The 55,921-nt window shown below is 71.2% G+C and carries 57 protein-coding genes, 1 tRNA gene and 2 pseudogenes (1 of these 60 cut by a window edge); 25 read left to right on the forward strand and 35 right to left on the reverse strand.

What is annotated here, in order from left to right; translation table 11 throughout:
* Positions 1-57 precede the first annotated feature (57 nt).
* The 3 genes from E6G06_06560 (at position 58) to chrA (ending at position 4,672) form a co-directional block, all read left to right on the forward strand.
* Positions 58-1,005 carry a hypothetical protein gene (locus E6G06_06560; protein ID TML92208.1) on the forward strand — a complete coding sequence of 316 codons (948 nt, stop codon included), beginning with the start codon at positions 58-60 and terminating at the stop codon, positions 1,003-1,005.
* Between the two features lie 102 nt (positions 1,006-1,107).
* The gene (locus tag E6G06_06565) at positions 1,108-3,492 is read left to right on the forward strand and encodes an FtsX-like permease family protein (GenBank protein TML92209.1); all 2,385 of its coding nucleotides are present in this window, start codon (positions 1,108-1,110) and stop codon (positions 3,490-3,492) included.
* 43 nt (positions 3,493-3,535) lie between these two features.
* Complete coding sequence (chrA, locus tag E6G06_06570; protein ID TML92210.1) at positions 3,536-4,672, forward strand: chromate efflux transporter; 1,137 nt, start codon at positions 3,536-3,538, stop codon at positions 4,670-4,672.
* 12 nt (positions 4,673-4,684) lie between these two features.
* On the opposite strand, the gene E6G06_06575 is transcribed toward chrA, so the two are convergent.
* A complete protein-coding gene (locus E6G06_06575; GenBank protein ID TML92211.1) occupies positions 4,685-5,533 on the reverse strand; it encodes a polysaccharide lyase in 849 nt (282 codons plus the stop codon).
* Positions 5,534-5,627: 94 nt separating this feature from the next.
* On the opposite strand from E6G06_06575, the gene E6G06_06580 reads away from it, so the two are divergent.
* Entirely contained in the window at positions 5,628-6,782 is a 1,155-nt protein-coding gene (locus E6G06_06580; protein ID TML92212.1) for an NAD(P)/FAD-dependent oxidoreductase, read from the forward strand.
* Between the two features lie 79 nt (positions 6,783-6,861).
* Here the strand turns inward: E6G06_06580 and E6G06_06585 are convergent, their stop codons facing one another.
* Positions 6,862-8,835, reverse strand: a complete 1,974-nt coding sequence (locus E6G06_06585) for a hypothetical protein (protein TML92213.1) — start codon at positions 8,833-8,835, stop codon at positions 6,862-6,864.
* Positions 8,836-8,852: 17 nt separating this feature from the next.
* A complete protein-coding gene (locus tag E6G06_06590) occupies positions 8,853-9,380 on the reverse strand; it encodes a pilus assembly protein (GenBank protein ID TML92214.1) in 528 nt (175 codons plus the stop codon).
* Positions 9,381-9,591: 211 nt separating this feature from the next.
* Between E6G06_06590 and E6G06_06595 the strand changes: the two are divergent.
* The 5 genes and pseudogenes from E6G06_06595 (at position 9,592) to E6G06_06615 (ending at position 12,502) form a co-directional block, all read left to right on the forward strand.
* Positions 9,592-9,776: pseudogene (locus tag E6G06_06595) on the forward strand (type II toxin-antitoxin system HicB family antitoxin).
* Positions 9,777-10,034: 258 nt separating this feature from the next.
* The gene (locus E6G06_06600; GenBank protein ID TML92215.1) at positions 10,035-10,748 is read left to right on the forward strand and encodes a hypothetical protein; all 714 of its coding nucleotides are present in this window, start codon (positions 10,035-10,037) and stop codon (positions 10,746-10,748) included.
* A gap of 180 nt (positions 10,749-10,928) precedes the next feature.
* Positions 10,929-11,210 (forward strand): helix-turn-helix domain-containing protein, encoded by a 282-nt coding sequence (locus E6G06_06605; protein ID TML92216.1) that lies wholly within the window; start codon positions 10,929-10,931, stop codon positions 11,208-11,210.
* 3 nt (positions 11,211-11,213) lie between these two features.
* Positions 11,214-12,311, forward strand: coding sequence for a site-specific integrase (locus E6G06_06610; protein ID TML92217.1), 1,098 nt, complete (start codon positions 11,214-11,216; stop codon positions 12,309-12,311).
* Positions 12,308-12,502, forward strand: a complete 195-nt coding sequence (locus E6G06_06615) for an addiction module toxin, HicA family (protein ID TML92218.1) — start codon at positions 12,308-12,310, stop codon at positions 12,500-12,502. The genes E6G06_06610 and E6G06_06615 overlap by 4 nt, the downstream gene beginning before the upstream one ends.
* Before the next feature lie 302 nt (positions 12,503-12,804).
* On the opposite strand, the gene E6G06_06620 is transcribed toward E6G06_06615, so the two are convergent.
* A tRNA-Cys gene (locus tag E6G06_06620) sits at positions 12,805-12,879 on the reverse strand.
* 103 nt (positions 12,880-12,982) lie between these two features.
* Here E6G06_06620 and E6G06_06625 point away from each other — a divergent pair.
* Positions 12,983-13,357: a VOC family virulence protein gene (locus E6G06_06625; protein ID TML92219.1), complete on the forward strand. Its 375-nt coding sequence runs from the start codon at positions 12,983-12,985 to the stop codon at positions 13,355-13,357.
* A 37-nt stretch (positions 13,358-13,394) separates the two neighbouring features.
* Here the strand turns inward: E6G06_06625 and E6G06_06630 are convergent, their stop codons facing one another.
* Positions 13,395-13,625, reverse strand: coding sequence for a hypothetical protein (locus tag E6G06_06630; GenBank protein TML92220.1), 231 nt, complete (start codon positions 13,623-13,625; stop codon positions 13,395-13,397).
* A 56-nt stretch (positions 13,626-13,681) separates the two neighbouring features.
* Here E6G06_06630 and E6G06_06635 point away from each other — a divergent pair, with 56 nt between their 5' ends.
* Positions 13,682-14,269, forward strand: a complete 588-nt coding sequence (locus E6G06_06635) for a hypothetical protein (GenBank protein TML92221.1) — start codon at positions 13,682-13,684, stop codon at positions 14,267-14,269.
* Here E6G06_06635 and E6G06_06640 read toward each other — a convergent pair.
* Entirely contained in the window at positions 14,256-14,705 is a 450-nt protein-coding gene (locus E6G06_06640; GenBank protein TML92285.1) for a class I SAM-dependent methyltransferase, read from the reverse strand. The two genes, E6G06_06635 and E6G06_06640, sit on opposite strands and share 14 nt — an antisense overlap.
* Positions 14,706-14,902: 197 nt before the next feature.
* Positions 14,903-15,370: a hypothetical protein gene (locus E6G06_06645; GenBank protein ID TML92222.1), complete on the reverse strand. Its 468-nt coding sequence runs from the start codon at positions 15,368-15,370 to the stop codon at positions 14,903-14,905.
* A gap of 157 nt (positions 15,371-15,527) precedes the next feature.
* Here E6G06_06645 and E6G06_06650 point away from each other — a divergent pair, with 157 nt between their 5' ends.
* Positions 15,528-16,553 (forward strand): alpha-hydroxy-acid oxidizing protein, encoded by a 1,026-nt coding sequence (locus tag E6G06_06650; protein TML92223.1) that lies wholly within the window; start codon positions 15,528-15,530, stop codon positions 16,551-16,553.
* 10 nt (positions 16,554-16,563) lie between these two features.
* Here the strand turns inward: E6G06_06650 and E6G06_06655 are convergent, their stop codons facing one another.
* The 3 genes from E6G06_06655 to E6G06_06665 form a co-directional block, all read right to left on the reverse strand.
* Complete coding sequence (locus E6G06_06655) at positions 16,564-16,890, reverse strand: hypothetical protein (GenBank protein TML92224.1); 327 nt, start codon at positions 16,888-16,890, stop codon at positions 16,564-16,566.
* 179 nt (positions 16,891-17,069) lie between these two features.
* On the reverse strand, positions 17,070-17,531 hold the full coding sequence (locus E6G06_06660) for an ATP-binding protein (protein TML92225.1): 462 nt from the start codon (positions 17,529-17,531) through the stop codon (positions 17,070-17,072).
* Positions 17,446-18,258, reverse strand: a complete 813-nt coding sequence (locus E6G06_06665; GenBank protein TML92226.1) for a hypothetical protein — start codon at positions 18,256-18,258, stop codon at positions 17,446-17,448. The genes E6G06_06660 and E6G06_06665 overlap by 86 nt, the downstream gene beginning before the upstream one ends.
* 141 nt (positions 18,259-18,399) lie before the next feature.
* On the opposite strand from E6G06_06665, the gene E6G06_06670 reads away from it, so the two are divergent.
* Entirely contained in the window at positions 18,400-21,876 is a 3,477-nt protein-coding gene (locus tag E6G06_06670; protein TML92227.1) for a hypothetical protein, read from the forward strand.
* Between the two features lie 11 nt (positions 21,877-21,887).
* Here the strand turns inward: E6G06_06670 and E6G06_06675 are convergent, their stop codons facing one another.
* Entirely contained in the window at positions 21,888-22,244 is a 357-nt protein-coding gene (locus E6G06_06675; GenBank protein TML92228.1) for a hypothetical protein, read from the reverse strand.
* Between the two features lie 140 nt (positions 22,245-22,384).
* Here E6G06_06675 and E6G06_06680 point away from each other — a divergent pair, with 140 nt between their 5' ends.
* Positions 22,385-22,813: a hypothetical protein gene (locus tag E6G06_06680; GenBank protein ID TML92229.1), complete on the forward strand. Its 429-nt coding sequence runs from the start codon at positions 22,385-22,387 to the stop codon at positions 22,811-22,813.
* A 5-nt stretch (positions 22,814-22,818) separates the two neighbouring features.
* Here the strand turns inward: E6G06_06680 and E6G06_06685 are convergent, their stop codons facing one another.
* The gene (locus tag E6G06_06685; GenBank protein ID TML92230.1) at positions 22,819-23,346 is read right to left on the reverse strand and encodes a hypothetical protein; all 528 of its coding nucleotides are present in this window, start codon (positions 23,344-23,346) and stop codon (positions 22,819-22,821) included.
* A 33-nt stretch (positions 23,347-23,379) separates the two neighbouring features.
* On the opposite strand from E6G06_06685, the gene E6G06_06690 reads away from it, so the two are divergent.
* Positions 23,380-24,375 (forward strand): enoyl-CoA hydratase/isomerase family protein, encoded by a 996-nt coding sequence (locus tag E6G06_06690; GenBank protein ID TML92231.1) that lies wholly within the window; start codon positions 23,380-23,382, stop codon positions 24,373-24,375.
* On the opposite strand, the gene E6G06_06695 is transcribed toward E6G06_06690, so the two are convergent.
* Together E6G06_06695 and E6G06_06700 are read right to left on the reverse strand one after the other, a co-directional pair.
* Complete coding sequence (locus tag E6G06_06695) at positions 24,350-25,126, reverse strand: SDR family oxidoreductase (GenBank protein ID TML92232.1); 777 nt, start codon at positions 25,124-25,126, stop codon at positions 24,350-24,352. The two genes, E6G06_06690 and E6G06_06695, sit on opposite strands and share 26 nt — an antisense overlap.
* Before the next feature lie 11 nt (positions 25,127-25,137).
* The gene (locus tag E6G06_06700) at positions 25,138-25,914 is read right to left on the reverse strand and encodes an SDR family oxidoreductase (protein TML92233.1); all 777 of its coding nucleotides are present in this window, start codon (positions 25,912-25,914) and stop codon (positions 25,138-25,140) included.
* Between the two features lie 128 nt (positions 25,915-26,042).
* Here E6G06_06700 and E6G06_06705 point away from each other — a divergent pair, with 128 nt between their 5' ends.
* Positions 26,043-26,684, forward strand: a complete 642-nt coding sequence (locus tag E6G06_06705; GenBank protein TML92286.1) for an NIPSNAP family containing protein — start codon at positions 26,043-26,045, stop codon at positions 26,682-26,684.
* Between the two features lie 12 nt (positions 26,685-26,696).
* Here the strand turns inward: E6G06_06705 and E6G06_06710 are convergent, their stop codons facing one another.
* Positions 26,697-27,149, reverse strand: coding sequence for a nuclear transport factor 2 family protein (locus tag E6G06_06710; GenBank protein ID TML92234.1), 453 nt, complete (start codon positions 27,147-27,149; stop codon positions 26,697-26,699).
* Positions 27,146-28,300 carry an epoxide hydrolase gene (locus E6G06_06715; protein ID TML92235.1) on the reverse strand — a complete coding sequence of 385 codons (1,155 nt, stop codon included), beginning with the start codon at positions 28,298-28,300 and terminating at the stop codon, positions 27,146-27,148. Before E6G06_06715 ends, E6G06_06710 begins: the two co-directional genes overlap by 4 nt.
* A gap of 20 nt (positions 28,301-28,320) precedes the next feature.
* Between E6G06_06715 and E6G06_06720 the strand changes: the two genes are divergently transcribed.
* Positions 28,321-29,166 (forward strand): SDR family oxidoreductase, encoded by an 846-nt coding sequence (locus E6G06_06720; protein ID TML92236.1) that lies wholly within the window; start codon positions 28,321-28,323, stop codon positions 29,164-29,166.
* 2 nt (positions 29,167-29,168) lie between these two features.
* Here the strand turns inward: E6G06_06720 and E6G06_06725 are convergent, their stop codons facing one another.
* Entirely contained in the window at positions 29,169-29,510 is a 342-nt protein-coding gene (locus E6G06_06725) for a VOC family protein (protein ID TML92287.1), read from the reverse strand.
* 97 nt (positions 29,511-29,607) lie between these two features.
* Positions 29,608-30,639: an ATP-dependent 6-phosphofructokinase gene (locus E6G06_06730; GenBank protein ID TML92237.1), complete on the reverse strand. Its 1,032-nt coding sequence runs from the start codon at positions 30,637-30,639 to the stop codon at positions 29,608-29,610.
* Positions 30,640-31,370: 731 nt separating this feature from the next.
* Between E6G06_06730 and E6G06_06735 the strand changes: the two genes are divergently transcribed.
* The 3 genes from E6G06_06735 (at position 31,371) to glpK (ending at position 33,604) form a co-directional block, all read left to right on the forward strand.
* Positions 31,371-31,712, forward strand: a complete 342-nt coding sequence (locus E6G06_06735) for a septal ring lytic transglycosylase RlpA family protein (protein ID TML92288.1) — start codon at positions 31,371-31,373, stop codon at positions 31,710-31,712.
* 35 nt (positions 31,713-31,747) lie between these two features.
* Positions 31,748-32,068, forward strand: a complete 321-nt coding sequence (locus E6G06_06740; GenBank protein TML92238.1) for a hypothetical protein — start codon at positions 31,748-31,750, stop codon at positions 32,066-32,068.
* 63 nt (positions 32,069-32,131) lie between these two features.
* Positions 32,132-33,604 (forward strand): glycerol kinase GlpK, encoded by a 1,473-nt coding sequence (gene glpK / locus E6G06_06745; GenBank protein TML92239.1) that lies wholly within the window; start codon positions 32,132-32,134, stop codon positions 33,602-33,604.
* On the opposite strand, the gene E6G06_06750 is transcribed toward glpK, so the two are convergent.
* Together E6G06_06750 and E6G06_06755 are read right to left on the reverse strand one after the other, a co-directional pair.
* A complete protein-coding gene (locus tag E6G06_06750; protein ID TML92240.1) occupies positions 33,553-34,311 on the reverse strand; it encodes a hypothetical protein in 759 nt (252 codons plus the stop codon). The genes glpK and E6G06_06750 overlap by 52 nt on opposite strands.
* A gap of 68 nt (positions 34,312-34,379) precedes the next feature.
* Positions 34,380-35,102, reverse strand: coding sequence for a 1-acyl-sn-glycerol-3-phosphate acyltransferase (locus E6G06_06755; protein ID TML92241.1), 723 nt, complete (start codon positions 35,100-35,102; stop codon positions 34,380-34,382).
* A gap of 119 nt (positions 35,103-35,221) precedes the next feature.
* On the opposite strand from E6G06_06755, the gene E6G06_06760 reads away from it, so the two are divergent.
* Entirely contained in the window at positions 35,222-35,809 is a 588-nt protein-coding gene (locus tag E6G06_06760) for a TetR/AcrR family transcriptional regulator (protein TML92242.1), read from the forward strand.
* 17 nt (positions 35,810-35,826) lie between these two features.
* On the opposite strand, the pseudogene E6G06_06765 reads toward E6G06_06760, so the two are convergent.
* The 13 genes and pseudogenes from E6G06_06765 to E6G06_06825 form a co-directional block, all read right to left on the reverse strand.
* Positions 35,827-36,608 (reverse strand): annotated as a pseudogene (locus E6G06_06765) (SDR family oxidoreductase).
* A gap of 10 nt (positions 36,609-36,618) precedes the next feature.
* Complete coding sequence (locus E6G06_06770) at positions 36,619-37,836, reverse strand: aminotransferase class I/II-fold pyridoxal phosphate-dependent enzyme (GenBank protein ID TML92243.1); 1,218 nt, start codon at positions 37,834-37,836, stop codon at positions 36,619-36,621.
* 9 nt (positions 37,837-37,845) lie between these two features.
* A complete protein-coding gene (locus E6G06_06775; GenBank protein TML92244.1) occupies positions 37,846-38,655 on the reverse strand; it encodes an LLM class flavin-dependent oxidoreductase in 810 nt (269 codons plus the stop codon).
* Positions 38,640-39,596: an ROK family protein gene (locus E6G06_06780; protein ID TML92245.1), complete on the reverse strand. Its 957-nt coding sequence runs from the start codon at positions 39,594-39,596 to the stop codon at positions 38,640-38,642. The genes E6G06_06775 and E6G06_06780 overlap by 16 nt, the downstream gene beginning before the upstream one ends.
* Before the next feature lie 21 nt (positions 39,597-39,617).
* Positions 39,618-40,733 (reverse strand): hypothetical protein, encoded by a 1,116-nt coding sequence (locus tag E6G06_06785; GenBank protein ID TML92246.1) that lies wholly within the window; start codon positions 40,731-40,733, stop codon positions 39,618-39,620.
* Between the two features lie 39 nt (positions 40,734-40,772).
* Positions 40,773-42,962: a hypothetical protein gene (locus E6G06_06790; GenBank protein TML92247.1), complete on the reverse strand. Its 2,190-nt coding sequence runs from the start codon at positions 42,960-42,962 to the stop codon at positions 40,773-40,775.
* A gap of 55 nt (positions 42,963-43,017) precedes the next feature.
* The gene (locus tag E6G06_06795; GenBank protein TML92248.1) at positions 43,018-43,335 is read right to left on the reverse strand and encodes a hypothetical protein; all 318 of its coding nucleotides are present in this window, start codon (positions 43,333-43,335) and stop codon (positions 43,018-43,020) included.
* Positions 43,332-44,558, reverse strand: a complete 1,227-nt coding sequence (locus E6G06_06800) for an ArsA family ATPase (GenBank protein TML92249.1) — start codon at positions 44,556-44,558, stop codon at positions 43,332-43,334. Before E6G06_06800 ends, E6G06_06795 begins: the two co-directional genes overlap by 4 nt.
* A complete protein-coding gene (locus tag E6G06_06805; GenBank protein ID TML92250.1) occupies positions 44,555-45,310 on the reverse strand; it encodes a hypothetical protein in 756 nt (251 codons plus the stop codon). The genes E6G06_06800 and E6G06_06805 overlap by 4 nt, the downstream gene beginning before the upstream one ends.
* Before the next feature lie 136 nt (positions 45,311-45,446).
* Positions 45,447-46,574, reverse strand: a complete 1,128-nt coding sequence (locus E6G06_06810) for a glycosyltransferase family 4 protein (GenBank protein TML92251.1) — start codon at positions 46,572-46,574, stop codon at positions 45,447-45,449.
* Positions 46,571-47,710 carry a tRNA epoxyqueuosine(34) reductase QueG gene (queG, locus tag E6G06_06815; protein ID TML92252.1) on the reverse strand — a complete coding sequence of 380 codons (1,140 nt, stop codon included), beginning with the start codon at positions 47,708-47,710 and terminating at the stop codon, positions 46,571-46,573. The genes E6G06_06810 and queG overlap by 4 nt, the downstream gene beginning before the upstream one ends.
* Positions 47,711-48,123: 413 nt before the next feature.
* Positions 48,124-49,413 carry a hypothetical protein gene (locus E6G06_06820; protein TML92253.1) on the reverse strand — a complete coding sequence of 430 codons (1,290 nt, stop codon included), beginning with the start codon at positions 49,411-49,413 and terminating at the stop codon, positions 48,124-48,126.
* Positions 49,374-49,583: a hypothetical protein gene (locus tag E6G06_06825; GenBank protein TML92254.1), complete on the reverse strand. Its 210-nt coding sequence runs from the start codon at positions 49,581-49,583 to the stop codon at positions 49,374-49,376. Before E6G06_06825 ends, E6G06_06820 begins: the two co-directional genes overlap by 40 nt.
* A 27-nt stretch (positions 49,584-49,610) precedes the next feature.
* Here E6G06_06825 and E6G06_06830 point away from each other — a divergent pair, with 27 nt between their 5' ends.
* Genes E6G06_06830 through E6G06_06840 form a run of 3 tightly spaced genes read left to right on the forward strand, consistent with a single transcriptional unit; the run spans position 49,611 to position 53,351 of the window.
* Entirely contained in the window at positions 49,611-51,116 is a 1,506-nt protein-coding gene (locus E6G06_06830; GenBank protein ID TML92255.1) for a DUF885 domain-containing protein, read from the forward strand.
* Positions 51,113-51,625 (forward strand): GNAT family N-acetyltransferase, encoded by a 513-nt coding sequence (locus tag E6G06_06835; GenBank protein TML92256.1) that lies wholly within the window; start codon positions 51,113-51,115, stop codon positions 51,623-51,625. The genes E6G06_06830 and E6G06_06835 overlap by 4 nt, the downstream gene beginning before the upstream one ends.
* 58 nt (positions 51,626-51,683) lie before the next feature.
* Positions 51,684-53,351, forward strand: a complete 1,668-nt coding sequence (locus E6G06_06840; protein ID TML92257.1) for a DEDD exonuclease domain-containing protein — start codon at positions 51,684-51,686, stop codon at positions 53,349-53,351.
* On the opposite strand, the gene E6G06_06845 is transcribed toward E6G06_06840, so the two are convergent.
* A complete protein-coding gene (locus E6G06_06845) occupies positions 53,332-54,207 on the reverse strand; it encodes a class I SAM-dependent methyltransferase (protein ID TML92258.1) in 876 nt (291 codons plus the stop codon). The two genes, E6G06_06840 and E6G06_06845, sit on opposite strands and share 20 nt — an antisense overlap.
* A 56-nt stretch (positions 54,208-54,263) precedes the next feature.
* Between E6G06_06845 and E6G06_06850 the strand changes: the two genes are divergently transcribed.
* The gene (locus tag E6G06_06850; protein TML92259.1) at positions 54,264-55,190 is read left to right on the forward strand and encodes a hypothetical protein; all 927 of its coding nucleotides are present in this window, start codon (positions 54,264-54,266) and stop codon (positions 55,188-55,190) included.
* A gap of 7 nt (positions 55,191-55,197) precedes the next feature.
* Here E6G06_06850 and trpD read toward each other — a convergent pair whose 3' ends face one another.
* Positions 55,198-55,921 carry the 3' portion of an anthranilate phosphoribosyltransferase gene (trpD, locus tag E6G06_06855; protein ID TML92260.1) on the reverse strand. Its footprint extends 347 nt past the window's final position, so the window shows 724 of its 1,071 coding nt (coding positions 348-1,071); its start codon lies off the right edge, out of view — the gene reads right to left on this strand; the stop codon is at positions 55,198-55,200.

The raw sequence follows: 55,921 nt of genomic DNA on the forward strand, positions 1-55,921 counted from the left end.
AGTCCCCCGCCAGCGCTGTCCCGGCTGATTCTGCAGTAGACGCCTACCTGGGTACTCATGTGTCAGAAGTGTAGTAGTTCTCACGAGCCGTTCGACACCCCCGAGCCGTGGGGTCGCCGCTATGACCCGGAGTGGGAGGGCGCGCGGCTCATCTGGCCGCCGTACGCGAGGAACCACGCCGAGTCCGGGCTGACCGAGCGCGAGGGTCGTCACCTGCGGTCGCAGTACGCAGCCAAGCTGGCGATGATCGACCACTGGCTGGGCCGGATCGTCGACGTGTTCGATCGCCACGACGCCTGGAGCACCACCGCGTTCATCCTCTGCACCGACCACGGCCATTACCTCGGTGAGCGGGGCATGTGGGGAAAGCCGCAGGTGCCGGTGTATCCCGAGATGGGTCACATCCCGCTCCTGATGGCGTGGCCGGGCGCGGCAGCCGGCACCTGCGACGCGCTCACCACCACCGTCGACCTCCACGCGACGCTGTGCGACGTCTTCGGCGTCACGCCTGAGCACCGCACCCACGGCCACTCGCTCGTGCCCCTGCTCGACGGCACCGCCACCAGCGTGCGCGAATGGGCACTGTGCGGCGTGTGGGGCCGCGAGGTCCACGTGGCCGACGCGACCCGCACGTTCGCGAAGGCGCCGGTCGAGACGAACCGGCCGCTGTCGATGTACTCCAACCGTTGGTCGGTCATGCCGTTGCGCGCCTTCCCCGACGTGCGCCTTCCCCGCCCCGACCACCGGGCTCGGCTCGAGCGGGCTCCGCACAGCGAGGTGCCGGTGATCCGTCAGCCCTTCGACCCGGGCGACCGCCTCCCGTACTGGGCGGTGGGAAGGTTCAGCGGCGACCTGCTCTACGACCGTTGCGAAGCCGACGCGAACCGCGAGGTCCGCAACCAGGCGCCGGGCCCGGCCGCAGCCGAGATGACCGAGCTGCTCGTCGAGGCCCTTCGGTCGATCGCGGCTCCCGCCGAGCAGCTCGTCCGTCTCGGAGTGGGCTAGGCGACCGACGGGATTCGCGCGCGCACGCAAGGTCGTGGCACCACCACTTCCGCTTGTGCGCTGGCGCCCTGTTGGGCGCCCGGACCGCTGGTTTACGGTGCGATGGTGGGCGCTCGACGTGGTCCCTCGTCTGTTTCCGCGATGTGGGCCCGGGCCGACGTCCGCCACCGCTGGCGGTCGCTCGTCGCGCTGGGGCTCCTCGCGGGTGTGACTGCGGGGCTCGCGTTCGCGGCGTTTGCCGGTGCCCGGCGGACGAGCACCGCGCTCGACCGCCTGCGGGCTCGCACCAACGCGAGTGACGCGGTCGTGTTCACGAGCCAGGTCGGCGAGATCCTCCCCGACTGGACGCGCCTGCGGGCCCGGCCCGAGATCGAGACCCTCGCGCGTTGGGCGCTCGTGTTCGGCGAGATCGGTGGCGACCCCGGGGGCGTACTCTTCGCGTCGGTCGACGGCACCTGGACCGGCGACGTCGACCGACCGCTCGTCGTCAAGGGCCGCATGTTCGACCCGAAGGCGAGCGACGAGGTCGTCATCGACGAGAACATCGAGCGCGCCGGGATCGCCCACCTCGGCGACGTCGTGCCGTTCCACGCGTACGGCCCCACCCAGCAGGAGAACGGTGGACCGCCGACGGGCCCCCGGACCTCGCTGCGTGTCGTCGGAGTCGTGAGGAACGTCGCCCAGTTCGTGTTCGTCACCGACGGCCAGGCGATCCTGTCGCCCGGTTATCTGGCGCGCTATGGCGCTCGGGCGACCGTGCTCGAGAACGCGTACATCCAACTGCGCGGTGGGGCGGCGGACGTCGCCGAGCTCCAGCGCCACGTGAACACCGATGTGGCGCCGGGCACGCCACTGCTCGACGAGCACGCGGTGGCCCGGCGGGTGACCACCACGCTCGACGTGGAGAGCACCGCGCTGCTGCTGCTCGCCGCGGTCGTCGTGCTCGCCGGGCTGGTCCTCGTGGGCCAGGCGCTCGGCCGGTCGGCGGCGGTGATCGGCGACGACGCACCCGCATTGCGCGCCATCGGCATGACGAGGGCTCAGCTCGCCGGGGCCGCAGTGCGCGCCCATCTGCCGGCGGCAGGGATGGCCGCCGTCGTTGCGCTCGTGACCGCGTTTCTCGCGTCCGCGTGGTTCCCATTGGGGTTGGGCGCGAGGATCGATCCCGTTCGTGGCATGCACGCGGACTGGTTCGTGCTCGGGTTGGGCGAGGTCGCACTCGCAGCTCTCGCCCTGGGTGGAACCGCCCTGGTTGCCTGGGTCGCGTGTCGCAGCCGCGCCCTGCGGGTCGGGTCGATCCGCCCGGGTGCCTTCGCCTGGGTGCGTCGCACCGCCCCGGTGGCGATCGGGCTCGGCACCACCATGGCCTTTCACCGCGGGTCGGGGCGTCGCCGCGTGCCCACCGGCCCCGCCCTCGTCGGTGCCGTGTTCGGAGTGCTCGGCGTCGTCGCGACGATGACGATCAACCACGGCCTCACCGACGCCCTCGGTCACCCGGAGCGGGCCGGCGTGGCGTGGGATGCCGCGCTCAGACCGGTCGACGCCAATCTCGCCCACCTCGGCCCGCTCATCGACCGCGCCCGCACCGACCACGACGTCGCGGCGGTGGCGGTGGCGGATCGCGTTGCGGTCGACGTCGCCGGGGTCGGCGTCCCGGCGCTGACCGTGCGTCCGTCGCGCGGTGGCAACCCACCCATTCAGCTGGTGACGATTGCGGGGCGGGCACCGCAGCGCGCCGACGAGGCGGCGGTCGGGCCCGCCACGGCCCAGCAGCTGCACGTCGGGATCGGCGACACGATCGTCGTGGGCCGTCCCCCCCAACGCGTCCGGATCGTCGGGAAGGCGCTCTTCCCCTCCGAGGTGCACTCCGCGTTCGACGAGGGCGCGTGGCTCACGCCGCAGACCCTCGACGCGGTCGCGCCGCCCTCCACCGCGGGCGTGGAGCTGGAGCGCCTGGTGGTGGTGCGCTTCCGAGCCACCGTCGACGTCGGGGCTGCGACCCGGCGCCTCAGCAAGCGGATCGACCCCGCGATCGCGAGCGGCGAGGGCCGCCAGGTGCCGGTCGAGCTCAGCAACCTGCGGAACGTACGGAGGCTTCCGTCGCTGCTCGCCGGCTTCCTCGCGCTCCTCGCCGTCGCCGCGCTCGGCCACGTCCTCGCGACATCGGTCCGCCGCCGGCGCCGGGAGTTCGCGGTGCTGCGTGCCCTCGGCGTCAGCGGTCGGGGCGTTCGCCTGATCCTCTTCGCGCAGGGGTCGGCAGTCGCGGCCACAGGGATCCTCCTCGGCGTCCCGCTCGGCCTCGCGGTCGGGAGAACGGGTTGGCAGGCGGTCGCCGACCAGGTGCCGCTCCGCTATGTGTCGCCCTTCGAGCTGTTGGCAGTGGCCGCAGTCGTCCCGGTCGCCATCGCCGCCGCCAACGTTCTCGCGATCTGGCCCGGCCGGCGGGCGGCGAAGTTGCGGCCCAGCGAGGTGCTCCGCTCCGAGTGACCTCTCCGTCGCGCGCCGACGATGAGCGCAGTTCAATAGCCCGATGCCGAAGCGACAGGACCGGCGCCGGGACCTCGTTGCGCTCGCTCGTCTTTTCGCGTGGCTCAGCGTCACCGCCTTCGGGGGCCCCGCCTCCCACATCGCCATGATGCGGCGAGAGTTGGTGGAGCGACGCGGCTGGCTGAGCGACACCGAGTTCCTCGATCTCCTCGGCGCGAGCAATGTCATTCCCGGTCCCACGTCGACCGAGGTCGCCATGCACGTGGGGCGCCGCCGCGCGGGAGTGGCAGGGCTCGTGGTCTGCGGCGTGGCGTTCATCGGCCCCGCGGCCGTGATCGTCGGGATCCTGGCGGTCTGCTATCGCCGCTACGGCACGACCCCCGCGGTCGGCGACATCTTCGACGGCATCAAGCCCGTCGTGGTCGCCATTGTCGCGATCGCCGTGATCCGACTGAGCCAGGCCGCGATCCGCAGCGCGAGCCTCGCGGTGATCGCCGCGGCGGTGCTGGCGCTCTACCTGGCCGGCATCAACGAGCCGGTCCTGCTGCTCGCAGCGGCGGCCGTGGCGGCGCTCGCATCCGGGTCCCCTCGGCCCGACACCATCGCATCAGTCGCACTCATCGCTGCACCGGCGGTCGCCGGCGTCCACACCGAGCACGCCGACATCCCGCGCATCTTCGCCCTCTTCTTCAAGATCGGAGCGTTGCTCTTCGGCAGCGGCTACGTCCTGCTCGCGTTCTTGCGTCGCGACCTCGTGATCTCGCGGGGCTGGCTCACCAACACCCAGCTGCTGGACGCCATCGCGGTCGGGCAGTTCACCCCCGGCCCGCTGTTCACGACCGCCACGTTCGTCGGCTACCTCCTCGGCGGCACCCCGGGCGCTGTCGCCGCCACCGTCGGCATCTTCCTGCCATCGTTCCTCATGGTCGCCGCCCTCGAACCCGTCATCGCCCGCATGCGCCGCTCCGGCGCGACCGCAGCGGCGCTCGACGGCCTCAACACCGGCGCCGTCGCGTTGATGGCCGGCGTCACATGGTTCCTCGGCCGCGATGCCATTGTTGACCTACCCACCGCGCTGCTCGCCGCGGCGGCTGCCATCACGCTCGTCCGATGGAAGCTCAACCCGGTCTGGATGATCGCCCTCGGTGCCGTCGTCGGATTGCTCATCCACGCCGGGTGAGCAGTGGCTCGCTCAGGTTTGCGTCTTCCTCGCCTGGTAGACCGCGATGTCGTCGTTGGCCACGGTGCCGCTCGTGAGCGAGGGAGGGGCGTAGAGCCCGAAGTGCATCTGGTAAAGCGAGCCGTCACCGCCGTTCACGTGCGCGGCCGACAGGAGCACGCCGTCCTGCCACACCGCCGCCGCGCCGTGGTCGGGGTCGAAATCCATCCACGTCGTGATCCGTACCCATTTCCCGCGCGGGAAGGGAAGGTCGGTGCGCTGGAACTCCCGATCACCGACCCCTTGGTCGGGGACGTGGAAGAGATGCAGCCAACCCTCCCAGCCGACGTTCACCGTGACCACCCGCGTCCACCCGTCCGACGCATCGGCCGAGAACGTCGCCAGGCTGAACCACTCACCCCGCTGGAGCGTCACGTCGTCGAGCCGCGCCCAGAACTCGATGAGACAGGGCGTCGTGCACTTGCCGACCGGCCTTTTCTGCAACTGGATCGTCGGGTACCCGCGGTGATTCGGACCGTCGACGAGTTCGGTTCCGGTGACGCCCGTGAGCCAGCCCACGTGGACCCGTTGCCCGGCATGCGCGTTGCCGGTTCGAACCTCGTGACGGGTCATCGCGCTCTGCGGTGTGACATAGAAGCCGGCGAGGTCGGAGTCCTTCTCGAATCCCGTGGCGTAGACCGTCGTGAGCCGGACGTGGTCGAGCGGGGGGATGCCGAGTGCGTCGAGGACGGGGCGACGCTCGAGCGGCGCTACCTGAGGGGGCGGGCCACACGCCGCGACGGCGCACGCGGCGCCGACGACCGCGGTCAGTCCCACGAGGTGGGCCCTCCAGCGCCGTGGGGACCCGCGCGGCAGCGACATGGCACCAGTGTGGTCGCCGGCATCCGCACGCGTCGACCGGGTGCCGAAGGGGTAGGTCGGCGCGGACGGTCGAGTCGCGCGTATCGTCCCCGCCATGCGCGTTGTCGTCCTCGGAGCCGGGTTTGGCGGGTTGGAGCTCACGACCAGGTTGTCGGACGAGTTCGGAGACGCAGCCGACGTCGTGTTGATCGATCAGAGCGACGGGTTCATCTTCGGGTTCTCGAAGCTCGACGTCATGTTCGGTCGGACCGGGCCCGATGCGGTCCATCATCCCTACCGCGACCTCGTCAAGCCAGGTGTTCAGTTCGTGCAGGCGACGGTGACCGCGATCGATCCCGTCGCCAAGCGCGTCGAGACCGACGCGGGGACCTTCGACGCCGACATCCTGGTGGTCGCCCTCGGCGCCGATCTTCACCCGGAGGCCACGCCCGGGTTGCTCGAGGGAGGTCACGAGTTCTACACGGTCGAAGGGGCGTTCGGGCTACGTGACGTGTTGGCCGACTTCGACGGTGGTCGGGTGATCGTCGGCGTGACGTCGACGCCCTTCAAGTGTCCGCCCGCTCCGAGCGAGACGGCTCTGCTGGTGCACGATCACCTGACGCGGCTCGGGCTGCGGGAACGCTCGGAGATCGCGCTCGTGATGCCGTTGCCGGTGCCCATCCCGCCGTCACCCGCAGCCTCGCAGGCGCTGCTCGTCGCGTTCGAGGAGCGGGGCGTCGATTGGTACCCCGAACGACTCGTGCGCGGGCTCGACCCCGCTCGCAACGTCGCCACGTTCGCCGACGGAAGCGAGATGCCCTACGACCTGTTCCTCGGAGTGCCTGTGCACCGCGTGCCCACGGTGGTGGCCGAATCGGGCATGACCGTCGACGGATGGATCCCCGTCGACGCGATGACGCTCGAGACCTCGTACCCGGGAGTCTTCGCTGTCGGCGACGTAACGAGCGTCGGAACACCGAAGGCGGGCGTCTTCGCCGAAGGACAGGCCGCGGTGGCCGCGGAGCGCATCGCGGCGATCATCCGCGGCGAAGACGGCTCCTCGGAGTACGACGGTCACGGCCTGTGCTACCTCGAGTTCGGGCACGACGAGGTCGCGCGGGTCGACGTCATGTTCGTGAGTGGGCGACCGCCGACGGGGACCTTCGACGCCCCGTCTCACGCCATCGCCTTGGACAAAGAGGTGTTCGGGTCCAGCCGCATCCAGCGCTGGTTCGGTCGCGCCTGGACCAACCTGGGCACACCGCGCTGAACCAGGCCATCTGGGAAGGCCTTGCCCGCTTCGGCGTTACCGAGGAAGAGACCTTCTGCTCGCCGAGCTCGCGGCGATCTCATCGGATGAGCCCGAAGTTGCCCACTGGGATCGGCACCGCGTCGTTGGGATTGGGCAACATGATCAGGTCGCCCTGGCCTGCGAGGTTGAGCCGCCGCGAGACGAACTGGGCGTTCAGGTTCTGGGCGATGGTCGTGTTCCCGGCGAAGGTGAACAGGGCGTTGGGCATGAAATACACGCCCGCGGTCGAGGCCGAGCCGTTGGAGCCGATTTTCGAGTTGGGCGGGGACTGACTCGTGCCGGCATTGCCCGCCTCGGTCCAGAACGCCAGATCCTCATAGGGGTTGGAGGTGTCGGGCGGCGCCGTGCCCTGGTTGGGCGACGTCCAGTCCGTGTTCAGGCCCTGCAATCCGAGATACCCGGTGTAGGCGGGGCTCGACACTGCCGGACAGGGTTGGGCGACGACGCAGCCCGCGGGTGAGCCCGAGGCGTTCTGGACCGGGGACGCGAGACCGGACATGTACACGAAGGTCTGGCACAGCCGCACGGTGCCGTTCGAACCGGAAGTGAACGGCCCGCTCTTGATCACGAGGTGGCTGGGTGTGACAACGGAGCCGGCACGCAGCGCGCAGGTCGCGGCCGCGCCGGTGTTCACCAAGAACGATCCATTCGCACTCACGCCCGCGGCACAGGTGAGCGACCCGCACCCGTTGACCAGGAGCTCGGTGGCGTTCGGGAACGCGACCGCGCTGTTCGCGCCAACGCTGATGGTCCCCTTGGTCAGGAACGTCGTACCCGTGAACGTGAGGCTCTTGGGGTTCAGATCGTCGCAGTTGATGAACACTTTGGCCTGGTTGACCGTGAGCGGCGCGTTCATCGTGCACGACGCCCCCGCGAAGTCGTCCGGGAAGACCGTGTAGCCATAGCCCGCTCCCCTGAGCGTGGCCACGTTGGTCACGAGCGCGAAGAGGGCGTTGGACGCGCTGCGGAGTGCGTTGATCCCCGAGTTGGTCGGAGCGGCGTTGTAGCGATCGTCGAACGGCTTGCGCGACGTGACCGAACCGGCGGTGACTGGGCCCGGGCACACCCCGTTGTCCACGGTGGCGGCGTCGTGGCCGGTGCCCACGTAGGCGAGGTCCAACAACCCCCGAAAGTAGGTGCCCGCGGTGTTGGGGCAGGCGGGTGTCCCCACCCCTTGGGCAAGAATGCTGGGCTGGCCCGGGCGAGTGGAGCCGGACCCGTTGGGGATCTGGCCGCCGTAGATGACGTAGTTGCTGGCGCCCGAGCCGCTGCAGCTCCCGGGGCTCGAGGTGAGGCCCGCGCTGTCGGCGTGGATGATGCCGGGATGGGCGTCGTCGAACTTCTTGACCAGCACATTGCCCGAGCCGCTGGTCTGGAGGGCCTGGCAGTCGAAGCGCTCGAGGACGATGAGCGCCGCCACCTGCTGGTTGTTGAAGCTGCGGATGGCACGGACGACCGCCAGGCGGGTGCCGGTGAGGGAGGAAAGGCCCGCGATGCGCCCGAAGAAGGTGGGCGTCGTGCGCGTCACCAGAACCATCATGCGCTCACAGGGTTGGCCGTCGGTGGTGGCGGAGCGAGATGCGTGGGGATCCGCGATCTGGCTGGCCGGAACCGGATACCGGATCACGATGGTGTACGGCCCGGTGTTGGCCATCAGCGCATCATGGGGTGTCGGGTTCAGGGGGTCGCATGCGAGGGCGGTGCCCAAGGGGGTGCAGTCGGCCGACGCGGCGGCGGGCAGGTCGGGGGTGTTGGTCTGCAGGTAGGTGAACGCATCCGCGCACGCGCCGGCCACCGTGCGTCCGCTGATGCCGGCAACCGCGTCGCCCAACTGCGGGCCCGCGGCCAGCGCGGCAAGATCCGCGGCACTCTGATCGGCCCGCACGTTCGACCGCAGCTGGCCGAGGTCGATGACGAGGCCCACCATGGTGAGCAGCGCCACCAACAGCAGTGCCCACATCACCATGAAGGCGCCGTTCTCGTTGCGTGGCCTGAGCAGCAGTCGCGACACGTCTGGCCTCGTCTCGCTCAGGTGTCCGACTCGAACTTCGCCACAGCCCGGGCCGAAAGATTGAGGTTCATGGTGAACACCAGCGCCTCGAGCGTCCCCGGACGCGCCACGGTGACCTGGACGCGCTTGCCGGTATCACCACTGCCGTCGTCGTAGCAGTTGGACTGGCCGGCAGGCAGGTTGACCTGGTGGCTGGCGTCGACTGCGGCGGGTGGGCTGCCGTCCACCAGGGCCACGCACACCTGTGAGGCGGAGAGATCACCGGACGAGCGCTCGACCACCACTTGTTGGACCGCCGTGGCCCAGTTGGTGGCGGGCGAGGTGAACGTTGTCTGGTTTTGCGGCAGCGTTCCGCCATACCGCGCGCCTTCGTTGGCGGCGTGGGCGAGATCGAGCTTCTGGTTGTATGCGATGGCGCCGGTGAAGGTCCCCAGCACCAGGATCATGAAGACCGGCAGGATGAGGGCGAACTCGACCAGTGCCGCGCCTCGTTCGACTCCATGGCGGCGCCAGGGCGTGCGCCCGCGTTGACCCATCGCTCTCATCTCCACACGTTGAAGTTCTCGTCCCGCTCCCCCCTGCTATCGGCAGCTTCGGTTTCATGATTGAGAAGCACCGCTCGGTAGCCGGGGACCTCGCCGTCGCAGGCAGCATCGGGGGGCGGGCCTCCGCCATCCGGAGGACGAGCTCTCTCTCCGTAGCCGGACGGCGGAGGAGGCGCCCGCCGAGGCCACGCCTGCCACGAGCACCCCAGAGGGCGACGCCTTCTCGGCCTACGCCCCGGAGCTCGCCGGGTGCGTCGTGACGGGCAAGAGCGTCGCCGAGGTCCAGAACCTCATGCGCGAGGCCTCGAGTTCCACCTCGAAGGAATGACGATCGACGGCAACCCGACTCCGCCGCCGACGACGGTCGCCACGGCGATCGCCAAGATGCAGTCGTAGCGCGATGGGGCCACGAGCTACGTCTTCGAGGCGTCGAGCGGAATCGAACCGCTGTAACAGGCCTTTGCAGGTTCGTTCCGCCGGGTCCTGGCGGACCTCGACAGAACGAACCTGCTGGTCACAGAGGGTCTGCGAACAGCGGCGAACACCAGCGGACGACTGCGACCGCGGGATGGACGCGGGATAGAACGCCGCCCAACGCTTTCGATCGCGCAATCGGTGCCTTGCATGCGCCGGCGAGTCCGTACTGTCGGCGGCGTGGCCACTGGCGTATGCCCGGTCTGCGGTCAGACCGAAACGATGAACATTGAAGATGTCCTGCCGCAGTGGGTGCGGCGACATGCGACATCAGTGGCGCCTGGGGCGGCATTCACGGGGACGCTGGCATCGGGCGCGCCGTTCAATGCGCCGGTGCCGTTCAAGATCACCGTGAGGGTGGGCCAGCCATGCAACACGTGGATGGGTGAGAGGTTCGAGGCTCCCGTCAAGCCGGTGCTGCTCCCACTGCTGGATGGCGTGGCGCAGAGGCTCACGTGGGTGGACCAGGAACTCATCGGTCGGTGGGTTACCAAGACCGCCCTAATGAACGCGCTTGCACATCCCCCGCACCCGGATCTGGCGGTGTACCAGGCATTTCGCCGAAGCGGCAACCCACCGCCGGGAAGTCGCGTGCTACTTGGCATCTACTCATCACCAGGTGTACTCCCGAAGACCCGCCAAGGTTTTCGGTACGCCGGCCCGGGCACTGCGCCTCCCGGGACATTGGAGTTCCTCCCGTTCAACGCGATTCTCGGTCAGTTGGTGATCGTGTTCTGCCTGCCAATGCAAGGGCCGCCCGTTCGCACCGTGGCCGAGGCGGAAAGCGCGCTCATCGGGATCTGGCCGCCGACTCGTTTGCCTATCACCTGGCCACCTTCCATTGGCCTCGACGCCGCTGGTGTGGAGGCCGCCTCCCTGTGGGAGTTGGCCTAGGCCGAAGGCGAGCAGCAGGCGCGGCAGAACTGCGGTCCGGTGTTGCTCCTGCAAGCGAGCGCGCCTCCGCCGTTAGCGCATTGCGTTAACGGCAAGTCTGTGTGGGTCTACGAGCGGTGCTGATCGCGGATCCTAAGAGCGCGTCGCGACTTTGGAGTCGCGACCGTACGTGGGTTCTCGATGGGTCATGCGCGGCATGTCGTGAAGGGTGAGCCGTTGCTACTGACGGTCGTCGAGGCGGCGGCGATGCTGGGCGTCGGCCGGACGACGGCGTACGAACTGATCGCCGGCGGAGAGCTCCAGGTCGTCCACATCGGCCGCTCGGCGCGAGTCCCGCTCGTAGCAGTCCACCGGTATGTCGACGGGTTGGTGTCACCGCCTCGTCGTACGATTCGGTCAGCACCTCGCCAGAGGACCGCTTCGCAGCCACCGCTGCCCTTCATTGACCTCACGAGGGACTGACGGATGGCTTCGATCTCGAAGCGCCTCACAGCGGCCGGAGAGGCTCGCTACGACGTCCGCTACCGCGCCGGTGGTCGAGCCGTCGAGGAGGCGTTCAAGCGGCGCCAGGACGCCGACAACCGGGTCCGCCAGATCGAGGCCGAGAGGCTCACGGGACCGATCGCTGATCCCCGTCGCGGGCGCGAGAGGCTGACCGACTTCGCCGATCGGTGGCTCGAGACGAGGCTCGTGAAGGGCAAGCCGCTCGCGCCGACGACGAAGCAGGGCTACGTCTGGCTGCTCGGCCGCAACATCGAGACGACGATCGGCGAGTACGAGCTGGCTCGCATCACGCCGTCCGTCGTTCGCGATTGGTACGCCAAGGTCACCGTCACCGCGGGTCGTGACCAAGCCGCGAAGAGCTACCGGCTGCTCCGAGCGATCCTCAACACGGCTGTCGATGACGAGCTGATCGGCCGCAATCCGCGCCGTATCCGCGGTGGTGGCAGCGAGCGGGCGGACGAGCGGCCGATGATCGACGCAGCGCTCGTCTTCAAGCTCGCGGATTCGATCAACGCGCGCCTGCGGGCGCTCGTGCTCCTCGCCGGGTTCGTCGGCCTGCGGACCGGCGAGCTGCTCGGCCTCCGTCGCTGCGACCTCGACCTCGAGAACGCCCGGCTTACGGTGCTCGTCCAGGCGCAGCAGGTCGTCGGTCAGGGCCGCGTCGTGACCGGACCGAAGTCCGAGGCCGGCCAGCGGACCGTCAGCCTGCCGAAGGTCGTCATCGAGGCGCTCGAGAAGCACCTCGCGAACTACGGACAGCCTGGTGAGGCCGGCGTGCTGTTCAGGGGCCCACGAGGCGAGCCGATCACGCGGGCCCTGCTCTCGAAGGAGTGGCAAGCGGCCCGGATGGCAGCGGGCGCGCCCGAGGGCCTCCGCATCCACGACCTCCGCCACCACGCAGCCACGCTGACGGCGCGCATGCCCGGCATCACCACGAAGGAGCTGATGGCCCGCATCGGCCACGCCTCACCGCGAGCCGCACTCATCTACCAACACGCCACCGAGCAACGCGACCGCGAGATCGCCGCCTACCTCGACGAGGCGATCCCCGAGCCATGAAGGTCCACGATCTCATCCGAATGGTCGAGAGGGACGGTTGGCAACTGGTGCGACAGTCCGGCAGCCAGCGTGAGTACTGGCACCCGTGGAAGTTCGGCGCCGTCATGGTCGCCGGTAACCTCAGCGAGACAGTCAAGCCCGGCACGCTTGCGAGCGCCCTGCGACAAGCAAGCCTGAACGGATCACGATGACCGGCTACGGCATCATCATAGGAGAGGGCGACTCGTTCTCCGCCTACGCGCCAGAGTTGCCGGGGTGTATCGCCGCCGGCAGCAGCTTCGCCGAGGTGGAAGCGCTGATGCGTTAGGCGATCGTCCACCACCTCGAGATCATGCGGGAGTACGGCGATGAGGTCCCGCCGCCTACGACCGTGGCCACCGCCATCGCCGAGGTCATCACGATCAAGTAGAGCGCGGGATGGGCGCGGGATGGACCTCCGGCGAGCGGAGCGAGCCAAAGCCCTGTGCACCGCGCGTGACCAGCACGAACGCCTTGGAGGCGGCGAGCGGAATCGAACCGCTGTAACAGGCTTTGCAGGCCCGTGCCTAAACCACTCGGCCACGCCGCCCCGGGGCCGACATAGTAAGTCAGGCGGCGATCGCCGCCACCATCTCGCCGTCGACCGACCGGCCGTGCTGCATCGCCGTCCTGCCGCTGCGTAGCATCCGAGGATGCTCCGGGTCCTCGCCTTCGACCACCTCGTGCTCAACGTCGCCGACGTCGAGCGCTCGCTCGCGTGGTACTCGGGCGAGCTCGGCCTCGAAGCGCTGCGCGTCGACGAGTGGCGTGCGGGGCAGGTCTTCTTCCCGTCGGTGCGGGTGAGCGACGACACCATCATCGACCTGTTGCAGGTCGAGCCCAGCGGGAACAACGTCGACCACCTCTGCCTGGTGGTCGACCCTGTCGACCTCGACGAGCTGGCCGCGTCGGGGCGCTTCGAGGTGGTCGACGGACCCGGGCCGCGCTTCGGAGCGCGGGGGGAGGGCACCTCGCTCTACGTGCGCGACCCCGACGGCAACACGGTCGAGCTCCGCCACTACGGCTGAGACCGGAGGGGGTGACTCTCGGACGCGTGACCGGGGGTCAGGCGGCCTGCGTGCGAGCGTGCTCGTCCGCGTTCGCGATCTCGAACGCGGACGGCTCGCAGCAGTGGTGCTCGAGGAACCGGCGGGCGTCCTGCTCGCTGTCGAACCGCAGCGCCCAGCCGCTGACCTGGTGGCGGACTACGGTGGCCTCGTCGCGGCCGCGCCCGGGCTCGCGGCGCTCGAGCAGACGGGCCACCAAACGCACCCCGGGACACCACTGCAAGGTCATGCCTTCGACGATAGGACACGACAGTGAGCCAACCCCGACATTTTCGTGACCACCTGATGAACAGGCGTGATCCGTCCGGCCGGTCCGCGCATAGAACAGTCGTGCACGCCAACCTCAGACGTCGAAGCGCCGGTCTCGCCGCGCTCGTGGCCGTCGTCCTCCTCGTCGCCGCATGCGGGAGCGACAACAAGACGACCAAGGCCGGCTCGGGCACCACCACCGGAAAGGCCACCACGACCACCACCCAGGCGACCGCGGCCGCCGCACCGGTGTCGACGGCCTCGAACCCGATGCTCGGAGAGATCCTCGTCGACACCAAGGGCTTCACCGTCTATGTCTACGATCCGGAGAAGAACGGCATGCCCTGCGTGGACGGCTGCGCCACCGCCTGGCCGCCCGTGGTGCTCGGGGCCGATGCCTCGCTCCCGCCCACCGGGCCGCTCGCCGCCGACCTGAGCACGGTGGCCCGGCCCGACGGCGCCAAGCAGGTGGCCTACAAGGGCCGACCGGTGTACCGGTTCGCGGGCGATACCAAACCGGGGGACATCAAGGGTGACGGCGTGGGCGGCGTCTGGCACGCGGTGAAGGTGGGCGGTGCCGGCGGCGCGACCACGACGACCGCGGGCCGGGTCAGCCCATACTGACGGGGGCCCGGGCCCACACCACGTCGAGCGGATCGTCGGTCGTGGCGACCGAACGGTCGCGTACCTCGCCGAAGCCACCGCGCTCGAGGTAGCCGCGCACCAGGCGGCGATGTCCGGCGCCGTCGTTCGCCAGCCAGATGGCGACGGCTTTGGTCGGGAAGCACCGGTTGGAGAACGACACGACCACCGGTCCGCCGGCTCGCAGGACACGACGGACGTCGGTGAAGACCTCGACGGGTCGGATCAGGTACTGCACGCTGACCGCGCAGACGACGGCGTCGAACGAGGCGTCGTCGAACGGCAGACGCGGCTCACGATTGAGGTCGTGGACCACGAACGACGAGAGCTGCGGGTTGTCGGCCATCTCGGCGGCGCTCATCCCCAGCCCCGTCACGGCGCCCAGGCCCTCGGGAAGATGCGAACGCCACGACGACATGAGGTCGAGCACGACCGCCCCCGGGGCGAGCTCCGATGCGTAGAGCGCGCGCAGCGCCGCGATCGCGCCGGGCTCGAGGTGAACGACCTTCCGCTCTACCGCGTAGAACCGCGCGTCGTCGGACGCGTCTTGGCGCGCGAACGGATCCCGACCCGTCACTGCGTCGACGCGGCGCTACCGGTGGCCGGCGGCGGAGCTCAGCCTCCGCCGGCGAACTTGGAGTTCGCCGGCAGCACGACGATCTCAGCCGCGTCGAAGCTCCCGTCGGGTGCCGCCTTGCCCTGGACGAGGATCGTGGCGCCCCGGAGGATGTCGGTCGCGCCACCCGTCGTGCTCTTGTCGATGACGGTGGTCGGCGACACGTTGATTACACGGTTCTTGCCCTTCGCGTTCTTGATCGTCACCGACGTGGGCGACACCGCGGTGACCTCACCCGCCGGCTGGGCACGCCGGGCCGGCTGCACCGCCTTGGCCGCGTTGGAGCTCTTGTTCTTCGACTTGACGCGGTTCTGCTCCACCTTGAAGCCGATGGCGAAACCGGCGAGCCCACCCACCGCGAGCGCCACGATCGCGGCGACGATCATCATCCCGAGCGGGCGAGGTTCGACCTCGTCGTCGCCGTCGGGCGGCTCGGACAGGGTCTCCGGGGACGTCGTGGGTTCCATGAATCTCCTTCACCAATGGGGCGAACTGCAACAGTCTGGCCGAGATCGGACCCGCGCCGCCTGTCGGGGACCCGAATTCGTCCCATCATCGCAGCCCGGGACCGGTCCGATGCTCGCGATCACCACTGCGCCCGGAGGCCCCGCTTAGGGTGCGGGCGTGACCGGACTCGACCTGCCCGGCCTCGAGGAGCAGGCACGCCAGGTGCTCCCGGCGTCGACCTACGACTTCCTCGCAGGCGGGGCGGACGACGAGCTCACGCTCTGCGACAGCCTCGCCGCCTGGTCACGTCTGCGGCTGTGGCCCAGGGTGCTGCGCGACGTCGCCGTGGTCGACACCTCGACCACCGTGCTCGGCGCTCCGGTCGCGGCGCCGATCCTCGTGGCGCCGATCGGGTATCAGCGCCTCGTGCGACCGGAGGGCGAGGCGGCCACCGCGTCGGGCACTGCCCGCGCCGGCACCCTGATGGTGGTGGCCACCCGCTCGAGCGTCGCGATCGAAGATGTCGCGCGTGCCGTCGCTCCTGCGCCGTGGTGGTTCCAGGTGTACGTGTTGCGTGATCGCTCGCGGACGGCCGACCTGGTGGCGCGTGCCGCGGAGGCGGGCTGCCGGGCCCTCGTCCTGACCGGTGACACACCGGTGCTCGGTCGTCGCATGCGCGACGAGCGGAACGCGTTCCGCATGCACATCGATCTCGAGTCCTCCGGCCGTGACCGCGGCGCCGAGCAGGACCCGTCGATCACCTTCGCAGCCGTCGAATGGCTGGCCGGGCTGGCCGGGCTCCCGGTCGTCGTCAAGGGGGTCCTGCGCGCCGACGACGCCCGGACATGCCTCGACGCGGGCGCCGCGGCCATCACCGTCTCGAACCACGGTGGCCGCCAGCTGGACACTGCGGTGGCGTCGGCCGACGCCCTGCCGGCTGTGGTCGACGCCGTCGCGGGCCGCGGCGAGGTCTACGTCGACGGTGGCGTGCGCCGGGGATCCGACATCGTCAAGGCCCTGGCGCTCGGCGCCCGCGCCGTCATGGTGGGGCGGCCGGTGGTGTGGGGTCTGGCCGTCGACGGCGTCGACGGCGTGGCTCACGTCGTCGAGGGGCTGCGTGCCGAGCTCGCACGCGCGATGGCGCTGTGCGGCGCCGCGTCGGTCGGCGACGTGACGTCGGACCTCGTCATGCCTGGAACGTGAGCACGACCGCTCAGGCGGAGGGCGCGCCGCCGAGCTTGTAGACGGCCAGGGCCTCGACGCGTTCGAGGAACTCGGGGCTGCGGCGGAATCGTGGCGCCAGCTCGTCGTACCCGGCCCCCTCCTGCCGCCACTGCAGGACGCGGCGTTCGAGTGGTCGCAGCACGTGAGTGTCGGATCGACCGTCGGTCTGACGGGCGACGTCGGTCAACGCGATCACCTGGTGGACGAACCGCGGTCCCCGCTTGAAACGGCGGCCGATCTCCTGTTCGTCGACGCCCTCGTCGACCAGACGCAGCACGCGTCGCTCGAGGGGCCGCAGGTGGGAGCGCGAGGTCATGACGCCAGCCTAGTGCCCTGGCCGGCAACGTCTGCCGCGTCTCGCCGGCCAGATGACGCCGCTCTCGGCGTTCTCGTCCTCGCCGTAGGGCTCGGCTATGGCTTCGTCCTGCGGCCTTGCGAGCGACGCCCCTGACTCGCCGAGACGCGGGCGAACGTTGCCGGTCACGGCACTAGCCGTCAGATCGCAACCTCGAACCAGACCGTCTTGCCCCGGGCCGACAGATCCGCGACCCCCCACTGCGAGGCGAGCGACTCGACGATCGCGATGCCGCGTCCCGAGAGCGCGTCGGTCTCGATCGTGCGCCGGATGGGAACGACGGGGCTGACGTCGACGACCTCGACGCGCACCACCTCGTGCCGCACACGGACGGCCAGCTCGGGTGCGGAGTGCGCGTGCACGAGCGCGTTGGTGATGACCTCACTCGTGAGCAGCTCGACCGTCTCGACGACCTCACCGGTCACCGCATTGTCCTCGAGCACGTCGCGTACGAACCGACGAGCCGTGCGCACGACGGCGAGAGACCGGCCGAGTGTCGTTCGTCGCTCGATGCTCTCAGGGTACCGGTCGAGCGCGCTCGCTTCGACGACCGGCCTCGTCCGCCGCGCGTCGGGCGGTCGCCAGCTCCTCGCGGGACTCATCCGCGAGCCGGCGCAGCTCGATCGCGTTGCGCTCGGCCTCGTCGGCTTCACGGGAGAGACGGTCGACGCGTGCCGCGACGCGCTCGGCCGCAGCCGCGAGTCGTCGTGCCTCGCGACGGGCGTCTTCGCGCGCCCTTTCCTGCTCCCGCTCTGCCGCCGCAGGCGTCGGACGCCTCGGCCGCTCAACCTGTCGGCGCGGAGCGGGCTCGCGTGGCGCGGGAGTCGAGACGATCGTCAGGTCGTCGACGAACCCGAAGCCCGCGGGTTCGAGGTCGCGCTCGAGGCGACCGCGACGGAGCAGCTCCCGCGCCTCCTCGTCGCCCGCCACAGCCTGGAGAGTGGACGTGATGCGGTCGCGCTGGGCGGGCGAGGGCGGCTTCCCCGAGTCCGACAGCACCTCGGCCGCCATGCCCGCGAGGCGGTCGACCTCGCCGTCGTGGGCCCGACGTGCCTCGCGCAACCGCGACGGGTCACCGCCCTCGAGGGCGTCGTGCTGCGCGTCGCGGAGCTCCTCCCCGGCCAAGAGAAGGCGCTCGACCTCGGCCGGACGGGTGCGGGACAGCTGGTTCAGGGCCCACGCCGCGATCGACGGCTTTCGCAGTGCCTTGACCACGGCCGCGCCATCGCGATCGGCGGCCTGCGCGAGCGCCTTCGCCAGCGCGTTGCGGGCGGCGATGAACGTCTCGAGCGGCTCGCTGTACAACGCATCGAGCCCGGCTGCCTCCATCAGTGACCCGCCATGTGGGGAGCCTACCGGCGCCGCCACGCAGGCCCAGGTGGCCCCGCACGGAGGAAATCGGCAAGAGTCTGCATCGAGGGACGCCCACGTCACACGGGCTCGGGGAAAGGACGGTGACACGTGGTGCCAATGGCACGCACGCGCAGGGCGGCATGCACCCTGTCGGTCGTCGCAGGACTGGTGTTGGGCTCCGCGGCCCCCGCCGCGGCGGCCTTCCCCCAGGACCCGCCCAACGATCCCGACTACGCCGCCCAGACCTACATCTTCGATCACATCCCGCCCGAGTACACCGTCGCGACCGACCCCGAGGGCGCGAGCGGGATGTCGATCGACCGGGCCTGGCGCGACTACACCACGGGCAGGCCCGACACCGTCATCGCCTACGTCGAGGGCGGCATCAACTGGCACGCCGGCGACGCCACGGAGCTGGCCAACCGCGTCTACCTCAACAAAGGCGAGCTGCCTCGTCCCTGCGCGGGCTCGCCCTGCGCCACCGTGTTCGGCGGGCCGCTATCTGCGTACGACCTCAACGGCAACGGCACGTTCAACGTCGCCGACTACGCGACCGACCCGCGCGTGGCGGACTGGAACGGCAACGGCCTGCGCGACCCCGAGGACCTCATCGTCTCGTTCTCGAACGGCGTCGACAACGACGGCAACGGTTACAAGGACGACATCTCGGGCTGGGACTTCTACACCAACCAGAACGACCCGGCCACGATCGACACGGCGTACACCCACGCCAACACCCAGATGAAGCAGGCAGCGGCACAGACCAACAACGGCGTCGGTGGGACGGGCATCTGTCCGAAGTGCCTCCTGCTCCCGGTCAAGGCCGGCGCGGAAGCCCTCGATCGCACCGACGACCTCGCCCAGGCGTGGCTGTTCGCCGCAGACGCAGGTGCATCGGTCATCGTCTCGGTCACCGCCGACCTGGGCTACTCGACGTTCATGCGCCAGGCGGTCGAGAGCATCTGGCGGCGCGGCGTGGTGATGGTCGAGGCCTCGAACGACTTCAACTCGACCGATCACCAGGGCGGCATGTGGTGGCCGCACGTGTTGCCGGGCAACGGGATCGTGGCCAACGGCCAGGGCGCGCCGCCCCCCGGTGAGCAGGCGTTGACCACGACGTTCCGGGAGCGGTCGAACTACACGTCGTGGGGCACCCACAACATGTTCTCGGTCGCCACCGATGGCGGCACCACCTCGGAGTCCACGCCGACGGTCGGTGGCGTGGCCGCGCTCCTCCTCGCGTACGGCAAGGACGCGGCCGACCAGCACCTCATCGGCTCGCCTCTCACCAACGCGGAGGCCATCCAGGTGCTCCGGGCCACGGCGAGCGACATCGACGACCCCTCCCTCGGGTGGCCGGGCAAGCCCGGCTGGGACCTGCAGTACGGCTACGGCCGGCCCAACGTGTGGAAGGCGATGCGCGCGGTCTCCCTCGCGCACATCCCACCGGTGGGCTGGATCGACTCGCCCGACTGGTTCTCGATCTACGACCCCACCACCACCTCGACCGTGCCGGTGACCGGTCACGTCGAGGCCCGCCGCTCACCGAGCTACACGTGGCAACTGCAGTACGCCCCCGGCGCGGAGCCGTCCGAGGCCGCGTTCGTCACCGCGGGCTCGGGCGCGGGAAGCGCGCCGTTCGACGGCTCGCTGGGGTCGATCAACCTCAGCACGCTCCCGTCATCGTTCTGGAACGCGGCGTACACCCTGTCGACCACCAAGTCGCTCGAGACCTCCGAGAAGTACACGGTCACCATTCGCATCCGCGTCACCGACGCGAGCGGTCGCAGGGGCGAGGAGCGACGCACTATCGCCGTCCATCACGACCCCTCGTGGAAGGCCGGCTTCCCCAAGCGCATCGGTCGGGGCGGAGAGAGCCAGCCCGCGCTCGTCGACCTCCAGGGCACCGGCCGACTGGCCATCGTGTTCGGCGACTCCGACGGATGGGTGCACGCCATCGACTCGCAATCGGGCGCGGAGCTGCCGGGATGGCCCGTCCACACCGATCCGACCGTGGTGACCAAAGCACACGCGGGGATCGATCCGGGCTTCGAGCCGATCGTGAGCAATGTCGCCGTCGGCGACCTCGAGGGCAAGGGGTTCCTGAAGGTCGTCGTGACGACGACGACGGGCACGGTGTACGTCTTCAACGACAACGGCAACCGACAGCAGACCTGGACGCCGAAGGCACTGAGCCTCGGCGCGATCACGCCACCCATCCCCCGCCCGCAACTGCCGTTCACCCGCCAGCGCACGCGTGGCGCGACCGCTTCACCCGTGCTGTACGACCTCGACGGCGACGGCAAGCTCGAGATCATCCAGGCGGGTTGGAACGGCTACCTCTACGCGTGGCACAACGACGGCACCGACCTCGCGGGTTGGCCGGTCGACGTGGGCTCCACGAACTTCACCGCGCCGAGCGGGTACACGCGGGTGAAGGACCGCAAGCTCGACGTTCCGCCCGCGATCGCCGACCTCGACGGCGACGGCCACCCCGAGGTGGTGATCCGCAGCCAGTTCACCGAGGTGACGGGTTCCGGCATCACGTTCGACGCGCACGCGCACCTGCACGCCTACAAGGCCAACGGCACGCCCGTGCCTGGCTTCCCGAACGACTTCATCACGTTCGCCGAGTACTACGGCTCGGCCCAGGAGTTCATCACCGAGGGGTCGAGCGTGCCGATCGCCGCTGACGTCGACGGCGACGGCAACGACGAGATCTCGGTGGGCGGCGCGTTCGGGCCGTCGCACCTGTTCGACGGTGACGGCTCGCTGCGGTTGACCTACGCGGCCGGCGGCGAGGTGGCGTCGACGTTCACCACGAGCGGCGCCTTCGGGAACTTCGGTGCCGGGCTGGCGTACGCGCAACCCGGTACCGACGGACAGTCGCTCGTCGACTCGCTCCTCCTCCCCGGCAGCGGCAAACCCATCAACAACGTGGAGCGCGCCTTCTCGGCGGCGGCGGGCGCGGCACAGCCGGGCTTCCCCTCCAAGCTCCAAGGGCTCGACTTCCTCGGCGCGCCGGTCATCACCGACGTCACCGGCGACGGCGCGCCCGAGCTCATCAACGCGGGAGACTCCTCGGCCCTCCACGGCTACACGACCAGTGGCACGCAGGCGACCGGGTTCCCGAAGTTCTTCACCGGGTGGAGCCTCGGGTCACCGACAGCGGGCGACCTCGACGCCGATGGCGACACCGAGCTGGTGATGCTCACGCGCGAGGGCTACCTGTTCGTCTGGAACACGCCCGGCCTCTCCAGCGCGAACAACCAGTGGTGGCACTCCAGCCACGACGAGCGGAACACGGGTCGCTACGGTGTCGACACGCGCCCGCCCGGTGTGATCCGCAACCCGTCGTGGACCGGTGGCGCGTCGGCCACGTTCACCGCGCCCGGGGACGACTGGTACACCGGCACGGTGACCAAGTACGTCGTGACCTATCAGCCGAGCAACTCGACCGTCAACGTCACACCCTCGGGTGCGGCGGGCTCGACGCAGACGATCGCGGTTCCCCCGGGCACCACCAGCTTCTCGGTGCGGGCGGTGGACGACGCGGCCAACTCGGCGCGATCGAGGACGGTCACCCCGAGCTGAGCCCCGCCGAGTCAGCCCAGCCCGCCCACCAGGTGGAGGCTGTAGAGGTTCATGGCCACGACGGCCAGGTAGATCCCGGTGACGGCCCACACGCTGCAGACGAAGCCCATCCGCACGACGGGCCGGGAGAGCACCAGTGCGAGCAGGGCGCCGATGATGGCGAACTTCACGACGATCGCTCCCCCTGAGCCGATGAGCGCCCGGGCCACGGGGTTGAGCTCGGCCTCGTCGTTGGCCAGCAGCGCCCACGTGGCGAACACGTCGGCCGCCTGCAGCACGGTCAGGACGCCGAGGCCCACGATGACCGCTCGCCGCCGGCGGGCCATGACCACGGTCGCGTCCTCGAGCGGGGTGTCCTCGAGGGTCACCCTCGTCTCCGCCGCCGACGCTGCGCCGCGCGTCAACGACGCGCTGAGCTCCCCCCTCTGCATCGGCCCCTCCAAGGTCGCAGGTGGCTGAGAGGCTAGGAGCGACGAGCTCGCCGTGCCAGTCGCTAGTGTCCCCGACCATGTCCGACCACGAACACGTCATCGACACCGGCAAGGGCACGTTCAGCCTCGACGAGCTCGGACACCTCATGCCGGGGATGGCCGAGATCATGCCGCTCGTCGGCAGCCGGATCTGGAAGTGCTACTACGCGGGCAAGGCCCGTAACCGGCCGCTCGCCACCTTTCAGTTGAAGGAGGCGGTGAACCTCATGGAGAAGGGGGCGTTCCTCCGGCCGAAGTACGTGGACAACATGACGAAGTTCATCGACGAAGAGGTGGCGGCCGTCCGCAAGGCCATCGACACCGAGGACTGGGACGCGTTCGACGCGGCGTTCGAGGCGATGGTCGACGCGGCCAACGCCTATCACGACGTGTACGACAAGCCGTACCTGCGCTGGAAGATCCCCGAGATGCCGCCCCCCGACCTCGACATGACGCCGCGCCGCTAGCCGAGCTAGCCCGTTCCGCGCGCTCCGGCCACCTCCGCAGCCAGCCGGCGGAGCAGGTCGAGGATCTCCTCCGCGCACTGGTTGAAGATGAACTGGTCGCCGGCCGCGGGGTCGATGACGTCCTCCCAGGGCTCGAGCGTCGCGTTCGCAAGGTCGAGGCCGGCCAGCCGGTCCGCCAGAGTCCCTTCGGCGCCCGGAAGCTCGCGGACGAGTCGCTTGAGCGTCGCCGTACGGCCCGCCGCCTCGGGATGGGTGCGGCGTACATAGTGCACGTGCTCGGCCGCGAACGCGACGATCACGTCGACGTCGGCGAGATCGGTGTCGCGCAGCTGGCGGCTGCGGTGACCGTCGGCGTTCATGCCGATGGCCGACAGCGCGCGGCGCGTGCGCATGCTCATCGGCTGACCCTCGACCACCAAGGTGCCTGCCGTCGTCACGCGCGCTTCGGGCACGACCTGGGCGGCGATGGCACCCGCCATCACCGATCGCGCCGCGTTGCCGGTGCACAGGAAGAGGAGGTGGGGCTTCGCCATGGCGGTCGGGGCCGGAGACTACTGTCCGCGCCGATGGCGCTCACGCCGGACGCGGCTCTCGACCTGCTGCGTTCGCCGTTCGCCCTCGAGGACCTCGGCGGCTCCGAGGCGTTCGTCGTCGATGCGACCGGCGGGACCGTCGAGCTGGGCGCGGTGGCGGCGACCCTGCGGACGCTCCCCTGTGTGACGGTGGCCGTCGCTCCCGGACCATTGCCGGAACGAGCGCCGGCGTGGGTCGCGCCCTTCGACGTGGTGGTCACGGAGGACGAGGTCGACGATCTCACCGCAGCGGTCCGGCGCAGTCCCGTGGCTTCACTCGCGCTCGCGCAGCTCCTGCGCGTGGGCGAAGCCCTCGACGTGTGGAGGGGCCTGTTCGCCGAATCGACGGTGTACTCGATGTTGCAGGCCGGCCCCGAGTTCGCGCGCTGGCTGGCCGCACGCCCCGCGGGTCGCGCGCACTCGCAAGTCGAGCCGGCGCTGATCGTCTCCCGCGATGGCGCACGCGTCCATGTCACACTCAACCGCCCGACCGTGCACAACGCCTTCGGCGCCGCGATGCGCGACGAGCTCGTCGCGACCCTCCGCACCGTCGTCGCCGACCCCTCGGTCGCCGAGGTGCGCGTCGATGGCGCCGGACCCTCGTTCTGCAGTGGCGGCGACCTGGACGAGTTCGGCAGCTTGCCCGACCCGGCCACCGCCCACCTCGTGCGCATGACGCGCAGCCCGGCCTGGTGGCTCGCTCAGTGCGCGGGCCGCACGTCGGTCGCGCTGCACGGCGCGTGCATCGGGGCCGGCATCGAGCTGGCCGCGTTCGCCCGTGACGTGACCGCCACCGACGACGCGCACTTCCAACTGCCCGAGGTGGCCTTCGGCCTCGTGCCCGGCGCGGGCGGCACCGTCAGCCTGCCCCGGCGCATCGGCCGGCACCGCACGGCCTGGCTGGCGCTGTCCGGTCGCCGGATCGACGCCGCCACGGCCTTGGCGTGGGGCCTCGTCGACCGCGTCAGTGGAAGACCTCACCACCGTTGACGTCGAGGGCCTGTCCGGTCACCACCGCGGCGAGGTCGGACACGAAGAAGACGACCGCGTTCGCGCAGTCGTCGTCGGGCGGGATCAGCCCGAGCGGGATGTCCTTGGCGACGGCGTCGTACTGCTCCTGCACCGAGGGCCCTTTCCTTGCCCGCCACTGGAACAATCCCTCCACCGAGGGGCCCCACATCCAGCCGGGCACCACCGAGTTGACCCGGATGCGGTGGGGCCCGAGCTCCTTCGCGAGGACCTGGGCAGCAGTCATCAGCGCGCCCTTGGACGCCGCGTAACCGCCCTGATGGGGAAGGATCTTGCGGATGACCATGGAGTTGATGAAGACGATCGACCCGCCGCCCTGAGCCTTCATCGGGCCGATCACCTCCTTTGTCAGCTGCAGCGACCCGAACACGTTGACATCGAAGATGTGGCGCCACTTGTCGAGGTCGACGTCCTCGAACAGCTCGAACGCGTCCGGTACGAACGCGTTGTTCACGAGCGCGTCGACGCGGCCGAAGCGGTCCACCGCGGTCCCCACCAACCGCCGGCACTGCTCGACGTCGGTGATGTCGGTCGGGGCGAAGGCCACCTGACCACCGGCGCGGTCGATCTCGTCGGCAAGCTCCCGCAGGTAGGCCTCGGTGCGGGCGCCCATCACCACGCTCGCGCCCTCGCGCACCAGCGCGAGTGCGATCTCCTTGCCCAGGCCGGGGCCCACGCCGGACACAACCGCGACCTTGTCCTGCAGCAGCATCTGGTCTCCTGTCAACTGAATGTCCGGCCGCAGTTCACATCGAGCGTCTGGCCGGTGATGACGCGCGACAGGTCGGACGCGAAGAAGAGGACGACACGTGCGATCTCCTCCGATGTGGCGATGTGGTTCAGCGCGGTCGTAGCCGCGATCTCGTCGTAGACAGCCTGGGCGGTGACGCCGCGCCGCTCGGCCAGGAACTCGAAGTAGTGCTGCAACGACCGGCCCCAGATGTGGCCCGGGGCGACGCAGTTGACCCTGATCGCGTGCGCGCCGAGCTCGCGTGCCATGGCCTGCGCGGCCGACGTGAGCGACCGCTTCGATGCCGCGTAGCCGCCCAGCACGGGGTTCACCATGTGGATCGACAAGGTGGTGATCATGACGATCGACCCGCCACCCCCCGCCCTCATGTGGGGCACGGCCGCCTGCGAGAGCCGCAAGGTGCCGAACACGTTGACCTCGAACGGAAGGCGCCAACGCTCGACGTCGAAGCCGTCGAACCGGCGCCAGTCCTCCTCGGCGAAGGCGTTGTTCACCAGCACGTCGACGCGCCCGAGACCGCTCGCCGCGTCGACCAGCCGCCGGCACTGGTCGGGGTCGGTGATGTCGGTGGGGACGCACCGCACCTGTCGACCCAGCGCTTCGACCTGCTCCCCAACCGCCTCCAGCGCGGACGAGGTGCGCGCGCCCAGCACCAGGTCGGCGCCCGCGCCGGCCAGCGCGAGCGAGATGTCGCGGCCCATGCCGGGGCCGACCCCGGAGACGACGGCGACGCGTCCTTCGAGCAGCATGGGGCGAGGTTAGGGCGTCGGAGGCGGCGGAGCCGGAGGGCGTCGTCGGCTACCTTCCCGCGGTGGCCAACCCGAAGATCTACATCCACGAGCTCATCGAGATCACCGGCCAGAACCGCGCCCGCTACATGCACCACATGACAGCCAACTGGGGCCCAATCGGACGCGAGGAGAGGAACCTGCTGTGCGTCGGCGTCTGGGCGACGGTCGGCAGCACCGAACGCTGGCCCGAGACGGTGAACCTCTGGGAGATCGACGGCTGGTCGGGCCTCGCCGCCAACTTCCGCCACGAGTTCAGCCACCCCACCCTGCAGGACCCCGCGCTCGCGAAGTGGTGGGCGGAGGCGGCGGCGTACCGTCGGGGCGGCTACGACCGGGTGCTCGTGCCCGCGCCGTACGCGCCGACGCTGGAAGAAGCCTTGGCCCAGGGCATCGGCGGCGAGGTCTACTACCACGAGCTGGTGTCGATCGCGCCGGGCCGGGCGCGCGACTACCTCTCGGCGCTCGAGCAGGAATGGCTGCCGGTCGCCCGTCGCATCGGGTTGCGACTGGTGGGCGCGTACCGCACCGCGATGGTGAACGACTCCGAGGCGGTCGTGATCTGGGCGATCGACACGTGGGAGGCGTGGGCGGCCGCGCAGGAGGCGTTCGACGACGACCCCGAGGTGGCACGCTGGCACCAGCGCGGGCAGGGCCTCGTCCTCGATTGGCGCGGGAAGCTCCTGGTCGACTCGCCGCTCAACCCGTTGAAGACCGGGAAGATCCTCTAGCTGTCGTGCCCGCTACAGCGGGTTCTGCCGCAGATGGTGGCTGAGGTCGCCCACCAGGTCGGAGAAGATGAGGCGGTCGGTGAACCGCCACTCGCCGTCGACCTCCGCGAAAGCGTCGTGGTAGCGACCGGCGATGATCACCTGCAACGGAAGATCGGGCCGGGCCTGCAGCACGCTGTAGTACGACCGCGAGACTGCAGTCCGTCCGCGATCGTCCACCTCGACCACCACGTTCGTCGTCACGTGCTTCGTGCAGGGGACACCGTCGTAGGTGATCACCATGTGCTCGAACTGCTCGCGCACCTGGTCGGCGCCGGTGCGCGTGTACACCTCGGTGCCGACCACCGCTCGGAAGGTGGCGTGCTCGAAGAGTCGGGCCACCGCCGCGTATGCGCCCTCGTCGACCAGCTCCGCGTAACGAAAGACGAGCTTGGTGACAGCGTCCCGGTCGTCGTGTCCCGTCATCGCAACGAGCCGAAGAACGCGCGCACGTCGTCGACGAGGAGCTCGGGCTCCTCCATGGCGGCGAAGTGGCCGCCCGCCGGCATCTCCGTCCAGTGGGTGACGTTGTAACGGGTCTCCGCCCAGCTGCGGGGCGGCCGGGTGATCTCGCGCGGGAAGACGGCGCACCCGGTCGGGATCTCGACTCGGGGATCGCCTCCCAGCCCGAAGCGCCCGGACTTCATCGTTTCGTAGTAGAGGCGTCCGGCCGAGTGCCCGGTGGCCGTCACCCAGTAGAGCATGAGGTTGGTGAGCAGCTCGTCCTTGGTGAACCTGCGTTCGATGTCGCCGTCGCAGTCGCTCCACGCGCGGAACTTCTCGACGATCCACGCGGCCAGGCCGACGGGTGAGTCGTCGAGCGCGTACCCGATGGTCTGGGGTCGCGTTCCCTGGATCTGCGCGTAGGCGGAGCCCTCCTTCAGGTGACGGTCGACATCGCTCAGCGCGGCCAACTGGCGATCGGTGAGCTGCGATAGATCGTCGCCCGGGGGTGGGCCCGCGATCACGAGGTTGACGTGGATGCCACACACGTGGGCGGGGTCGAGGAGCGCGAGCTGGGTCGAGACCATCGCGCCCCAGTCGCCCCCTTGCGCGCCGTAACGGTCGTAGCCCAAACGGGCCATGAGCTCCGCGAACGCCGATGCGATGCGCCGGGTGTCCCATCCCCTCTCGTGCGTGGGCCCGGAGAAGCCGTAGCCCGGGAGCGAGGGGCAGACGACGTGGAACGCGGCCGCCCGATCGCCGCCGTGCGACGCAGGGTCGCGCAAGGGGCCGATGATCTTGGTGAACTCGGCGATCGAGCCGGGCCACCCGTGGGTCACGACGAGCGGCAGCGCGTCGGGCTCGGGTGAGCGGGCATGGACGAAGTGGATGCGCTGGCCGTCGATCGTCGTGGTGGACTGTGGGAAGCGGTTGAGCTCCGCCTCGGCCCGCCGCCAGTCGTAGTCGTCGCGCCAGTAGCGGCACAGCTCCTGCAGGTAGTCGCGCTCGGTGCCGTAGTCCCAATCCGCCCCGTCGATCTGGGCCGGGAAGCGGGCGTGGGTCAGCCGCGCCCGCAGGTCGTCGAGCACGGACTGCGGCACGTCGATGGTGAAGGGATGAATGTCGTCGTCCACGGCGTCATACTGACGCACCCGTGGAGCCCAAGGTCGCCCTCGTCACCGGGGCCAGCCGAGGCATCGGCAAGGCCACAGCCGTGCAGCTGGCCGCGGCCGGCTTCGACGTTGCCGTCGCGGCGCGCACCCGGCGTGAGGGTGACGCGCGCGACGACGAGCACGGCGGCCGCGTCATCCCCGGCAGCCTCGAGGCCACGGCGCTGCTGATCGAGCAGTCGGGCCGGCGCGCCCTCGAGGTCACCATGGACCTCCTCGACCGACCGTCGCTCGAACGCGGGGTGGCGCGGGTGCTCGACGAATGGGGCCACATCGATGTGCTCGTGAACAACGCGGTGCACACCGGCGCCGGCAGCATGGACCATTTCCTCGACCTGTCGGTCGCGCTGCTCGAGACCAAGCTCGAGGCCAACGTTGTCGCCCAGTTCGTGCTGGCGAAGCTCGTGGTTCCCCCGATGCTCGAGCGGGGCGACGGCACGATCGTCAACATCACCTCGGCGGTCGCCACCGCCGACCCACCCGCGCCGGCTGGGCAAGGAGGCTGGGGCATGGGCTACGCGATGTCGAAGGGCGCGTTCCACCGCATGGCGGGGGTCCTCGCCGTCGAGCTGGGCCCGCGCGGCATCCGTGCGTTCAACGTCGAGCCCGGCTACGTGCTCACCGAGCGCATGGCGGTCAACCAGGCCGAGCTCGGTTTCGAAGGCGTGTACCGCGGGGCCCCACCGTCGGTGCCCGCCGCGGTCGTCACGTGGCTGGCGACCGCGCCCGCCGACGAAGCACGCGCGCTGAACGGCACGACAGTGAGCGCGCAGCGCTTCGCGCTCGAGCGGGGCCTGCACCCGGACTGGCGAACGAGACCCGCCGGGTAGCGCTACGCGTCGTCCTCGCAGACGCAGAACTCGTTGCCCAAGATGTCGTTCATCACCTGCCAGTGGCAGCCGCACTCGTCGAACGGGGTGCCGAGCGGACGAGCCCCGATGGCCTCGAGCCGGGCCACCTCGGGGCCCATGGCGCGGACGTGCAGGTCGAGATGGAGGCGGTTCTTGCCCGCCTTCGCCTCCGGCACCTGCTGCAGCACGAGACGAGGGGCCGGCCCCGAGCGCGGCCCCAGCACCACGTACTGCGCCTCGGCGAAGAGCCGGTCGTACCCGAGCGCGGCGCCCCAGAACTCGGCCTGACGCTCGACATCGCCGCAGTCGAGCGCGACAGAGATCCTCGGCTCGCTCAGCGGTGCACCACCCTCGTGCCTCGGTTGCCGCACCGCCGTGTGCTCATGGAGCTGCGCGCCTCCGCTTCGCTTCGGTGCTCGCTCAGCGGAAGAACACCTCGGCCACGCCGTGGAGCAGCTCGGGGTCGACGGTCTTGAGCTCGAGGACGGCCTCGGCGAGCGGCACCCGCACGATCCGGTCGGCCCGCAGCGCCACCATCTGCCCGAAGGAGCCGTCGTGCACCGCGTCGATGGCGGCCACACCGAACCGGGTGGCCAGAACCCGGTCGAAGGCGGTCGGTGTGCCGCCCCGCTGGACGTGGCCCAGGATCGTCACCCTCGACTCGAAGCCGGTGCGCTTCTCGATCTCCTCCGCGAGCAGGTTGCCGATGCCGCCGAGGCGAACATGACCGAACTGGTCGACCTCGCCGGACTGCACCGCCATCGTGCCCTCCTTGGGCACCGCACCCTCGGCCACGACCACGATCGACGCGAAGCGGCCCTTCTCGTGGCGCCGCTTGAGGTCGTCGCACACTCGCTCGATGTCGAACGGCTCCTCGGGAACGAGGATCTCGGCCGCCCCGCCCGCGATGCCGGCATAGGTGGCGATCCAGCCCGCGTGCCTTCCCATCACCTCGCACACGATCACCCGATCGTGCGACTCGGCCGTGGTGTGGAGCCGGTCGATGGCGTCGGTCGCGATCTGCACGGCGGTGTGGAACCCGAAGGTGACCTCAGTGGCCGAGAGGTCGTTGTCGATCGTCTTCGGAACGCCGACGACGCTCACCCCTTCGGCCGACAGCTTGTGGGCCACACCGAGCGTGTCCTCGCCGCCGATGACCACGAGCGCGTCGACGCGCTGCTCGCGCAGGGTCGCCATCGCCTGGTCGACTCCGCCCTCGACCTTGTACGGGTTGGTGCGCGAGGTGCCGAGGATGGTGCCACCCCTCGGCAGGATGCCGCGGCAGCGCTCGACGTCGAGGGGTATCGTCGCCCCCTTTATCACGCCTCGCCACCCGTCGGCGAAGCCGACCAGCTCGTCGCCGTAGTGACCCTCGCCCCGCCGCACCACCGCCCGGATGACCGCGTTGAGCCCCGGGCAGTCGCCCCCACCGGTGAGCAGTCCCACTCGCATGTCGTGCACCCCCTGGGTCAACCCGGCCGTCGTCAGCGCCGATCACGTTAGCGATGCGCTGTGTCGTCGCGGGGCGGTGCCCCCTCGCCCGCCTTGTCTGCGTGAGCGCGCTGTCCCTCATGGTGCTCTCCCTTCTGGCGCTGTCCGTTGTGATCGTCAGCGACGGCGCGGGCTGGGCCGCGCCCGCGCCGGCGACCGTCCTCCAGGCCCGCCGCGGCGCGCTCATCGCCCGCATCGCCGAGCTGACCGATCGGGCGGAACGGAACCAGGCGGCCGTGGTCGTCGCCCAACAGCGGCGCGGCCGCACCGACGCCCGCCTGGCCGACGCCCGCCACGCCACCCGCGACCGGGCCGTCTACGCCTACATGCACGGTCTCGGCCGCAGCGCGGAGGCGCTCGGCCGGCCCAACGTGTACCTCGAGCTGTCGTTCCGGCGCGATCGCCGCGCCATCGACGCGTTACGGGCGGCACGGGCGGCCGACGAGGGAGCCGGCCGGCGAGCCGATGCGGCGCGCGACGCGTCGAGAGCCGCGCTCGGCGAGCTCGATCGAGTGCGGGGTGAGCTGGAGGCGACGATCGCGCTGCGGGACCAGATGGACGCCGCCGACCGGGCGGCGATGCAGGCGGCTGCGTCCCGCCGCGCCGCGGCCACCGCGCTCCAGGCCGCACGCTCGGGTGTCGGTCGTCCGGCTGCCGACCACGTGCACGCCACGCGGTCCCAGCAGGAGCTGATGGCCCGGTTCCCATTCGGACCGCGGGACGGCGTCCCTGCCGGCCTCCACCCGACCGGTGAGGTGATCGAGGGTACGGCCTCCTGGTACGGCCCGGGCTTCGACGGCCGCCCGACCGCGAGCGGTGCCATCTACGACATGGAGGGCTGGACGTGCGCGCACCGGACGTTGCCGTTCGGCACCTTGCTGCTGGTCTCCGCACACGGGCGCCAGGTCCTCGTCACGGTCAACGACCGCGGCCCGTACCACGCGGACTGGGTGCTCGACCTAAGCCACGCGGCAGCGATGGCGCTGGGGAACCCGCTCGGCCCGGTGCACGCGGAGGTGCTCGTGCCCACCTGACCCCTGGACACGAGCGACGCGAGAGAGTCATGGTCGTGGCGGAGAAGCTGACAGTACCGGTGGCCCGCACGTGGTTCGTCGACGAGCGCACGCCCGTCCGACGCATGCAGGTCACCCGTCATCCCGATCGCGGTCTGGTCGTTCTCAGCCTCTGGCAGACCGACCAGTGCACGGGCACCTTCCGGTTGGCCGTGCGTGACGCGCCCGGGCTCGTGCACGCGCTCGTCGACGGCTTGGCCGCGGCGCTGCCCGACCGCGAACCGGCGCCGCCGCGACCGTCGTGGCTCGATCGCGCCCGTGCCCGGCTGAGGCGCGGCGGCGCGGACGTGATCGACCTCTTCGACCACGCTCGATGACGGCGCCTTGCTGACGGCGCCTCGCTGATCAGCGGTCCCCGCGCAGTAGCCTCGCAGCCCAGCATGGCTGGAAGCGCGGTCGTCATCGCCATCGACGCGGGCACCACGGGTGTCCGCGCGTTCGCGGTCGACGACTCGGGGACACCGTGTGGATGGAAGTACCGGGAGTTCACCCAGCACTTCCCTGAGCCGGGGTGGGTCGAGCACGACCCCTTCGAGATCTGGGAAGCGGTACAGGCCACCATGGCCGACCTGCGTGCCGAGCTCGACCGGCCGGTGGCCGCGATCGGCATCACCAACCAGCGGGAGACCGCGGTGGTGTGGGACCGCCGCACCGGTGCGCCCCGCCATCGTGCCATCGTGTGGCAGGACCGCAGGACCGCGGCGCGCTGTGACGAGCTGCGCGAAGCCGGGAAGCTCGACCTCGTGCGGCGCACGACCGGCCTCGTGCTCGACCCCTACTTCTCCGCGACCAAGCTCGAGTGGCTGCTGACGCAGGGCGGTGTCCAAGCCGATGACGACCTCGCATTCGGCACGGTCGACTCCTGGCTGCTGTGGAACCTGACCGCCGGCACCGGCAGTCCCGTGCACGCCACCGACCCGTCGAACGCCAGTCGCACGCTGCTCTACGACATCGGCGCACGCGCCTGGTCCGCCGAGCTGTGCGATCTCTTCGGCGTGCCGATGACGTGCCTCCCCGATGTGCGACCGTCGAGTGGGCCCTTCGGCACGACCGTCGACGGCATCGCGGTGAGCGGTATCGCCGGCGACCAGCAGGCCGCGCTCTTCGGTCAGGCCTGCTTCGAGCCGGGGATGGCCAAGAACACCTACGGCACCGGCTCGTTCGTGTTGATGAACGTCGGCGCGCGGCATCCCGAGCCCGTGGAGGGCCTGCTCACCACCGTCGGCTGGGAGCTCGCCGACGGCACCCTCGCCTACGTCCTCGAGGGAGCCATCTTCGTCACCGGCGCGGCGGTGCAGTGGCTGCGCGACGGTCTCGGCCTCATCGACCAGGCAGCCGACGTCGAAGCGCTGGCGGCGAGCGTGAACAGCACCGAAGGCGTCTACCTCGTGCCTGCGTTCACGGGGCTCGGCAGCCCGTGGTGGGACCCGTACGCGCGGGGCACCGTCGTGGGCCTCACCCGCGGGACGGGTCGCGCCCACCTGGCCCGAGCCGTGCTGGAGTCGATGGCGTACCAGACGCGCGACGTCGTCGAGGCGATGAGCGCGGCGGCAGGGCACGATCTCGCCGGCCTGCGCGCCGACGGCGGCGGGTCGGCCAACGATCTCCTGCTGCAGCTCCAGGCCGACCAGCTCCAAGCGCCCGTGCGACGCCCGGCGGTGCAGGAGACCACCGCGCTCGGCGCGGCCTACCTCGCCGGACTGGCGGCAGGCGTGTGGTCGACGCTCGACGAGGTCGCGCACCACTGGAAGCTCGACGCCGAGTTCACGCCGGCCGTGCCCGCGTCAGTGGCCGACGCCCGTCACGCGGGCTGGCGGCGCGCGGTCGAACGCTCGCGGGGCTGGGTGGCGTAGGACGCCAGCTCGATCTGGCGCCACCGGTGGTCCGCGATGCGCGCCAGCGCCGCCAGCTGACCGCGCTCACGCGTGCGCAGGGGGCGCCCCTTGCGCCCGAGCACCAGGGCGCGCTCGGCCGCCGGCAGCGGTGCCCAGGCCACGTCGTCGGGGCCCTGTTCCCCGCTCTGCGGGCCGCTCGGGCCCTGTTCTCCGGTCTCGTCCTGGCCCGGGCCGTCGTCGACGGGGAGCATGCCCACCGAGTAGCGGCTGCCGGCGACGAACGCGCGCAGCCACGCCCCCGCGGGAGGCGCGCCGATCGCCACCGACGGCTCGGCGGCATCGAACCCCGTGAGCACACACCACTGCGCCTCGAAGTCGCGCGCAGCGTGGGCCACGAGGCTCTCGCACACCTCGTCGACCGACGTCGCCCTCACGAGCACCTCGGCCGTCTCCAGCGCGTCGAGACGAGCGTCGAGGACGTGCTCCGTGGAGGGCCGCACGTCTTCCACGTCGACCCCGTCGACCTCCCTGATCTCCGCGACGAGCGTCGAGACGAGGTGGGCGTCGGGTAGCTCGACGACGAGCTCGTCGATGACCCGCCCCGCGCCCCGCTCGAGGATGTCGATGCCCACGACGTCGCCGCGCACCGCGCCGATGCGACTCGCCACCGCCCCCAGCGCGCCCGGCCGGTCGGGCAACCACAGGCGAACGACGAAGGTCTCCATGCGCTGGAGGGTACCGACCGTATGTGAACGCGAGATTTCGTGCCCGCGACGTTGTTGTGAGTTCCGGCCTAGCCCGCGGCCACGAGCGGACGGTCGTCGATTACGGGGAGCGATGCGATCTGTGCGGTCTCGGGGCCGTCGTCCGCCTTGCGCTTCGCGTAGCGGTCCACGTAGTCCTGGCCGGACAGGGCCCGGAGGTCGAACATGACCTCGTCGGTGATCTGGCGCAGGGCCTTGGGGTCGTCGGCCCGCCCCGCGAGGCGGTCGAACCGCAAGGGCTTGCCGATCCTCACCGTGATCGGCATGAACAGGCGTGGCATCACCTGGCCGATGGGCTGCGCCTCGCGGGTGCCGATCATCGCCACCGGCAGGACGGGCACGCCACAGTTGAGCGCGAGGCGGGCCACGCCTGTATGGCCCTTGTACAGGCGTCCGTCGGGCGATCGTGTGCCCTCGGGATAGATCCCGAAGAGCCCGCCGGACTGAAGCACCTCGTTGGCCGCCGCCAGCGCGCCGGATGATGCCGAGCCGCCCTCGCGTCGGATCGGGATCTGGCCCATGGCGCGGAAGAACCACGCGGTCTTGGGATCGTCGAAGTACTCGGCCTTGGCCACGAACGTGACCCGGCGTCGGAGCACCATGGGGAGGAAGATCGAGTCGGAGAAGGAGACGTGGTTGCTGGCGAGGATGGCCGCAGAGTCGGCGGGGATGTGCTCGAGCCCCTCGACGCGCACGCGGAAGAAGAAGCGGAGCAAGGGGGAGACGACCGCTTTGAACAGCCAGTAGGCCACGGCCCGGAGCCTAACCCGCGGCACCCGACCGCCGGCCCGCGCATTCGCACGCGATGGCCGTCTGCTCCCCCGAGGCGTCACCTTGACCGGCTGGTCAAGTGCTCCCTACCGTCGGGCAGGTGAACCGCCGCCTGACGGCCCGTGGTCGTGACCGCCGTCGCCAGCTCATGGAGTTCGCGACCACGCGGTTCGCCGAGAACGGCTACCACCCCACGTCGGTCGCCGAGATCGTGCAGGGGCTCGGAGTCGGCAAGGGCGTCTTCTACTGGTACTTCAGCTCGAAGGAGGAGCTCTTCCTCGAGATCCTGCGCGACGCCCAGCGACAGCTGCGTCGCCGTCAGCAGCTCGCCATCGGCGAGGAGCCCGATCCGGTGAAGCGCATCGAGCTCGGCATCCGCGCCTCGATGGCGTGGTTCGCGGAGCATCGATCGCTGTTCAACCTCTTCCAGTTCGCGGCCACCGAGGAACGGTTCGCGCCGGCGCTGCGGCGCGGTCAGGACGTGGCCGTCAACGACGTCGTGCGCCATGTGAAGGAAGGGATCGTCGAGGGTCGCATCCGCGACGCGGACCCGTACGTGCTCAGCCACGCCACCCTCGGCGTCGCCGTGCACCTCGCCCGCACGTTCATCCACGAGCGCAACGTGGCCGGTGACGAGGTGGCCGACGCCGCGGTGGCCTTCTGCCTCGAGGGACTGCTCGGGCGCTGACGCGCGCCCGCGACCCTTCACACGTCGACGCCGCGCAGGCCTTCGGGCGGTCGGGCGCCACCGCGCGGTCCGGGCACGCCGTGGAACTCGAAGGCGATCGGTGGCCGGCCGGCTTGGCAGACGTAGGCCTCGCCCGAGGCCTCGCCCGTCATGCACGCCACGACCGCGGCGGCGATGTCGGGGGCGGGATGAGCGGGAAGCCGACCGCTTCCAACCGGTCGCGGGCACCGCTGATGAGCGGTGTGTCGGTGAGGCCCGGGCAGACGCAGTTCACGGTGATGCGCTGCTCGGCCAGCGTGGGGGCGACGCTGCGCACCAGGCCGACGACGCCGTGCTTCGTCAGCGCGTAGACAGGATCGAACGCGATGGGGATGAGCCCGGCGAGCGACGCGGTCACCACCACCGCCCCCCCGCCGCGCGCGGCGATGGCGGGCACGACGGCGCGCAGGCCGAACACGACGCCGTCGACGTTGGCGCGCATGATGCGGCGGTAGTCGTCGTCGGACAGCGCCGCGATGTCGGGCTGACCGATCGAGGTGCCCGCGTTGAGGTGGGCGAGGTCGAGGCCGCCGAGCGCGGAGCACACGTCGTCGACGACGCTCCGCCAGTCTGCGGGCTCCGCGACGTCGGCGCGGACGAAGCGCGCGCCGAGCTCTCCGGCGAGCGCGGCGCCGCGCTCGTCGTTTGTGTCCACGATCGCGACGGTCGCGCCTTCCGCAACCAACCGGCGGACGGTCGCCTCACCGATGCCCGACGCGCCTCCGGTGACGAGCGCGACCTTGCCTGCGAGCGTTGTCACGCGGCGCGCGCTACAGCTTCGTGAGCGCGCGGCGCAACGTGCGCACGGCCTGTCCGATGCGGTGTTCGTTCTCGATCAGGGCGAAGCGCACGTAACCCTCGCCGCCCGGCCCGAAGCCGATTCCCGGTGACGTCGCCACCAGCGCTTCTTTCACGAGGAACGATGCGAACTCGATCGAGCCCATCTCCCGGTAGGGCTCGGGGATCGGCGCCCACACGAACATCGTGCCCTTGGGCTTCTCGATCTCCCAGCCGATGCGGTTGAGGCCGTCGCACAACGCGTCGCGGCGCCCCCAGTAGATCTCGTTCACGTGCTTGGGATAGTCGGAGGCCTCGTTCATGGCGACGATGGCTGCGATCTGGATCGGTTGGAACGTGCCGTAGTCGAGATAGCTCTTCAGCTTGGTGAGCGCGGCGACGATGGCCGCGTTGCCGACGCAGAAGCCGACGCGCCAGCCAGCCATCGAGAACGACTTCGTGAGCGTGTAGAGCTCGACCGCCACGTCCTTCGCCCCGGGCACCTGCAGGATCGACGGCGGCTGGTAGCCGTCGAACGCCGTGTCGGAGTAGGCGAAGTCGTGCACGAGGACGACATCATGGCCGCGGGCGAAGTCGACGAGTCGCTGCATGTACTCGAGGTCGACGCACGCCGTGGTGGGGTTGTGCGGGAACGACAACAGGATGACGCGCGGGCGGGGCCAGGTGTTCTCCCACGTCTCGAGCGCGTTCTCGAGGAAGTTCTCCCCCGGCCCGAGGCGCACCCGTTGCACCTCGGCACCCGCGAACAGAGGGGCGTAGATGTGGATGGGATAGGACGGGGACGGCACGATCGCCGCGTCACCCGGGGCCAACAGCACCCACATGAGGTGCGAGAGTCCCTCCTTGGCCCCGATGGTCGTGACCACCTCGGTGTCGGGGTCGACCTCGACGTTGAAGCGCCGGCTGTAGAGGTCGGTGACGGCCTGACGGAGCTTGGGGATGCCGCGGCTGGCCGAGTAGCGGTGGTTGCGCGAGTTGCGCGCCGCCTCGGCCAGCTTCTCGACCGCGATGTCGGGCGACGGGATGTCGGGGTTGCCGAAGCCCAGGTCGATGACGTCGTCGCCGGCCCGGCGGGCGGCCACCTTCAACCCGTCGATGATGGTGAAGACGTACGGCGGCAACGCGTTGATCCGGCGGAACTCGAACGGATGCGATCTGCGATCCTCCGCTTCGCTGCGGTTCTCGCTCATGGCGAAAGGCTAGTGCGAGCTGTCGCGCGCCTCGGCCACCATTTGCACGGCGTCGGAGCCGGGACCCGTGTCGAGCGGGGAGCAGATCGCCCATGTGGCGCCTACCGCAGCGAGCGCGTCGAAGTGGCGCCGTAGGTCGTCGACGGTGCCGTGCACCAAACCGGCGCGGGGGCCGTGCCGCTCGAGCTTGGCCGCGGCCGCGGCGGTGGTGCGCCCGATCAGCACCTGCCCGCCCCAGGTGACCTCCACCCGCCGGCCGGCCGCGCGCGCCCGCTCGAGCACGTCGATCGCGTCCGCCGCGAAATCCTGCGCGCCCGTCGACCACCCGTTCCAGCCGTCGGCCTCGCGCGCGGCCGTCGACCGCAACCGCGCCGAGTTGCCGCCCACCCAGATTCGAGCCCCGACGGCACGGAGGCGCCGGCAACAGTCCTCCAGGTCGGCCACCCGGTCGGCCACCGAAGGGAAGGGCACCCCCGCCCGCTCGTTCTCGGAGCGGCTCAGCGAATCGCCGGTGCCGAGGCCGACGATCAGGCGATCAGCGAGCATGCGGTGCAACGTCTCCATCTCGTGGGTGAGCACCGCGTTGGCGAGCAGCGAGACCCGCGCGACGAGCGGACCGAGCACGACCCGGGTGGTCTCGACCGCGAGCGCGCCGAGCAGGACGCGCGACTGCAGCGCGGGGTCGTCGGGTCGGGCGATGGGCCAGAGATGGTCGAAGACGAACACACCGTCGAGGCCCAGCTCCTCCGCTCGGCGCGCGGTCGCCAACGCCTGTTCCGCGTCGTCGCGGAACTGCGGAAGCGTCAGTCCGACGCGCAAGCCAGCGCCGCCGCGCCCATGGCACCCGCGCGCTCACCCAGCTCGGCGGGCACGATGCTGATGACGGGCCGGCGATCCGCGGCCTCGACCAGGTCGGCGAACGCCACGCGGGTGGGCTCGAACAGGACGTCGCCCGCCTCCACCAGCCCGCCGCCGATCACGAACATCTCGGGGTCGAAGACGTTGGCGAGGTTTGCCAGTCCGAGCGCGAGCCACCAGGCGAACCGGCCGAAGACGGCTCGCGCGCCTGCATCACCCTCGATGGCCGCACGGGTGACGTGCTCGCCGCGCACCGCCTCGGGATCGTCGCCCGCGAGCTCGAGGACGCGCGGCACCTGGCCCGCGTGGGCGGCCTCGCGCGCCAGGCGGCCCAGCCCGCTCCCCGACGCGTAACGCTCCCAACACCCACGCTGTCCGCACGGGCACGGCGGTCCGTGGGGCTCGACGACCGTATGGCCGATCTCGCCCGCGAAGCCGTTCGCGCCGCGGTAGAGCCGTCCGTCGGTGATGATGCCGCCCCCGATGCCTGTCCCGAGCGTCGCCACCACGACGTGTTGCTTGCCCCGCGCCGCGCCGAGCTGGTGCTCGCCCCACGCCGCGCACGTCGCGTCGTTGTCGGCGCGCACGGGCAGTCCCAGGCGCGACGCCAGGCCCGCACGCAACGGCAACTGGTCGATGCCGGGCAGGTTCGGTGCCGCTCGCAACACACCGTCGCGGTCGACCAGACCCGGCGCGCCCACGCCCACCGCGGCCACCTCGCCTGCGGCCGCGGTCGCGTCGCGCAGCTCCTCCGCCACCGCGCCCAGCCCGTCGATGAGCGCGTCCTCTCCGCGCGGCGTCGGCTGCCTGCACTCCGCCACGACCTCGCCGTGTTCCGACAGGGCCACGCCGAGCACCTTGGTGCCGCCGAGGTCGAGGCCCAGCGTGAGCGTTTGCGTCACGTCGCTCGGAGCACCGTCGGCTCAGAAGCGGAGCAGCGCACCGATGCGACCGAGCACGTCGAGGTCCGCGTTCTGGCTGCACGTTTCGACTCGACAGGATTGGGCCAACGCCTCCTCGACCGCCTCCTCCACGACGTCGTCGACCCTCTCCATCGCATGGTTACAGACGGGGCACGCCCGGCCCTTCATGCCGACGTAGCCACACGACCGGCAGCGCCAGCCGGGTGCCTGGAAGTCGTCGGAGACGAGCAGCATCTCGACGCGACGCTCCACGAGCGCACGCAGCACCCCGTCGAGCCCGGCGACGCCGCCGTTGCCCGCACCGACGGCGTCGCGCAGCCGCTCGACGGCGGCCGCCTCCTTCTTCCGCTCGACCTGCGCCTCGACCTCCATCGCAGCAAGGCGGATGTCGTCGTCGCGCGCGTTCACCGGAACGGAGATGCGCGCCGCGATGCGCTCGCGAAGGTAGGAGTGGAGCTCACGCTCGAGCTCGCGGGCGATGTCGTCGGGCGCGCCGATGATGAGGTGGTCGAAGCCGGCGTCCTGGTGGACATCGAACGCGACCTGCGCGGCGCGGCGCAGATGCTGCTGGGCACGAGCCGCGGAGTGGTCACGCACGTGATCCTTCTTCCAGTCGCCCCGGTCGTCGTCGTGGCGTGGAAGCTGGTCGAAGCGTTCGCTCTTGTCGACGAGCTCACCGAGCTCGAACACGAAGAGCCGCGCGCGCTGTCGATCGGCCAGCAGGACCGCGAAACGCTCGTACTCGTCGATCACCCGCTCGAGCTCACGCACGTGCGGGGTGTCGTTCACCGCCAGATGGTTGTGCACCGGGACCGGCAGCTCGATGACGCGCCAGAAGCCGTGCGCGCTGCAGGAGAACATGGCCAGGCCTCGGGTGCGCGAGCGGTCGAGCCCACCCTTCACGAACTGCTCGATGCGGCCGAGGTCGGCGTCGACCGACTTCCCGCCGGGCCCGCGGTCGCGCTTCTGGCGGATCATCACCTCGAGCTGGAGCTCGTAGTCCTGTGGGCGAACGTAGCGGCGCCCGTCGACATCGAGGTAACACGATGTGACGGGCGCGCCATCGCCCTTGAACCCGGCCAGGTGGCGAACGACATCCTCGGTGATCGGGGTCACGTCACCTCCGTGAGCTTTGGAGTGACGTCGATCGTACCGTCAGGTCGCAGAGAGCGATTGCGGCGACAGGAAACGGCGCACCGACGCCCCCTTCGGCCCGAACAGGCGAGCCCAGGCCTCGATCTCGGGGTCGTCGCTGAGGTAGATGAGCTGGAACGCAGCCGTGAACCGCTCGAGCACGCCGATCGCCTTCTCGGTGGTCTCGACGGGCAGACCCGCGAACGCGTCTTCGATCACCAACGGCAGACTGCCCGCCTGACCCACGGAGCGCTGCCCCACGAGCCGGGCGAGCACGTAGACCTCGAGCTCGTCGACCTCGACCTCGCTCAGGTCGACCTCCGGCGCCCTCGGCATCGGCGGAGTAGCAAGCGCCGGCGCCGCTGCAGCCCGGCGCTCGACCTCGCTGTGCTCGAGCTCCTCGACGCGCATGGCCGCCTGCTGGTGCGCCGCGGTGGCGCCCGTCAGCTCTTCGCACAGCGAGACGACGCGCAGCTCCGCCGAGCGAGCGTTCTCCAGTCGGCTGGAGGCCTGGTTGCGGGCGCGCCGGGCCACCTCCTCGCGCTCGGTCGCCGCTTCGAACGCGGCGCGGGCCTCGTCGAGCTGCGCCTCCAGGCGCGTGAAGACCTGCACGGTCACGCTGGACTCGGCGGGCGTCACTGCCGCCTGCTCGTCGGGCGCGTCGGGCGCGTCGGGGTCTTCGGAGCGCGCGGCGTCCGCGGCCAACTCGTCGAGGTCGGACTGCAGGCCACCGAGCTCGGCCTGCAGCGCGGCCCGGCGGGCGTGGTCCTCGTCCGCGTACGCAAGCCACGCGGACGCCGAGGCGGCGGGATCGGCACCGGTCTCCGGCGACGCACCGACGGCATCGAGCGCGGCGAGCAGCTCGCGACACGCGGGCTCGGCGTCGACCGGGCGGCGCAGAGCCCGGAGCGCGCCCTCGACATCGACGCCGGGATCGTCGCCGAGGAGGTCGAACGCAGCCGCCCGCACGCGGTTGGTCTCCGCCGCCAGCTCCTGGGCCCGCTCATCGTCGGCCGCGGGCGCGTGCAGCTCCTCCCACACCGCCTCGGCGTCGGCGAGGGCGGCGTCGGCCCGGTCGGCGCGCTCCTGTCTGACCGGCGTGGACAGACCGGGGGCGGTGCGCAGCAGGTATGCGTGGTAGCTGGACAGTCCCAGCCGCTCGAGCAGCCCCTGCTCCGCGGCGCGGACGGCTTCGAGCCGGCGGCGGGCCAGCGGCCTCGGCCTGCGGCTGTTCTCCACCTTCTCCCCCGCCTCGACCACGGCTGCGTGGGCCGCCTCGATGTCGCGGGCGTCCTCGGGCGTGAGATCGTCGAGCCGGGCCATCTCGTGGGCGAGCGTGTGCTCGATGCGCGCCGCCTCGAGGGTTTCGAGCGCGGCCTCCACGAGCGACGTCGGCGCGACACGGGGCGGCGGCACCTGCGCGCGCCTCTCCTGCAGTGCCGTCCATGCGTCGGCCAGGGCCAGCGCCTCGTCGACCGGACGAGGGGGCAGCGCCTCGACTCGACGCAGCTCGGCGAGGGCCTCGGCCACCGGGGTCGGATCCGTTGGTGTGGTACCCAGTGCGGTGAGCAGCTCCTGGCGGCGGCCCTCGAGCGCCGATCGGCGATCCGCGTGGGCGCGGGTGTCGGCCCGGCGCTCGGCCGCCTCGGCCCGGGCCGCGTCGAGCGCAGCCTGTGTGCTGCGCACCCGCTCGGCCGCGTCGCCGCGCTTCCGGCGGGCGGTTTCGAGTGCGCCCTCCGCGGCGATCATGGCCGGCCGCGCGTCGGGGTCGAGCGCGATCCGGCCCGCCGCCAGCGCGAGCTCCGCGCCGGCGCGGGCCTCGCGCGCCTGGAGCAGCGCCAGACGGGCGTCGATGAGCTCCGCGCTCTCCTCGGGCTCCTCCGGCGGCGGCGGTGGGGGCGGCGGGGGCGGTGCCGGGTCGTCGTCCGCCTCGAGCACGCGGGCGCCCGGAAGGTCACTTGCCCGCAGGACGACGTTGATCTCGGGAGGGATCCCCAGCGCGGCGACCAGCTCCGCCGTCAGCCGGTGCTCCTGACCATCGACTCGGACGATCCCGTCGAGGCCGTCGAGGCGCCCGCAGAGGGCGCCGTTGACGAGGGCGGCCAGACGATGGCTCCGTTCGTGTCCCAACCCGACGACGACGGTGAGGCGTGGGTGCAGGTCGAGGACGAAGGGCCACTCGCCGCCGGCCCTGAGCTCGGCCAGGTACACGCCGGTAGAGAATACGCGGCCGACGCGCCCTGAAGCCTCTCGCGGGCCGACCGGTTCAGGACACGCGAATGTGCTCGACGCCCGGGCTCTGCTCGTGGCCTCCGGAGCCGGCCGGGCTCTGCTCGTGGCCTCCGGAGCCGGCCGGGCTCTGCTCGTGGCCTCCCGGGCTGGGTGGAACGATCCGTCCCGCGATGTTGGCGAGGGTGGCCGCCATGGCCGTCGCCTCGCCGGGCTCCTTCACCAGGTCCTCGGCCACGTCGAGGAACGCCCGTGCGGCGGCGATCATCTCGAGCGCGGCCGCCTGCAGGTGCGCGACCACGTCGTGAGCCCGGCTCGTGGCCTCCGGGGCCGGTCGGGCGCGCTGCTCGTTCACGAACGTTCCTCCTCGGTCGAGGTCTGGATGGGGGTGCGGCTGACGGTCTTGGTGAAGGTGACCTCGAGCCGGCCGTCCACCATACGGGCACCGGCGACCTGTCGTCGCTTGAGCGAGTCGGGCAACACCAGCGCCCGTCGGTGCGGCCCCACTCGGACGAACAGCTCTCCGTCATGGCGGCCCAGCTCCACGTCGTCGCGCTCGGTGAACGGCAGCTGGACCGACAGCACCGAGCTGGTGCCCCGGCGCTCCACCTTCACCGGCTCGCCGTCGTGCAACACCGACGAGGCGTCGACATCGCCGTAGAGGGTGTCGGCGAAGGCGCGCAGGCGGTCCACCCCCACCAGCTCGTGCTCGGCCAGCTCGGCGCGTAACACCGGGAGTGGGGCGAAGCCGGCCTCGATCGTCGACATGTGCTCGGCGTGCGCTTCCTTCCACGCCTTGAACCACGGATCGGTGACGGCGTCGGGAATGAGGCGGTTGGCGATGACCGCGTCGACGTGGTAGCCGAACAGCGAGAGGTACGTATAGGTGCGGCGGGCCTCGGCGATCACCATGCGCTCGGGGTTCACCACCAGTCGCACGCTCGAGCGCTCACCATCAGTCAGCAGCTCGCGCACACCATCGAGGCGCGCGTAGAAACGACGGGCGGCATCGAACACCGCATCGCCTGCGACGGGCACGGTCGTGACCCGCGACAGCAGCGGGCGCGCGATCCCGGTGAGGCGGCGACCGATCGGGAACAGGCGCTCCATGTACCACGAGAGGATGTCGGGAAGTGAGAGGAAGCGGAGGGTCTCGGCCGTCGGCGCGCAGTCGACGACGACGACGTCCCACTCCCCCGATGACGCGTATGCCTTGATGTCGGTGAGGCTGAAGATCTCGTCGAGACCGGGGACGACGGAGAGCTCCTCCGCCTCGATCGCGTCGACGCCGGCCCAGCCGAGCAGCTCGATCATGTAGGCCTGGATGTCGGCCCACGCGTCCTCCATGCGCTCCTGCGCGTCGAGCTGCTGGCCCCAGAGGGTGTCGGTGATCGGTGTGCCGACCGCGCTCAACGGGCGGTCGAACGCATCGGCGAGCGAATGGGCCGGGTCGGTGGACAGGACGATGGTGCGGAGGCCCGCATCGGCGCAGCGCAGGGCGGTGGCAGCCGCGGCCGTCGTCTTGCCGACGCCGCCTTTCCCGGTGAAGAGAAGGATGCGAGAGGTGGTGGCGCTCATTCCGACGAAGCCACGCCCCGGGTGGCCTCGTCCGACTCGACCTTGCGCTTCAGCTCACGCAGCGCGGTCCCGATGATCTTGCCCTCGGCGCGTCGCTTGATGAAGCCGGGAAGGGGAACCACGAGCTCGATGGCCAGCTCGTAGAGCACCTCGGTATCGGGCCCGTGGGCCTCGAACACGTAGTGCCCGTCGAGCCGGCGCATGATGTCGCTCTCGACGAGACCCCACGAAATCTCACCTGGCATCCCGGAGTAGTCGTAGTCGAGGGTGTAGCGCGCGCTGCGGCCCATCGCGGCCACCCGATAACCGACGCGTGTCGCGCGACCCTCGGCGTCGCGATCGATGACGGTAGCCTCCTTCACGTCGGCCGCCCATACCGGGTACCTCTCGAAGTCGAGCACGACCTCGAGGCAGCGCTCAGGTGGCGCGTGGATCGTCATCCGCTCGGTCGCCCTGTCGGCCATCGACCGCGAGGCTACCGGGGCTCGAAGCGGCCGTGCCTCGCCGCCCAGAGGCCGCAGAGCGACAGCCCCCACATCGGCGCGAGGACGCCCGTGGCCTGCGACGTGAACGGGCGCGCCGCGGCCGCCGCTACCGCCGCCACAACCTCGACCGCGAGCGATGCCAGCAGCAGGCGCCGCACCGGGCGGGGCGTCCCGCCCCCCATCAGGAAGAAGAGCATCGCCACCGTGATGTCGTCGGTGCGACTGCGCCGCACCGCGCGCAGGAACGCCGCGCCGAACAACACGCATCCGCCGCCGAACAGCGCAGCCGACACCGCGCTCGACATACCCGAGAACGGCCGCGGCGCGACGACGCCGAGCGCCGAGGAGATCGTGAACACGGCCGTGCCCGCCCACGACACCTCGATGATGCGCGCCCCCTCGGTCACGAGGGCGCGGGGGCGCCCAACGCCGCGTGCAATCGGCTCGCCAGCACGTCGTAGGCGAACGCGGCCTCGGCGCGCGCGCGGGCCGCCGTCCCCAGCTGCGCGCGCATCGGTTGATCGTCGAGCAGCCGGCTGAGGGCGGCCGCCACGTCGTCCGGACGCCCGGGACGGCGGACGACCAGTCCGGTCTCGCCATCGATCACGGCCTCGGCCGCGCCGCCGCTGTCGCCCGCCACCTGCGGCACCCCGCAGGCGGCGGCCTCCAGGAACACGATGCCGAAGCCCTCCTGCTCGAGGCCCGCCCAGCGGGTGCGACACGCCATCGCGAACACGTCGGCGCACGCGTACAGCGCGGGCAGGTCGTGGTTGGGGACGCGCCCGAGGAAACGCACCGGGGCCTGCCGGCGGGCCGCCAACCGCTCGAGGTGGCGACGGTCGCGGCCCGCGCCGGAGATGGCCAGCTCGAGACCCGGGTACGCAACGACGAGACGCGCCGCCGCCTCGATCAGCACGTCGAAGCCCTTGCGCGGCACGAGGCGGCTGACGCCCACCACGAGCAGCCCGTCGGCCGCGAGACCGAACCGTTCGCGCTCGACGCCGCGCCGCGCCGCCTCGAGAGGTACGAAGCGCTCGACGTCGACCCCGGGCGGCACGACCGTCAGCGGCAGGTCGCACCCGGCCGCCCGTCGCGCCTCGGACGCCGGATAGCCGCCGGCCGCGATCACGTGACTCGCCCCGCGCAGCACGCGCCCCAGCAGACCCGCGACTCCCGGAAGCCGGCCGGGCACCGTGATCTCGGCGCCGTGCACCACGATGCCGTACGGCCGCTCGAGCCGGTTGCCCACCATGCCCACCGGCAGGGCCGGGTCGAGCAGGACGAGGTCGGCGTCGATCTCCGCCGCGAGCCCGTCGATCCGGCGCACGAGGTGTCGACGCGGGAGCAGCAGCCGCTCGGCCATCCGCTCGACGCGGAAGGGCTGCTGTGCGTCGAAGGCCCGTCCGCCGTCGTGCGCGGTGGTGAGGACGGCGAACGTGTCCGCGGGCAGCCGGCGCCACAGCTCCCAGAGATAGGACTGGATCCCCCCCACCTTGGGCGGGAAGTCGTTGGTGACGAGCAGGTGCGTCACCGGCCGGCCTCAGCGGCCGGGAGCGGAGAGCGCGCCCACGCGCGCACGTCGGCCAGCACCGAGGGATCGCGCTCGTGCGCGAGCCCTTCGTCGACCAGGTCGGCGCGGCCCAGGCGGTCCGCGGCCCACAGCGCGTGGGCGCGCACGAGCGGGTCGGCATCGACCACCGCCCGCCGCAGGGCCGCGGCCACGTCGGGATCGGACCCGTCGCCGACGTTGCCCAACACGACGAGCGCGTTGCGCCGGAGGTAGCGGGGCTCGCGGCGGGGGATGTACCACCGCCCGAACCGGGCGAGAAGCTCGTCGTCCGACAGTGACAGCACCTCGAGCACCGGCACCCACGGCCCGGCGCCGTCGCCCGCGGGCGGCGGTGGCTCGGCGCGGTCGCCGAGGCGGTTGGGAGGGCAGACGTCCTGGCAGTCGTCGCAGCCGTAGAGCCGGTCGCCCAGCGCGACCCGGAGCTCGACCGGGAACGGGCCCGGCGCCTGCACGAGTGCGGCGAGGCACCTGCGGGCGTCGAGCACGCCCGGCGCCACGAGCGCGCCCGTGGGACATGCGGGCAGGCAGCGTCGACATGACCCGCAGCCGTCGGCCACCCGCTCCGCGGCGGCGGGCAGTGGCGCGTCGGTGATGACCGACCCGAGCACGAACCACGAGCCGCGCCCCGGCAACAGCACATTGGTGTTCTTGCCGTACCAGCCCAGACCCGCGCGCGCCGCGGCGGCGCGGTCGACCAGCGCGTTGTCGTCGGCCAGCACACGGGCGCGCCAACCGTCGGCCTCCAGCTTCCGGGCCACGTGCCCGAGCGCGTCACGGAGGGGCGTGTAGTGGTCGGCCCAGGCGTAGCTCGCCACGCGTGCGAGGGGTCGGCCGGCACGGGGGCGGTGCGCGTGCCGCCGATAGGAGCGGGCGCCCACGACCAGGGCCCGCGCGCCCGGCAGCGCGCGCGTCGGGTCGGTGGCGCGCTCCGGGTTGCCATAGGTGAAGCGGAGTGCGCCGTGCAGCCCGGCCGCCTTCCGCTCGATCAGGGCCCGGCGGGCCGCCGAGAACGGCTCGGCCGATGCCACACCGACCGCGTCGAGACCGGCGGCCAGCCCCAGGGTTCGCAGCTCGTCGACATAGGCGGCCGAGGTCACGGCCCCATGCTTCCACCCCTCCGGCCTCTCACCCCGTGCGACGGATGTGCCGGAGGTCGGGCACCAGCCCCGCCTGCGAGAGGAGCCGCACCGCCCGGGCCTCGCCCACGTCGATCACCACGGCCTGACCCGGCTCCCGTCCGCAGATGAAGGTGACGACGCAGTCGTCGCATGCCTCGGTGTGCTGCATGGCGCATTCCTCACAGCTGATCGTCAAAGCCTCGGTCACAGTGACTCCTCTCCAACTTGTCGCGCGCAACCACCGTCACAGTGGGTGAGCGCACCAAGAAGCCGAACCGCCTGAAGATGACCCTATCCGGGGGGTACGACAGTGCTCTGGCCCGCCGATCCTTCTCGTCGCGCTCGACCACCGTCACGGTGGTCGAGCGCGACAAGAAGGCTGGTGGGGCGGGTCAGCGGCGCAGTGCGGCGAGGAGCTGGGCGGACGAGACGACGTTGGCGCCGGCGGCGTGGGCGCCCTCGCGCACCCGCCGGTCGTTCGAGGCCACCGTGACCGGTCGGTGGGAAGGTATGGCGCCCGCCCGGGCGATGACCACGTCGTCGGCCTCGACGCCGGGGGGCGAGAACGACACCCTCACTCCCCGTCGGGCGCCGATGGCCCGGGCCGAGGTGTCGGCTGAGCCGTCGAACACCACCTCCACCTCGGCACCGGTGCGCGCCACCAGCTCCGCGAGCGCGTCGACGAGCCGGGCGCGCTGGTCGGGGATCGGCAGGCCCGGCCATCCGAGCATCGTCACGTTGTAGCCGTCGACGAGAAGCACCATGCCGTTGACCCGCACGAGGAACACGGCCGCCTCGTCGGAGTCGTCGAACACCGCCGGGGGCAGCGGCACGGGCTTGCGTCGCGCCGCCTGCGATGGCGACGGCGACGCCGGCAACGGCGGCGCCCCGGCGTTGGCATCGGCCGGGGGGTCGACCGCATCCGGCGCGGTGTCGTAGGCGTGCAGTGCTGCGGTCGCGGTGGCGAGCTGGTGTCGGAGCCGGTCGGCCGCCGCGGACGCACCCTCGACCGCGCTCGCGACGGCCGCGATGTCGACGACGGGCGCCTGCGCGGCGAGCTCGGCGCGCAGGCGCGCCACCTCGGTCGCCGCGGCTTGCGCGTCGCCGCGTCGCCGCTCGCGCTCGTCGCGCGCCGCGGTCAACCGGTCCGCGAGCTCGGCGGCCCGGCGCGACGCGTCGGCGCTGACCCGCCGTTCCTCGGCGAGCGCGACTGTCGCCCGGGCGAGCTCGCGCCGCACCTCCGCCAGGTCCAACTCGAGGCGGGCGACCGTGGCCTCGAGGCGCGACAGCTGACGGCGCGCGTCCTGCTCGGCGCGTTCTTCGGCCGCTGCGGCCTCGAGCTCGGTGCGCACCTGTGCCGATTGCTCGAGCTCGGTGTCCCACCCGTCGGGCCGCGTCAGGAACAACCACCCTTCCCGGCCCACCTCGCTCTCGTCCGTGGCGGCGGCGACCCGCGCGCGGAACTCGGCGTCGGCCTCGAGCACGCGCCGGGTCGCGGCCAGGGCAGCGGGCGGGAGGCGAGCGAACCGGAGGAACGGCAGCAGCCCGGTCGGCGCGGGCAGCGGCGGCATGCTCGCCTCGCCGGCCCGCGCCACCTCCATCGCCGCCGCCAGCGCCCGCCGCAGCCGCGCGTCCGGCGTGGTCAGGCGGGAAGCACCTCGACCGCCCGGCCGTGGCCGCACCAGCGGCACGACACGTCCTCGACGACGTGCGAGATCACCTCTTCGTCTTCGACGGTCAGACTCCCGCCCACGCTGAAGTGGTGGAACTCCTTCGTGCGCCGGGTGACGGTGACGTCGAAGCGCGTGAGGTTCCCGCAGGCGGCGCAACGGTATCGGGCGTCGTTCTCCACGTGGGCCGTACTCTAACCTCGGCCGCCATGGACGCCCGGCTGCGCGCGGTGTGCGACCTGATGACCGCCGAGGTCCGCGAGTACGCAGGGCTGCACGACTACGACGGCGAGGTGCAGGACCTGTCCGACGCAGGCATCCGGGCCGGCGTGGCGCGACTCGGGGGCCCACCGCTGCCCGACGCGCACGACGACGCCCATCTGTCGGCCTTCGAGGACTGGGCGCGCGCCTACTTCATCGAGGCGGAGGAGCACCGGCGGAACCCCCTCGTCCACCTCGGCAACCTCGACCTGGCCGTCTACGACCGCGAGTATGCGCCGTCCGACCAGCGGGCCGACGCACGTCGCCGCCATCTGGCGAAGTGGCCCGACGCCATCGACGCCTCCATCGGTGCGCTCGACCGCGTGAGCGCGCCGGTGGCGCGCGGGCTGCTGGACGCGGTGCGGGGTCTGGCGGCCGACCTCGGGGACGACCCGATCGCCACCGCGGCGCGGGCTGCCCATGGCCGCCTGACCGACCACATCCGCGGCCTAGCAGAGACGGGCGACCCCGATCCCGCGCTCGGCGGCCCGCTCCTTGCCCGCGTCATGGGCTCGATCGAGGCGATGCCCGTCGCGCTCGGGCGCCTCGCGGAACGCGCCGACGCCGAACGCGACCGCCTGCGCGCCTGGCTCGTCGACGCGTGCGCGCGGCTCGAACCGGGCACGGCGGCCGCCGAGGTGATCACCAACCTTCTGCACGACCACCCCGACGCCGACGGTGTGCTCGAGGAAGCGCGCGCCCAAACCGACGAGGTGATCGCGTTCACCATCGCGCACAACCTCGTGCCCGGCCTCGACGGCGAGTGTCGGGTCGGCCCGGCGCCCCCGTCGCGGCGCTGGGCCATGGCGATGATGAGCCCGGCCGCACCGTTCGAGGACGACGGACCGTCCTGGTACCACGTCACCCCTCCCGACACCGAGTGGCCACAGGCCAAGCAGGAGCAGTGGCTGCAGGTCTTCAGCCGCACGACGCTGCCGGTCATCACCGCCCACGAGGTGGCGCCCGGTCACTTCGCCCACAGCCGGGTGCTGCGTACCATGTCGACCGACGTGCGGCGCTCCCTGCACTCGCCCGCTTTCGTCGAAGGGTGGGCGCACTACACAGAAGAGCTCTGCGTCGAGGAAGGGTTCCGCGCCGACGACCCCCGTTTCGTCATCGGTGTCGCGCTCGAAGCCCTGGTCCGCGTCACCCGACTCGCGGTCGCCATCGGGCTGCACACCCGCAGCATGACGATGGACGAAGCCGTGCACCGCTTCGAGGACGACGCCCACCTCGAGGGTCCCGCGGCGACCAGCGAGGCGGCGCGCGCCACCTTTGACCCGACCTACGGCCGCTATACGTGGGGCAAGCTCGAGATCGTCGCTCTGCGCTCGGAGGCGCAGGCCCGTTGGGGCCGGCGCTATTCGCACCCGCGGTTTCACGAGCAGCTGCTCGAGCTCGGCTCTCCTCCGCTCGGCCTGATGGGCGCGGCCCTCGGCGACGGCGCCGAGTGACAGTGGCCGAGCTCGAGACCGACCGGCTCTTGTTGCGGCAATTCCGCTCCGGCGATCTCGACGCGTTCGCGCGCATGAGCCGCGACCCCGACGTCATGCGCTTCATCGGTGAAGGAAGACCGCAGAGCCGCGACGAGGTCTGGCGCGCCATCGCCCTGCATCTCGGCCACTGGCAGCTGCGGGGCTACGGCAACTGGGCCGCGGTCGAGAAGGCGACGGGCGAATGCGTCGGACGCATCGGCCTGTGGAACCCCGAGGGCTGGCCCGGCCTCGAGGTGGGCTGGCTCCTGGCCCGCTCGCATTGGGGCCGGGGCCTGGCCACCGAAGCCGGGCGGGCCGCGCGCGACTGGGCCTTCGCGACGCTGGGCATCGACCACCTCATCAGCGTGATCCACCCCGACAACACAGCGTCGATCCGCGTGGCCGAGAGGCTCGGCGAGAACTTCGAGCGGCGCTCCGAGATCCGGGGAACGCCGGTGCTGATCTACGGGATGAGCCGACCCGTCTAGCCCCCCCCACCGAACGCATGTTCGTGCTCGAACGTGTGTTCGTCTAGCCTTGCGGCCCATGCAGCGGTCGTTCGACGACCTCGGCGCCCCGCTCGCCCAGGTCACCTTCTGCGTCCTCGACCTCGAGACCACCGGCGCTTCTCCCGAGATGTGCGCGATCACCGAGGTGGGCGCGATCAAGGTGCGGGGAGGCGAGTGCCTCGGCACCTTCCAGACCCTCGTCAACCCGGGCGCGGCGATCCCGCCCGCCATCACCGTGCTCACCGGCATCACCGAGGCCATGGTGCTCCCGGCGCCGCCCATCGACGAAGTCCTGCCCGCGTTGCTCGAGTTCGTCGGCGGAAGCGTGGTGGTGGGCCACAACGTGCGCTTCGACCTCGCCTTCCTGCACGCGGCGATGCGACGGTCGCAACGGCCGCGTCTCGCCAACCGCTGGACCGACACGTGCGCCATCGCCCGGCGCCTCGTACGCGACGAGGTGCGCGACTGTCGCCTCCTCACCCTCGCCAACCACTTCCGTCTCCCCCACCAGCCGTGTCATCGCGCGCTCGACGACGCGCTCGCCACGGCCGACCTGTTGCACGCGCTGCTCGAACGCGCGGGCAGCCTCGGCGTGCTCGGCCTCGACGACCTGCTCGAGCTGCCGACCATCCGCGCCCATCCCCAGGTCAACAAGCTCCGGCTCACGGCCAAGCTGCCTCGCCGGCCGGGCGTCTACGTCTTCCGGGGTCGGGGCGACCGGGTGCTCTACGTCGGCAAGGCCACCGACCTGCGGTCGCGCGTGCGCTCGTACTTCTCGGGCGACACCCGCCGCAAGGTGGCCCAGCTCCTGCGGGAGGTCGAGCGCATCGACCATGTGGTGTGCACCAACACGTTGGAGGCCGGGGTGCTCGAGGTTCGCCTCATCCACGAGCACCTGCCTCCGTTCAACCGCCAGGCCAAGCTCTGGGGCCGCTACGCCTACCTCAAGCTGACGCTCGACGAGCGCTGGCCCCGGCTGTCGATCGTGCGGGTTCCGAAGCGCGGAGACGGGTGCCTCTACCTCGGCCCCCTGGCGTCGCGCGGCGCGGCACGCCTCGTCGCCGACGCCATCGAGACCGCCGCGCCGCTCCGCCGGTGCACGCAACGGCCCGGCCGAGACCAACGGGCATGGCCGTGCGCGCCCGCGCAGCTCGGAGTGGCGGCGTGCCCGTGCGCAGGCACGAGCTCCGACGCCGAGTACGGCGCGGTGGTCGACCGCGTCGTGCGCGGCCTCACCGTCGAGCCCGGCCTGCTGCTCGAGCCGCTCGGCGCGCGCATGGCGGCGCTCGCGTCCGCCGGCCGTTTCGAGGAGGCGGCCGACATACGCGATTGCGCCGCGGCCCTGGCCCGGGCGCTCCACCGGCAGCGGCGGCTCGAGGGTTTGCGCCGCGCCGGACGCATCGAGCTGCTGGCGCCCGACGGGCAGGGCGCGGTGCTCGACGGGGGCCGCCTCCTCGCGCCGGGCACGCTCCTCGACCCGCCGCCGGCCGACGCCGACGACCTCGACCTGCCCCTCCCGCGTCATCTTGCCGACGAGCTGGCGTGCGTCGGCACCTGGCTCGACGCGGAGGCCGGGCGGCTGCGCCTCGTGCACTGCGACGGTGAGCTCGCCTCGCCGCTCCCCCGCCTCCCCCGCTTCGAGCCTCGCCGCACCCAGGCGCGCGACCGGCCGAGTCGGGTGCCCCTCAGCGTGGAGGTGGTTTGAACGTGCTGACGGGGTGCCGCACGGCCCGGAGCGCGGGGCCCACCGGCGAAACGGCCAGGCGGCGCCTGGCCCGACGCGGCAGGGTCGACAGTGGCTGCCGGTCGCGCTTCTCCTTCGGACGCCGACGGCGGGCGCGCTGCTCGATCAGGCGCGCGGGATCGTCGGCGCGGAACGGGCGGGAGGGCAGCAGCTCGCGCACCAGGTTCCAGTCGTCGGGCACCAGGTTGAGCTTCCCGTCCTTGTCCTCGTCGAGCACCGAGTAGCTCATGTCGATGTAGCGCGCGCAGATCTCGTCGTACTGATCGGCGAGCACGGTGGAGGAGTTGTCGAGGCCGCGCACGATCGCCAGGCCGGTCGGAGGCACGTCGACGGTGGCGATGCGCAGGTCGGGCCGGTACTCCTTCAAGCAGAGCAGGACCTTCCAGACGTCGCCCGTCCACCGGTTTTGAACCTGCACGCGTGCCGAGGTCTCCGCGTCGAACGGCTTGCAGTCGTGGAAGAGGATCGTCGACTCGGCGTGACAGAACCGCTCGAGGTGGAGAAAGTCACGGAGCGCGTACTCGAAGAGATGCATCCCGTCGACGAACGCGAGGTCGAGGTCGTTGCCCCGCAGCACCTGCCTGAGGTCATGACGCTCGAAGAAGTCGTCACTGCCCTCCGAAAAGACCTGGGCGGACTTGTCGATGGCGAAGCGGATGTTGGGCTCGGGATCGATGCCGACTGCGATCGTGCCCGGAAGCGCGAGCCCGAGCGACTTCCCGGTGCCGATACCGACCTCGACGTAGGTGCGCGGCAACACATGGCAGTGGATGCGGTCGAGGAGCTTCATGTACTTCCCCGAGGGATCAGCCGGCACGACGCCATGGTAAGGCACGCCGGACCGCGCTGACGGGGCCGCCTAGGCTCGCGGTCGTGAAGGTGGCGACTCTCGCGGAGCTGCCCGCCGAAGAGGCGCGCGCGGTGGTGATCAACGTCGGCACCGACCTCACCGCCACGCTGGCCCTGGCCAGCATCCGCTTCCGCACGTCGCTTCCCGCCCTCCTCGTGTCGTGCGACCCCACACTCGAGAGCGCGGCCCGCTTCGACCGGCTCATGCGCAAGTGGGAGTTCGACGTCATCGAGCGGCCGGTCCGGTCCCACGGCGAGACGCTCGACTGGCTGTTCTCGGGGATCCGAGCCGACAAGGTGCTGCTCGTCGACTCCGACGCCGAGCTCCGTGACCCGGCGTGGGTCGACCGCATCCTCGGCTACGTCGACCACCCGCTCGTCTTCGGCGCCGGGTTCGTGCACCGGCCCGTGATCAAGCCACACACGCTCAACCCCGAGCACGCCTACACGCCATGCCTGCTCCTGCGCGCAGCCGACGTCCGGGAGGCGTTGCGGGCGGGCGCCACGTTCCGGTTCCACATCGTCTACAACGACTTCCGGTTCAACCGCCGGGTCGCCCGAGTGCTGGCCAGTCGCCTGCGGCACGAGTTCGCGCCCCGCAACGGTCGGGTCGAGCGGCTGCCCGAGCCGCTGCGGGCGCGCCTGGCTCGCAGCACCCTCCCCTGGCTGCGATGGGCTCGGGTCGAGCACCAAGGCCTGCGGCCCAGCCTCGTCGTGTACGACACCGGTTCCGAGGTGTACTCCTGGTGCCGGCATCACAAACGGCTTCTCTTCGCCGGCCTGCCCGCCGCGGTGATCGGCGACGAGCTCGTCCACTACGGCGGCGTGACCCGGGGACAGGTGCCCGGCGGGGGTGGCCGCCGGGCACCGGTCTCGATCGATGCGATCGAGGATGAGGTGCGCGAGCGGTTGCTCACGGAGTACGGGCTCGACTGGGACGAGGTCGCCTGACGCGCGCTCAGGCGCGCGCCGCTTCCCGCTGCGACACCTCCGCCAACCGCACGAGCACTTCGGCCGCGCGACCGTCGTCGACCGCGGCGGTGGCGGCGGCCAAGCCGTCGACGAGGTCCTCGGCCCGACCCGCGGCCACGATGCCCGCCGCCGCGTTCAGCAACGCGAACTCCCGGTGCGGGCCACGTTGGCCGTCGAGCACCCGGCGGGCGAGATCCGCGTTCGTAGCGGCGTCGTCGCCTCGCAGGGCCGCGCCGTCGACTGGCTGGAGCCCGAGCTCCACGGGGTCGACGACGTACGTGCGCACGCCACCGTCGCGCAGCTCGAGCACGGTCGACGTGGTGGTGAGCGTGAGCTCGTCGAGCCCGTCGTGCCCGTAGACGACGAGGGCGCGCTCGGTGCCGTTGGCCTCGAGCACCCCGACGACCTTCTCGGCCATGTTCGGGTCGCTCACCCCGAGCACCTGACGACGGGCGCGCGCCGGATTGGCCATCGGGCCGAGGAAGTTGAACACGGTGGGCACGCCGAGCTCGCGGCGCGTCGGTCCCACGTGGCGCAGCGCGGAATGGAAGCGCGGCGCGAAGCAGAACCCCATGCCCGCCTCCTGCACACAACGGGCAACGCCATCCGGCCCGATGTCGATGGCAACCCCGAGCGCCTCGAGCACGTCGGCCGACCCGCACGCGGACGAGGCGGCCCGGTTGCCGTGTTTGCACACCGGGGCGTCGGCG

It is taken from the genome of Actinomycetota bacterium, from assembly GCA_005888325.1.
GTDB lineage: Bacteria > Actinomycetota > Acidimicrobiia > Acidimicrobiales > AC-14 > AC-14.

Bases quoted from the DNA above. Each gene is read 5' to 3' on its own strand.
- E6G06_06560 (TML92208.1), top strand. From the start codon at position 58: ATGTGTCAGAAGTGTAGTAGTTCTCACGAGCCGTTCGACACCCCCGAG.
- E6G06_06565 (TML92209.1), top strand. From the start codon at position 1,108: ATGGTGGGCGCTCGACGTGGTCCCTCGTCTGTTTCCGCGATGTGGGCC.
- chrA (TML92210.1), top strand. From the start codon at position 3,536: ATGCCGAAGCGACAGGACCGGCGCCGGGACCTCGTTGCGCTCGCTCGT.
- E6G06_06575 (TML92211.1), bottom strand. From the start codon at position 5,533: ATGTCGCTGCCGCGCGGGTCCCCACGGCGCTGGAGGGCCCACCTCGTG.
- E6G06_06580 (TML92212.1), top strand. From the start codon at position 5,628: ATGCGCGTTGTCGTCCTCGGAGCCGGGTTTGGCGGGTTGGAGCTCACG.
- E6G06_06590 (TML92214.1), bottom strand. From the start codon at position 9,380: ATGAGAGCGATGGGTCAACGCGGGCGCACGCCCTGGCGCCGCCATGGA.
- E6G06_06605 (TML92216.1), top strand. From the start codon at position 10,929: ATGGGTCATGCGCGGCATGTCGTGAAGGGTGAGCCGTTGCTACTGACG.
- E6G06_06610 (TML92217.1), top strand. From the start codon at position 11,214: ATGGCTTCGATCTCGAAGCGCCTCACAGCGGCCGGAGAGGCTCGCTAC.
- E6G06_06615 (TML92218.1), top strand. From the start codon at position 12,308: ATGAAGGTCCACGATCTCATCCGAATGGTCGAGAGGGACGGTTGGCAA.
- E6G06_06625 (TML92219.1), top strand. From the start codon at position 12,983: ATGCTCCGGGTCCTCGCCTTCGACCACCTCGTGCTCAACGTCGCCGAC.
- E6G06_06630 (TML92220.1), bottom strand. From the start codon at position 13,625: ATGACCTTGCAGTGGTGTCCCGGGGTGCGTTTGGTGGCCCGTCTGCTC.
- E6G06_06635 (TML92221.1), top strand. From the start codon at position 13,682: ATGAACAGGCGTGATCCGTCCGGCCGGTCCGCGCATAGAACAGTCGTG.
- E6G06_06640 (TML92285.1), bottom strand. From the start codon at position 14,705: ATGTCGTCGTGGCGTTCGCATCTTCCCGAGGGCCTGGGCGCCGTGACG.
- E6G06_06645 (TML92222.1), bottom strand. From the start codon at position 15,370: ATGGAACCCACGACGTCCCCGGAGACCCTGTCCGAGCCGCCCGACGGC.
- E6G06_06655 (TML92224.1), bottom strand. From the start codon at position 16,890: ATGACCTCGCGCTCCCACCTGCGGCCCCTCGAGCGACGCGTGCTGCGT.
- E6G06_06660 (TML92225.1), bottom strand. From the start codon at position 17,531: ATGAGTCCCGCGAGGAGCTGGCGACCGCCCGACGCGCGGCGGACGAGG.
- E6G06_06665 (TML92226.1), bottom strand. From the start codon at position 18,258: ATGGAGGCAGCCGGGCTCGATGCGTTGTACAGCGAGCCGCTCGAGACG.
- E6G06_06670 (TML92227.1), top strand. From the start codon at position 18,400: ATGGCACGCACGCGCAGGGCGGCATGCACCCTGTCGGTCGTCGCAGGA.
- E6G06_06680 (TML92229.1), top strand. From the start codon at position 22,385: ATGTCCGACCACGAACACGTCATCGACACCGGCAAGGGCACGTTCAGC.
- E6G06_06685 (TML92230.1), bottom strand. From the start codon at position 23,346: ATGGCGAAGCCCCACCTCCTCTTCCTGTGCACCGGCAACGCGGCGCGA.
- E6G06_06690 (TML92231.1), top strand. From the start codon at position 23,380: ATGGCGCTCACGCCGGACGCGGCTCTCGACCTGCTGCGTTCGCCGTTC.
- E6G06_06695 (TML92232.1), bottom strand. From the start codon at position 25,126: ATGCTGCTGCAGGACAAGGTCGCGGTTGTGTCCGGCGTGGGCCCCGGC.
- E6G06_06700 (TML92233.1), bottom strand. From the start codon at position 25,914: ATGCTGCTCGAAGGACGCGTCGCCGTCGTCTCCGGGGTCGGCCCCGGC.
- E6G06_06705 (TML92286.1), top strand. From the start codon at position 26,043: ATGCACCACATGACAGCCAACTGGGGCCCAATCGGACGCGAGGAGAGG.
- E6G06_06710 (TML92234.1), bottom strand. From the start codon at position 27,149: ATGACGGGACACGACGACCGGGACGCTGTCACCAAGCTCGTCTTTCGT.
- E6G06_06730 (TML92237.1), bottom strand. From the start codon at position 30,639: ATGCGAGTGGGACTGCTCACCGGTGGGGGCGACTGCCCGGGGCTCAAC.
- E6G06_06735 (TML92288.1), top strand. From the start codon at position 31,371: ATGGCCCGGTTCCCATTCGGACCGCGGGACGGCGTCCCTGCCGGCCTC.
- glpK (TML92239.1), top strand. From the start codon at position 32,132: ATGGCTGGAAGCGCGGTCGTCATCGCCATCGACGCGGGCACCACGGGT.
- E6G06_06750 (TML92240.1), bottom strand. From the start codon at position 34,311: ATGGAGACCTTCGTCGTTCGCCTGTGGTTGCCCGACCGGCCGGGCGCG.
- E6G06_06770 (TML92243.1), bottom strand. From the start codon at position 37,836: ATGAGCGAGAACCGCAGCGAAGCGGAGGATCGCAGATCGCATCCGTTC.
- E6G06_06800 (TML92249.1), bottom strand. From the start codon at position 44,558: ATGAGCGCCACCACCTCTCGCATCCTTCTCTTCACCGGGAAAGGCGGC.
- E6G06_06805 (TML92250.1), bottom strand. From the start codon at position 45,310: ATGCGTGTTGTTCGGCGCGGCGTTCCTGCGCGCGGTGCGGCGCAGTCG.
- E6G06_06830 (TML92255.1), top strand. From the start codon at position 49,611: ATGGACGCCCGGCTGCGCGCGGTGTGCGACCTGATGACCGCCGAGGTC.
- E6G06_06840 (TML92257.1), top strand. From the start codon at position 51,684: ATGCAGCGGTCGTTCGACGACCTCGGCGCCCCGCTCGCCCAGGTCACC.